This is a genomic window from Pseudomonas sp. PS01297, from assembly GCF_029959305.1.
GTDB lineage: Bacteria > Pseudomonadota > Gammaproteobacteria > Pseudomonadales > Pseudomonadaceae > Aquipseudomonas > Aquipseudomonas helleri.
The window spans coordinates 1-50,259 of sequence record NZ_JASCPQ010000035.1; the positions used below are offsets into that span (position 1 = coordinate 1).

General features: G+C 56.8%; 42 protein-coding genes and 4 tRNA genes. 23 read left to right on the forward strand and 23 right to left on the reverse strand.

The annotated features are described in order from the left end of the window. Nucleotides 1–107: 107 nt before the first annotated feature. The gene (locus QMX84_RS12455) at nt 108–1,790 is read right to left on the reverse strand and encodes an AMP-binding protein (RefSeq protein WP_282363918.1); all 1,683 of its coding nucleotides are present in this window, start codon (nt 1,788–1,790) and stop codon (nt 108–110) included. Between the two features lie 206 nt (nt 1,791–1,996). On the opposite strand from QMX84_RS12455, the gene QMX84_RS12460 reads away from it, so the two are divergent. Genes QMX84_RS12460 through QMX84_RS12475 form a run of 4 tightly spaced genes read left to right on the forward strand, consistent with a single transcriptional unit; the run spans nt 1,997 to nt 7,557 of the window. Beyond that, nucleotides 1,997–3,160 (forward strand): isovaleryl-CoA dehydrogenase, encoded by a 1,164-nt coding sequence (locus QMX84_RS12460; RefSeq protein WP_048373095.1) that lies wholly within the window; start codon nt 1,997–1,999, stop codon nt 3,158–3,160. An 11-nt stretch (nt 3,161–3,171) separates the two neighbouring features. Next, nucleotides 3,172–4,779, forward strand: a complete 1,608-nt coding sequence (locus QMX84_RS12465) for a carboxyl transferase domain-containing protein (RefSeq protein WP_262126599.1) — start codon at nt 3,172–3,174, stop codon at nt 4,777–4,779. A gap of 22 nt (nt 4,780–4,801) precedes the next feature. Next, a complete protein-coding gene (locus QMX84_RS12470) occupies nt 4,802–5,620 on the forward strand; it encodes a gamma-carboxygeranoyl-CoA hydratase (RefSeq protein ID WP_262126598.1) in 819 nt (272 codons plus the stop codon). Beyond that, a complete protein-coding gene (locus QMX84_RS12475; RefSeq protein ID WP_282363919.1) occupies nt 5,617–7,557 on the forward strand; it encodes an acetyl/propionyl/methylcrotonyl-CoA carboxylase subunit alpha in 1,941 nt (646 codons plus the stop codon). The genes QMX84_RS12470 and QMX84_RS12475 overlap by 4 nt, the downstream gene beginning before the upstream one ends. A 57-nt stretch (nt 7,558–7,614) precedes the next feature. Here QMX84_RS12475 and QMX84_RS12480 read toward each other — a convergent pair whose 3' ends face one another. Continuing rightward, the gene (locus QMX84_RS12480) at nt 7,615–8,271 is read right to left on the reverse strand and encodes a LexA family transcriptional regulator (protein WP_282363920.1); all 657 of its coding nucleotides are present in this window, start codon (nt 8,269–8,271) and stop codon (nt 7,615–7,617) included. A gap of 130 nt (nt 8,272–8,401) precedes the next feature. On the opposite strand from QMX84_RS12480, the gene QMX84_RS12485 reads away from it, so the two are divergent. The 3 genes from QMX84_RS12485 to QMX84_RS12495 all read left to right on the forward strand — a co-directional run bounded on the left by QMX84_RS12485 (nt 8,402) and on the right by QMX84_RS12495 (nt 11,819). Then, entirely contained in the window at nt 8,402–8,749 is a 348-nt protein-coding gene (locus tag QMX84_RS12485; protein ID WP_262126596.1) for a DUF3077 domain-containing protein, read from the forward strand. Between the two features lie 565 nt (nt 8,750–9,314). Further along, the gene (locus tag QMX84_RS12490; protein WP_282363921.1) at nt 9,315–10,466 is read left to right on the forward strand and encodes a M14-type cytosolic carboxypeptidase; all 1,152 of its coding nucleotides are present in this window, start codon (nt 9,315–9,317) and stop codon (nt 10,464–10,466) included. 42 nt (nt 10,467–10,508) lie between these two features. Next, nucleotides 10,509–11,819 carry a protein kinase gene (locus QMX84_RS12495; protein WP_282363922.1) on the forward strand — a complete coding sequence of 437 codons (1,311 nt, stop codon included), beginning with the start codon at nt 10,509–10,511 and terminating at the stop codon, nt 11,817–11,819. Nucleotides 11,820–11,948: 129 nt separating this feature from the next. Here the strand turns inward: QMX84_RS12495 and QMX84_RS12500 are convergent, their stop codons facing one another. Both QMX84_RS12500 and QMX84_RS12505 read right to left on the reverse strand, forming a co-directional pair. After that, nucleotides 11,949–12,653 carry a YebC/PmpR family DNA-binding transcriptional regulator gene (locus QMX84_RS12500; protein WP_153333596.1) on the reverse strand — a complete coding sequence of 235 codons (705 nt, stop codon included), beginning with the start codon at nt 12,651–12,653 and terminating at the stop codon, nt 11,949–11,951. Between the two features lie 96 nt (nt 12,654–12,749). Beyond that, nucleotides 12,750–13,607 (reverse strand): LysR substrate-binding domain-containing protein, encoded by an 858-nt coding sequence (locus tag QMX84_RS12505; RefSeq protein WP_282363923.1) that lies wholly within the window; start codon nt 13,605–13,607, stop codon nt 12,750–12,752. Nucleotides 13,608–13,722: 115 nt separating this feature from the next. Between QMX84_RS12505 and QMX84_RS12510 the strand changes: the two genes are divergently transcribed. Continuing rightward, on the forward strand, nt 13,723–14,832 hold the full coding sequence (locus tag QMX84_RS12510) for a 2-aminoethylphosphonate--pyruvate transaminase (RefSeq protein ID WP_282363924.1): 1,110 nt from the start codon (nt 13,723–13,725) through the stop codon (nt 14,830–14,832). A gap of 71 nt (nt 14,833–14,903) precedes the next feature. Further along, nucleotides 14,904–15,731, forward strand: coding sequence for a phosphonoacetaldehyde hydrolase (gene phnX / locus QMX84_RS12515; RefSeq protein ID WP_282363925.1), 828 nt, complete (start codon nt 14,904–14,906; stop codon nt 15,729–15,731). 62 nt (nt 15,732–15,793) lie between these two features. Here phnX and QMX84_RS12520 read toward each other — a convergent pair whose 3' ends face one another. Then, nucleotides 15,794–16,354 (reverse strand): NAD(P)H-dependent oxidoreductase, encoded by a 561-nt coding sequence (locus QMX84_RS12520; protein ID WP_262126591.1) that lies wholly within the window; start codon nt 16,352–16,354, stop codon nt 15,794–15,796. Between the two features lie 196 nt (nt 16,355–16,550). Here QMX84_RS12520 and QMX84_RS12525 point away from each other — a divergent pair, with 196 nt between their 5' ends. Together QMX84_RS12525 and QMX84_RS12530 are read left to right on the forward strand one after the other, a co-directional pair. Further along, the gene (locus QMX84_RS12525) at nt 16,551–16,793 is read left to right on the forward strand and encodes a hypothetical protein (protein ID WP_282363926.1); all 243 of its coding nucleotides are present in this window, start codon (nt 16,551–16,553) and stop codon (nt 16,791–16,793) included. 95 nt (nt 16,794–16,888) lie between these two features. Continuing rightward, nucleotides 16,889–17,800: a LysR substrate-binding domain-containing protein gene (locus QMX84_RS12530; RefSeq protein ID WP_282363927.1), complete on the forward strand. Its 912-nt coding sequence runs from the start codon at nt 16,889–16,891 to the stop codon at nt 17,798–17,800. Between the two features lie 48 nt (nt 17,801–17,848). Here QMX84_RS12530 and QMX84_RS12535 read toward each other — a convergent pair whose 3' ends face one another. The 4 genes from QMX84_RS12535 to QMX84_RS12550 all read right to left on the reverse strand — a co-directional run bounded on the left by QMX84_RS12535 (nt 17,849) and on the right by QMX84_RS12550 (nt 20,549). Beyond that, nucleotides 17,849–18,421, reverse strand: a complete 573-nt coding sequence (locus tag QMX84_RS12535) for a GNAT family N-acetyltransferase (RefSeq protein ID WP_282363928.1) — start codon at nt 18,419–18,421, stop codon at nt 17,849–17,851. Nucleotides 18,422–18,501: 80 nt separating this feature from the next. After that, the gene (gene dnaQ, locus QMX84_RS12540) at nt 18,502–19,254 is read right to left on the reverse strand and encodes a DNA polymerase III subunit epsilon (RefSeq protein ID WP_273220383.1); all 753 of its coding nucleotides are present in this window, start codon (nt 19,252–19,254) and stop codon (nt 18,502–18,504) included. Further along, nucleotides 19,247–19,699 (reverse strand): ribonuclease HI, encoded by a 453-nt coding sequence (gene rnhA, locus QMX84_RS12545; RefSeq protein WP_048373061.1) that lies wholly within the window; start codon nt 19,697–19,699, stop codon nt 19,247–19,249. Before rnhA ends, dnaQ begins: the two co-directional genes overlap by 8 nt. A gap of 91 nt (nt 19,700–19,790) precedes the next feature. Beyond that, entirely contained in the window at nt 19,791–20,549 is a 759-nt protein-coding gene (locus QMX84_RS12550) for a class I SAM-dependent methyltransferase (protein WP_123750085.1), read from the reverse strand. 123 nt (nt 20,550–20,672) lie between these two features. On the opposite strand from QMX84_RS12550, the gene gloB reads away from it, so the two are divergent. The 8 genes from gloB (at nt 20,673) to fabI (ending at nt 31,295) form a co-directional block, all read left to right on the forward strand. Beyond that, a complete protein-coding gene (gene gloB / locus QMX84_RS12555; RefSeq protein WP_282363929.1) occupies nt 20,673–21,452 on the forward strand; it encodes a hydroxyacylglutathione hydrolase in 780 nt (259 codons plus the stop codon). Nucleotides 21,453–21,550: 98 nt separating this feature from the next. After that, nucleotides 21,551–22,951 (forward strand): LysM peptidoglycan-binding domain-containing protein, encoded by a 1,401-nt coding sequence (locus QMX84_RS12560; protein WP_048373055.1) that lies wholly within the window; start codon nt 21,551–21,553, stop codon nt 22,949–22,951. A 155-nt stretch (nt 22,952–23,106) separates the two neighbouring features. Continuing rightward, on the forward strand, nt 23,107–24,936 hold the full coding sequence (locus QMX84_RS12565; protein ID WP_282363930.1) for an extracellular solute-binding protein: 1,830 nt from the start codon (nt 23,107–23,109) through the stop codon (nt 24,934–24,936). Next, entirely contained in the window at nt 24,933–26,774 is a 1,842-nt protein-coding gene (locus QMX84_RS12570; RefSeq protein WP_282363931.1) for an extracellular solute-binding protein, read from the forward strand. Before QMX84_RS12565 ends, QMX84_RS12570 begins: the two co-directional genes overlap by 4 nt. Next, nucleotides 26,775–27,848, forward strand: a complete 1,074-nt coding sequence (locus QMX84_RS12575) for a microcin C ABC transporter permease YejB (protein WP_262126587.1) — start codon at nt 26,775–26,777, stop codon at nt 27,846–27,848. 1 nt (nt 27,849) lies between these two features. Beyond that, nucleotides 27,850–28,869, forward strand: a complete 1,020-nt coding sequence (locus tag QMX84_RS12580; protein WP_048373045.1) for an ABC transporter permease — start codon at nt 27,850–27,852, stop codon at nt 28,867–28,869. Nucleotide 28,870: 1 nt separating this feature from the next. Further along, complete coding sequence (locus tag QMX84_RS12585) at nt 28,871–30,481, forward strand: ABC transporter ATP-binding protein (protein ID WP_048373042.1); 1,611 nt, start codon at nt 28,871–28,873, stop codon at nt 30,479–30,481. A 19-nt stretch (nt 30,482–30,500) separates the two neighbouring features. Beyond that, the gene (fabI, locus tag QMX84_RS12590) at nt 30,501–31,295 is read left to right on the forward strand and encodes an enoyl-ACP reductase FabI (RefSeq protein WP_153333571.1); all 795 of its coding nucleotides are present in this window, start codon (nt 30,501–30,503) and stop codon (nt 31,293–31,295) included. A gap of 80 nt (nt 31,296–31,375) precedes the next feature. Here fabI and QMX84_RS12595 read toward each other — a convergent pair whose 3' ends face one another. Together QMX84_RS12595 and QMX84_RS12600 are read right to left on the reverse strand one after the other, a co-directional pair. Beyond that, complete coding sequence (locus tag QMX84_RS12595; RefSeq protein WP_262126586.1) at nt 31,376–32,266, reverse strand: NAD(P)-dependent oxidoreductase; 891 nt, start codon at nt 32,264–32,266, stop codon at nt 31,376–31,378. 45 nt (nt 32,267–32,311) lie between these two features. Then, complete coding sequence (locus tag QMX84_RS12600) at nt 32,312–33,682, reverse strand: MFS transporter (protein WP_348775196.1); 1,371 nt, start codon at nt 33,680–33,682, stop codon at nt 32,312–32,314. 2 nt (nt 33,683–33,684) lie between these two features. On the opposite strand from QMX84_RS12600, the gene QMX84_RS12605 reads away from it, so the two are divergent. Continuing rightward, nucleotides 33,685–34,593 carry a LysR family transcriptional regulator gene (locus QMX84_RS12605; RefSeq protein WP_262126585.1) on the forward strand — a complete coding sequence of 303 codons (909 nt, stop codon included), beginning with the start codon at nt 33,685–33,687 and terminating at the stop codon, nt 34,591–34,593. 79 nt (nt 34,594–34,672) lie between these two features. Here QMX84_RS12605 and QMX84_RS12610 read toward each other — a convergent pair whose 3' ends face one another. The 10 genes from QMX84_RS12610 to QMX84_RS12655 all read right to left on the reverse strand — a co-directional run bounded on the left by QMX84_RS12610 (nt 34,673) and on the right by QMX84_RS12655 (nt 44,292). Continuing rightward, nucleotides 34,673–36,544 (reverse strand): SurA N-terminal domain-containing protein, encoded by a 1,872-nt coding sequence (locus QMX84_RS12610; RefSeq protein WP_282363932.1) that lies wholly within the window; start codon nt 36,542–36,544, stop codon nt 34,673–34,675. Between the two features lie 229 nt (nt 36,545–36,773). Next, nucleotides 36,774–37,046, reverse strand: coding sequence for an HU family DNA-binding protein (locus QMX84_RS12615; RefSeq protein WP_003183171.1), 273 nt, complete (start codon nt 37,044–37,046; stop codon nt 36,774–36,776). Nucleotides 37,047–37,192: 146 nt separating this feature from the next. Beyond that, nucleotides 37,193–39,589, reverse strand: a complete 2,397-nt coding sequence (gene lon, locus QMX84_RS12620; RefSeq protein WP_048373033.1) for an endopeptidase La — start codon at nt 39,587–39,589, stop codon at nt 37,193–37,195. A gap of 163 nt (nt 39,590–39,752) precedes the next feature. Beyond that, a complete protein-coding gene (clpX, locus tag QMX84_RS12625; protein WP_048373032.1) occupies nt 39,753–41,036 on the reverse strand; it encodes an ATP-dependent Clp protease ATP-binding subunit ClpX in 1,284 nt (427 codons plus the stop codon). A 106-nt stretch (nt 41,037–41,142) separates the two neighbouring features. After that, the gene (clpP, locus tag QMX84_RS12630) at nt 41,143–41,784 is read right to left on the reverse strand and encodes an ATP-dependent Clp endopeptidase proteolytic subunit ClpP (protein ID WP_048373031.1); all 642 of its coding nucleotides are present in this window, start codon (nt 41,782–41,784) and stop codon (nt 41,143–41,145) included. A gap of 91 nt (nt 41,785–41,875) precedes the next feature. Then, complete coding sequence (gene tig, locus QMX84_RS12635) at nt 41,876–43,186, reverse strand: trigger factor (protein WP_048373030.1); 1,311 nt, start codon at nt 43,184–43,186, stop codon at nt 41,876–41,878. A gap of 489 nt (nt 43,187–43,675) precedes the next feature. Then, nucleotides 43,676–43,751 (reverse strand) — tRNA-His (locus tag QMX84_RS12640). A gap of 206 nt (nt 43,752–43,957) precedes the next feature. Beyond that, nucleotides 43,958–44,042: transfer RNA gene (locus QMX84_RS12645), tRNA-Leu, on the reverse strand. 56 nt (nt 44,043–44,098) lie between these two features. Then, nucleotides 44,099–44,174 (reverse strand) — tRNA-His (locus tag QMX84_RS12650). A gap of 41 nt (nt 44,175–44,215) precedes the next feature. Continuing rightward, a tRNA-Arg gene (locus QMX84_RS12655) sits at nt 44,216–44,292 on the reverse strand. Nucleotides 44,293–44,572: 280 nt separating this feature from the next. Here QMX84_RS12655 and folD point away from each other — a divergent pair. Beyond that, on the forward strand, nt 44,573–45,427 hold the full coding sequence (gene folD / locus QMX84_RS12660) for a bifunctional methylenetetrahydrofolate dehydrogenase/methenyltetrahydrofolate cyclohydrolase FolD (RefSeq protein ID WP_123750075.1): 855 nt from the start codon (nt 44,573–44,575) through the stop codon (nt 45,425–45,427). A gap of 160 nt (nt 45,428–45,587) precedes the next feature. Here folD and cysS read toward each other — a convergent pair whose 3' ends face one another. After that, nucleotides 45,588–46,970, reverse strand: a complete 1,383-nt coding sequence (gene cysS, locus QMX84_RS12665) for a cysteine--tRNA ligase (protein WP_262126583.1) — start codon at nt 46,968–46,970, stop codon at nt 45,588–45,590. Between the two features lie 21 nt (nt 46,971–46,991). Continuing rightward, a complete protein-coding gene (locus tag QMX84_RS12670) occupies nt 46,992–48,689 on the reverse strand; it encodes a glutamine--tRNA ligase/YqeY domain fusion protein (protein WP_282363933.1) in 1,698 nt (565 codons plus the stop codon). Nucleotides 48,690–48,961: 272 nt separating this feature from the next. On the opposite strand from QMX84_RS12670, the gene QMX84_RS12675 reads away from it, so the two are divergent. Both QMX84_RS12675 and lpxH read left to right on the forward strand, forming a co-directional pair. Further along, nucleotides 48,962–49,465: a peptidylprolyl isomerase gene (locus QMX84_RS12675; RefSeq protein ID WP_048387287.1), complete on the forward strand. Its 504-nt coding sequence runs from the start codon at nt 48,962–48,964 to the stop codon at nt 49,463–49,465. Further along, the gene (gene lpxH / locus QMX84_RS12680) at nt 49,462–50,217 is read left to right on the forward strand and encodes a UDP-2,3-diacylglucosamine diphosphatase (protein ID WP_282363934.1); all 756 of its coding nucleotides are present in this window, start codon (nt 49,462–49,464) and stop codon (nt 50,215–50,217) included. Before QMX84_RS12675 ends, lpxH begins: the two co-directional genes overlap by 4 nt. Nucleotides 50,218–50,259: the final 42 nt, after the last annotated feature.

Below are 50,259 nucleotides of genomic sequence, written 5' to 3' on the forward strand. Positions count from 1 at the left end.
GGCTTGCTCGCGATTCAGCCAACGCGGTGTGCTTGTTGCACACCGCCGACCCATTCGCGAGCAAGCCCGCTCCCACGACAAACAGAGTTCCACATAAAACCAGCGGCCTAGACCTTTCTGATCTCCAAAATACTGATTTCGCGCATTTTGAATTTTTGGATCTTGCCGGTCACGGTCATCGGGAAGACGTCGACAAACTTGAAGTGTCGTGGCGTCTTGAAGTGGGCGATGCGCGACTTGCACCACGTTTGCAGCTCAAGTTCATTGGCACTGTGGCCGGGGTGAAATTTGATCCAGGCGACAATTTCTTCGCCGTATTTTTCATCCGGGATCCCGATAACCTGCACATCCGCCACCGCAGGGTGGGTGAAAAAGAACTCTTCCAGCTCACGCGGGTAAATGTTCTCGCCGCCCCGAATGATCATGTCCTTGTTACGCCCGACAATGCGCACATAGCCCTGCTCATTCATCTCTGCCAGGTCACCGGTGTGCATCCAGCCTTCGCTGTCCAAGGCTTCGCGGGTCGCTTGCGGGTTGTTCCAGTAACCCAGCATCACGCTGTAACCACGGGTGCACAGCTCACCCACCTCACCGCGAGCGACGATATTGCCTTCGGCGTCTATCAGCTTGTTCTCCAGGTGCGGCTGGGTACGCCCTACGGTGGTCACGCGTAATTCAAGATCATCATCCGGCCCGGTCTGCATGGACACCGGGCTGGTTTCAGTCATGCCATAAGCAATTTGTACCTCGCCCATGTGCATTTCGCTGATCACGCGGCGCATCACTTCTATCGGACAGGTGGCACCGGCCATGATCCCGGTACGCAGGCTCGACACGTCAAAGCCGGCGCGCTCGGGGTGATCGAGCAAGGCGATAAACATGGTCGGCACGCCATACAGCGCCGTGGCCCGCTCTTCGGCAATGGCTTGCAGGGTCAGCGTGGGGTCAAAGGCTTCACTGGGGTAAATCATTGTGGTGCCGTGGGTCACACAGCCCAGGTTGCCCATCACCATGCCAAAGCAGTGATACAGCGGCACCGGAATCACCAGCCGGTCAGCGGCCGTCAACCCCAGGCTTTCGCCAACCATGTAACCGTTGTTGAGAATATTGCGGTGGCTGAGCGTCGCACCTTTGGGGAAGCCCGTGGTGCCAGAGGTGTATTGAATGTTCACCGGCTGATCGGGCTGAAGGCTGGCCTGTCGTGCGTAGAGTTGCTGCACTGCAACGCCGCTGCCCAATGTGGCCAGTTGCGGCCAGGGCAAGAACCCTGCGGGCGGTTGTGCATCGAGGCTGATCACCCCGCGCAAGTCTTCAAAACGCTCGCTATTGAGTTGCCCGGCCGCCTGCCCTTCCAGCTCAGGCAGCAACTCCTGGAGCATGGCGTGGTAGTTCGAGGTCTTGAACGTGCTCGCGCTCACCAGCCACTGGCACTTTGATTGTTTGAGCACGTATTCAAGCTCAGACAAACGATAGGCCGGGTTGATGTTGACCAGAATCACGCCAATTTTGGCGCTGGCAAACTGGCAGATAAACCACTCGGCACAGTTAGGCGCCCACACGCCCAACCGATCGCCTGCCTGCATGCCCAACGCCAGAAAGGCCCTGGCGTGAAGGTCAACGGCCTGAGCCAACTGCGCCCAGTTGTAACGCTGCTGCTGATGGCGCACCACCAACGCTTCACCGTCGGGGTAGCGGGCAGCGGTTTGATCGAACGCCTGACCGATGGTCATCGCCAGCAACGGCTTGTCCAGCGCGCCCTGGCTGTAACTGGGGACAGATTGCGGCTTCATGACAACTCCTCTTGTGATTGTTTTGGGAGCATGGGGAAGACGCGCACTCACGCATTCCCTCTGTGCAGAATAGCAATTACTCTGAACCAAGTTGACGTTAACGTAAAGGTCATTGACAGCATTCATTGCCAAGTTTACGTTAACGTAAAGCTTACCCATGGCGATGCTGTTAACGCCGTTTATAAGAACAATGACCAAGGTGCCCCATGAGCTACCCGACTTTGAACTTCGCCCTGGGCGAAACCATCGACATGCTGCGCGATCAGGTACAAGCCTTTGTGGCTGACGAACTCAGCCCCCGCGCGGCGCAAATCGACAAAGACAACCTGTTCCCCGCCGACATGTGGCGCAAGTTCGGTGACATGGGCCTGCTGGGCATCACCGTGCCGGAAGAATACGGCGGCACTGGCCTGAGCTACCTGGCACACGTGGTCGCCATGGAAGAAATCAGCCGCGGCTCGGCGTCTGTGGCCCTTTCGTACGGGGCGCACTCCAACCTGTGCGTCAACCAGATCAACCGTAACGGCAGCCACGCGCAAAAACTCAAATACCTGCCCAAGTTGATCAGCGGCGAACACATTGGCGCCCTGGCCATGAGCGAGCCCAATGCAGGGTCTGACGTGGTGTCGATGAAGCTGCGGGCCGACAAGCGCGGTGATCATTTCGTCCTTAACGGCAGCAAAACCTGGATCACCAACGGCCCGGACGCCAACACGTATGTGATCTACGCCAAAACCGACCTGGAAAAAGGCCCACACGGCATCAGCGCTTTTATTGTTGAGCGTGACTGGAAAGGCTTCAGCCGCAGCACCCATTTCGACAAGCTCGGCATGCGCGGCTCGAACACCTGCGAACTGTTTTTCGACGACGTTGAAGTGCCTGAAGAAAACCTCCTGGGCACCCTCAATGCAGGCGTCAAAGTGTTGATGAGTGGCCTCGATTACGAGCGCGTCGTGCTCTCGGGCGGCCCGACCGGGATCATGCAGGCGTGCATGGACCTGGTGGTGCCGTACATCCACGACCGCAAACAGTTTGGCCAGAGCATCGGTGAGTTCCAGCTGATCCAGGGCAAGGTGGCCGATATGTACACCCAGCTCAATGCCAGCCGCGCTTACCTGTACGCGGTGGCGGCTGCCTGCGAACGTGGCGAAACCACGCGCAAGGACGCCGCCGGGGTGATCTTGTACAGCGCCGAGCGCGCCACGCAAATGGCCCTCGACGCGATCCAGATTCTGGGCGGTAACGGCTACATCAACGAGTTCCCCGCCGGGCGCCTGCTGCGTGACGCCAAGCTCTACGAGATCGGCGCGGGCACCAGTGAAATCCGCCGTATGTTGATTGGTCGCGAACTGTTTAACGAAACCCGCTGAGGAGCGCACGTATGTCCATCTTGCATACGACCATCAACCCGCGCTCTGCGGAGTTCGCGACCAACCGCGAGGCCATGCTCAAACAGGTCGACGCCCTGCACGCGTTGCTTGAGCAGGTGCAGCAAGGTGGCGGCGCCAAGGCCCAAGAACGCCACACCTCACGTGGCAAGTTGCTGCCCCGTGAGCGGATTGACCGGTTGCTGGACACGGGCTCGGCCTTTCTGGAACTTAGTCAGTTGGCGGCCTATGGCGTGTACGGCGAAGACGTTCCAGCGGCAGGAATCATCGCTGGTATCGGTAGGGTCGAAGGGGTTGAATGCATGATTGTGGCGAACGATGCCACGGTCAAAGGCGGTTCTTACTACCCGCTGACGGTAAAGAAGCACCTGCGCGCGCAGACGATTGCCGAACAAAACCGCCTGCCGTGCATTTATCTGGTGGACTCCGGCGGCGCCAACCTGCCGCGTCAGGATGAAGTGTTCCCGGATCGCGAGCACTTTGGCCGGATCTTCTTTAATCAGGCCAACATGAGCGCGGCCGGCATTCCGCAAATCGCCGTGGTCATGGGCTCGTGCACCGCAGGCGGCGCCTATGTGCCAGCCATGGCTGACGAAGCAATTATGGTGCGCCAGCAAGCGACGATTTTCCTGGCCGGGCCGCCCCTGGTTAAAGCGGCCACCGGCGAAGTAGTCAGCGCTGAAGACCTGGGCGGTGCCGACGTGCACTGCAAGGTGTCCGGCGTTGCCGACCATTACGCTGACAGTGACGAGCATGCCCTGGCGCTGGCCCGCCGTAGTGTGGCCAACCTCAACTGGCGCAAGCTGGGCCAGTTGATCCACCGCAGCCCTTTGGCGCCGCTGTATCCCAAGGACGAGCTGTACGGCATCGTCCCGGCCGATGCCAAACAGCCTTTTGATGTGCGCGAAGTCATTGCGCGGCTGGTGGACGGATCGGTGTTCGATGAGTTCAAAGCGCTATTCGGCACCACGCTGGTCTGTGGTTTTGCCCATTTGCACGGCTACCCGGTAGCGATCCTGGCCAATAACGGCATCTTGTTTGCCGAAGCGGCGCAAAAAGGCGCGCACTTTATTGAGTTGGCCTGCCAGCGCGGCATCCCGCTGGTGTTTTTGCAAAATATCACCGGCTTTATGGTCGGGCAAAAATACGAAGCGGGCGGTATCGCCAAGCACGGCGCCAAACTGGTGACGGCGGTGGCTTGCGCCAAGGTGCCGAAGTTTACGGTGATCATCGGCGGCAGCTTTGGCGCCGGTAACTACGGCATGTGCGGGCGCGCCTACGACCCGCGTTTTTTGTGGATGTGGCCAAACGCACGCATCGGCGTAATGGGCGCCGAGCAAGCTGCCGGGGTGCTGGTGCAAGTCAAGCGCGAGCAGGCGGAACGCAACGGGCTGGTGTTCAGCCGCGAAGAAGAAGCCGAGATCAAGCAGCCGATCCTTGATCAATACGAGCATCAGGGCCACCCCTACTACTCCAGTGCCCGGTTGTGGGATGACGGCGTGATTGATCCGGCGCAAACCCGCGAGGTGTTGGCGCTGGGCTTGTCGGCAGCATTGAACGCGCCCATCGAAGCCACGCGTTTCGGCGTGTTCCGCATGTAATGCGATGAAAGGACTGACGCACATGAACGACTTCAACACCCTTGAACTGCACACCGACCCTCGGGGTTTCGCCACCCTGTGGTTGAGTCGCGAGCAGAAGAACAACGCTTTTAACGCCGAGATGATCCAGGAACTGATCATCGCCCTCGACAAGGTTCAGAGCGATGGCACTTTGCGGTTTCTGCTGCTGCGCGGGCGCGGCAAGCATTTCAGCGCCGGGGCCGATCTGGCCTGGATGCAACAATCGGCCGAACTCGACTACAACACCAATCTGGATGATGCGCGGCACCTGGCCGAGTTGATGTACAACCTGGCCAAACTGAAAATCCCGACCCTGGCGGTGGTCCAAGGTGCCGCGTATGGCGGCGCTTTGGGTTTGATCAGCGCCTGCGACATGGCGATTGGTGCCGAGGATGCGCAGTTTTGTTTGTCTGAAGTGCGCATCGGCCTGGCCCCGGCCGTTATCAGCCCGTTTGTCGTGCAAGCCATTGGCGAGCGCGCCGCCCGCCGTTTTGCCCTGACCGCCGAGCGCTTCAGTGGGCTGCGCGCCCGTGAACTGGGGCTGCTCGCAGAATGCTACCCGCAGGCCGAGCTGGAGCAGCAGATCGCCCATTGGGTCGACAACCTGTTACTCAACAGCCCGCAGGCCATGCGCGCCTGCAAGGACTTGCTGCGCGAAGTCAGCCACGGCGCGCCAACGCCTGCCATTCGCCGCTACTGCGAAAACGCAATTGCCCGGATCCGGGTCAGCCCCGAAGGCCAGGAAGGCTTGCGTGCCTTTCTGCAAAAACGCACTCCCCGCTGGCAAACAGACACCTCGACCCAGGAGCCGCGTTCATGAGCGCCCCTCTGATTACTTCGTTACTGGTCGCCAACCGCGGTGAAATCGCCTGCCGGGTCATGCGCACCGCCAAGGCGCTGGGCCTCACCACAGTCGCCGTGCACAGCAGCACTGACCGCGATGCGCGGCATTGTCGCGAAGCTGATATCTGCGTGGATCTGGGTGGCAGCAAGGCCGCCGACAGCTACCTGAAAATCGACAAGATCATTGCCGCCGCCCAGGCCAGCGGCGCGCAAGCGATACATCCGGGGTATGGCTTCTTGTCCGAGAACGCGGGCTTCGCCCGTGCGATTGAAGCCGCCGGGCTGATTTTTCTCGGGCCGCCTGCCTCGGCCATTGATGCCATGGGCAGCAAGTCCGCCGCCAAAGCCTTGATGGAAACGGCAGGTGTGCCGTTGGTACCGGGCTATCACGGCGAAGCGCAAGACCTGGAAACCTTCCGCGTTGCCGCCGAACGTATCGGCTACCCGGTGCTACTAAAAGCCACGGCGGGTGGCGGTGGCAAGGGCATGAAAGTGGTCGAGGACGTCAGCCAACTGGCCGACGCCCTGGCTTCTGCTCAGCGTGAAGCACTGTCTTCGTTTGGCGATGCGCGGATGCTGGTCGAGAAATATGTACTTAAACCCCGGCACGTCGAGATCCAGGTGTTTGCCGACCAGCACGGCAACTGCCTGTACCTCAACGAACGCGACTGCTCGATTCAGCGCCGCCACCAGAAAGTCGTTGAAGAAGCCCCCGCCCCCGGCCTCAGCGCAGAGCAACGCCGCGCCATGGGCGAGTCTGCGGTTCGCGCCGCACAGGCCATCGGCTACGTCGGTGCAGGTACCGTGGAGTTCTTGCTCGATGCCCGCGGCGAATTCTTCTTTATGGAGATGAACACTCGCCTGCAAGTCGAACACCCGGTGACTGAGGCCATCACCGGCCTGGACCTGGTGGACTGGCAAATCCGTGTGGCACGCGGCGAAGCCTTGCCGATCACCCAGGCGCAAGTGCCGTTACGCGGGCACGCGATTGAAGTGCGTTTGTATGCTGAAGACCCGAGCAATGACTTCCTCCCGCAAACCGGTCGTCTTGAGGTGTACCGCGAGTCAGCAGCCGGTGCGGGACGCCGGGTTGACAGCGGTGTCAGCGAAGGCGATGAAGTGTCACCGTTTTATGACCCGATGCTCGGCAAGCTGATTGCCTGGGGCGAAGACCGTGAACAAGCCCGCTTGCGCTTGCTGGCGATGCTCGATGAGTTCGCCATTGGTGGCTTGAAAACCAACCTGAGCTTCCTGCGCCGCATCATCGGCCATCCCGCCTTTGCCGCAGCCGAACTGGACACCGGGTTTATCCCGCGGTATCAGGCGCAACTGCTGCCGCCTGCCCAACCGTTGCCCGGCGCCTTTTGGCAGGCCGCCGCTCAAGCCTTCCAGCAAAGCCTGGCCCCTGAGCCACGCAACGATGACCCGACCTCACCCTGGGCTCTGCACACGGGCTTTCGCAGCGGCCTGCCGGCCAAAACCCTGCTGATCTTGAGCACCGGTGATGAGCGCCACGTGGTCAGCCTCGGTGAACCCAAGGCCACCTTGCACAACGAACAGTTGGTGATCGAACACGACGGGATACGCCGTCAACACCTGGCCATTCGTTACGCCGACACGCTGTACATGCGCTGGCAAGGCGAAGTCCACAGCGTCAGCCTCTACGACCCTATTGCCGCCGTCAGCGCCAGCCACGGGCAGCAAGGCGGCCTGACCGCGCCCATGAATGGCAGCGTGGTACGCGTGCTGGTGGAAGTAGGCCAGGCGGTCGAGGCCGGTGCGCAACTCGTTGTGCTCGAAGCGATGAAGATGGAGCACAGCTTGCGCGCACCCCAGGCGGGCATCGTCAAAGCGCTGTTCTGCGAGGAAGGGGAAATGGTCAGCGAGGGAACTGCACTGATCGAAATGGAATAAAAAAAGCGGATACCGGCAACGGTATCCGCTTTTTCCCGGGCCTGCGCCGGCTGTTATTCAAAATTTGGTGCTGGCCTGCACCACCACCCCGATAATCGAGCAACGCTCATCAAACAACACTTTCGGGTAAGTCGGGTTCAGCGGCTTGAGGTAAAGCTGGCCGCTTTCTTCGCTGAGCTGCCTGAACGTCGCCTCGGTCGACTCAGGTGTACGGGCAATCACCATTTTGCCGGGTTGTGCCTCGATATCCGGATCAACCAGAATCATCATGCCTTGCGGAACACTGACACCCATTGGGGCTGTCATCGCATCCCCCATCACTTGCAACCAAAATGCCGCCCCTTTGGCGTAATGGTCGCTGACTTCAAAACGGATGCCCGGCTGGTAACCCGGCAGCACTTTCTCGTTAATCTGGCCTGCCGTCGCCCAGTCACTGACGGGATAACGGTAGGCAGACGTTATGTCGTAAGTGGGTTCGTCCACGCTCGGGTCGTTTGCGGCCTCATTGCGGCCACGAATCACCAAGGCGACTTCCAGGTGCTCCAGCCCCAAGGCGTGCAGCACTTTGTTCATCGTGAGCAGGTCGGGCTGACGGCGTTTATTGAGCCAATGCCCAACGCCCCCTTGGGAAGCGCCAACGCGTTCGGCGAGTTTCTCTTGCGTGAGTTTCTGCTCGCGCAATTTGGTTCTGACTAAAGCGATCCATTTATCCATTGGCCGAACAATACGGATTGAATTCCGAGCAACAATACACATTCCGTATTATTTAAACCAATGCCTGAAATACTTATTGTACTAATCTGACTCCGGCTGATCCGATTAATCTCAGAAACGCAGGTAAATCATGACTTCCATAACAAAAATCACGCCGGAAACTGAGCTCGATATTGAGCTTGAAGCGCTAAAAGACGACGCCGCCACCCAGCGCGCACTCGACTATTATTTGAAACCAGCTGTTTCCCAGCCGCCTCAAGAGAAGAAAGTGTTCGTTGTGAGCGATGACGTGAGCCAGGAAGAAGCCATGGTCACTGCCTGCGAATACTTGAGATGCGGGGTGAGCATGGTGCATAGCGCAGCAGACACCCATCAGGGTGCTCATCGCGATCAGTTCCTGGCACTGGCATTTTTTATCGAGTCAGCCAAGCAACTCCTGGACAGGGCCCTGGATGTGCAGAAACTGACTAATCGATAGCTAAAACAGCCAAAAAGATGCCCGGCCGCTTGATTGGTAAACCAGCGAGCTAGAGCCTTTGCAGGAGAGAGGGAAAATAAATGTCGAAAAAGTGAGGAAAATCGTTTGACTTGCAAATGATAATGATTACTATTGCAAGCAACTGGTCGCGAGATCAGTCGATAATTCAAATACCTTAGGTCGGTCTTCGAATTATCTCCTCATCAGGCTAATCACGGTTATTTGACCCGGCTTATGGCCGGGTCTTTTTTTTGTGGCCAGTTATCTGGCTCAGCGTGCTTCAGGCTAATGAAGTCTTGTGTGCGGCCGGTTTTTTTTCGGTGACCGCTACGATGTCGGCGATGATAGCAAAAGAATATCGACCAGCGGAAGCTTAATGCCCTGGACCTTAGCCGTTATAGCGATTTTGAACTTGAGAATCACTCTCAAAAACGCTATTCTCGCGCGGCGTCAAGGATGACGCCCCCCCGTTGTCCTCTCCTCCCCTTTCCAAAATTGCGTATTGGCCCATTGCGGTTGCAAGGTAAAGTAGCGACCACAATTATCTGATTCCAGGATTTGGACGATGACCGTGGCGCCCTCTGCACTTCATATCACCAGTGACTTTGACAGTGGCAACATCCAGGTGCTGGATGCCAGCAATCCGCTGCATGTACGACTGGCGATAAAACCCGACACCCGGAGCGCACATTTCCAGTGGTTTCATTTCAAGGTCGACGGCCTGCAACTTGGCCAGACCCATCGTTTTGAATTAGGCAACGCCAGCCAGTCTTCCTACAACAAAGCTTGGGATGGCTATCAAGCGGTGGCGTCCTACGACCACGAGAACTGGTTTCGCGTCCCGACTGAGTTCGATGGCACTGCGCTGACCTTCAGCCTGAAAGCAGAGCAACCACAGGTCTGGTTTGCATACTTCGAACCCTACAGCCGTGCACGCCACGACGAGTTGATCAAAAACGCGTTGCGGTGGTCCGGCTGCGAGGTACTGGCCACCGGCAAAAGCGTCGAAGGTCGCGATATACCGCTTTTGCGCAAAGGCACCGGCGGCCGCCACAAGCGCAAGATCTGGATCATCGCCCAGCAACACCCCGGCGAGCACATGGCCGAGTGGTTTATGCAGGGTATTCTTGAACGGCTTGAACAGGGCAGCGACCCACAGCTACGAAAGCTGCTGGACTACGCCGATTTGTACCTGATCCCGAACATGAACCCGGACGGCGCGTTTCACGGGCACTTGCGCACCAATGCCAATGGCCAGGATTTAAACCGCGCCTGGCAACATACCGAGTGCGAGGTCAGCCCTGAAGTGTTCTTCGCCCTAGAACAGATGCAGCACTACGGTGTCGACCTGTTTCTGGACATTCACGGCGACGAAGAAATCCCCTACGTATTCACCGCAGGTTGTGAAGGTAACCCTGGCTACACCGAACGCCTGGCAGCCCTTGAAGAGCGCTTTCGCAGCCACCTGAGCAAGCTCACTCCCGACTTCCAGACCAAGCATGGCTACACCCGTGACGAGCCCGGCCAAGCCAATATGACCTTGGCCTGCAACAGCGTGGGTCAACGCTTTGACTGTTTGTCGCTGACCCTTGAGATGCCCTTCAAGGACAACAACAATGCCCCGGACCCGATCACCGGCTGGTCTGGCAAGCGTTCCATGCAATTGGGCAAGAGTGTACTGAGCACCTTGTCAGCCATGGTTCGCGAGCTGCGTTGAGCCACTTTTTCTTTTACGTGCACGAGTACACACCGCCTGCTTATGGATACCCTCGCTAAACTGCGCGCCGGCCAATTGGTCGGTCTTAAACGTCTGGATCTGTCGTGCGGGCTGACTGAATTCCCACCCGAAATTTTCCAGTTGGCTGACACCCTGGAGATCCTCAATCTGAGTGGCAACGCCCTCAGCCGCTTGCCCGAGGACCTGCACCGCCTGAGCCATCTGCGCATTCTGTTTTGCTCGGACAACCAGTTCACCGAACTGCCCGCCTGCCTGGGGCAATGCGCGAAACTGAGCATGATCGGCTTCAAGGCCAATCAAATCAAGCACGTCCCTGGCGCTGCGCTGCCGCCGTTGTTGCGTTGGCTGATCCTCACGGATAACCGCATTCAGCAGTTGCCCGACGAACTGGGCCTGCGGCCCTTGCTGCAAAAGCTGATGTTGGCCGGCAACCGCCTGCAAACGTTACCGGCCAGCCTGGCCCGGTGCGAGCGTCTGGAGCTGATCCGTCTGGCAGCCAACCAGTTCACCGAACTGTCTGAGACCGTGCTGGCCTTACCGGGCTTGAGCTGGCTGGCCTACGCCGGGAATCCGTTGCGTGAAGACGCCAGCGTCCTGCGAGAAGCCGACAACACTCCTGACATCGAGTGGTCGCAACTTAAGCTGGGGCAAAAACTGGGCGAAGGCGCGTCGGGGATCATTCACCAGGCGCAATGGAACGCTCCCGGCCAACCGGCACACGCGGTTGCGGTCAAACTGTACAAAGGCAGCATGACCAGCGATGGTTCGCCGCTCAATGAAATGAATGCCTGTATTGCCGCCGGCCAGCATCCCAACTTGATCAAGGTTCTGGGCCGTGTAACAGGCCACCCCGAGCAAACCGCTGGCCTGGTCATGGAACTGATCGACCCGTCGTTCATGAACCTGGCCGCCCTGCCTAGCTTCGACACCTGCAGTCGCGACGTCTATGCCCCTGGCACCCGCTTCACCTACGACAGCGCCTTGCGTATTGCCCGCGGTATCGCCTCGGCAGCAGATCACTTGCATGCGCAAGGCATCTGCCATGGCGATTTATACGCGCACAATATTTTGTACAGCAACGAAGGTGACTGCCTGCTCGGCGACTTTGGCGCGGCGTGCTTCCACGCCCTCGACAACAGCCCGCAGAGCCGTGCGCTGCAACGCATTGAAGTCCGTGCGTTCGGGATTTTGCTGGGGGAATTGCTGGAGCGGATCGACTCAGACATGAGTGATCAACAATACGCCAAGTGGAAGGATTTGCAGCAGCGGTGCACTCAACCTGACGTATTGGCCCGCCCGGATTTCGCCGCCATCAGCCAGGCATTGGCTTGAACACGGCGGTCCTGCGGCCCGCATCGCAGCCTCGTGCCTCGTCAGCGGCTACAACAGACCTGATGTAGGAGCGAGCTTGCCTCGCGATCTTTTGATTTAAAAGATCGCGAGCCAAGCGCAACCTGCGATTTACGCCAGGGCTACGAACAGGTCCTGGACGTCGTCCTGTTCTTCAAGCTTGGCCAGGAATTCCTGGACTTCAGCCATTTGCTCCTCAGTCAGGCTGGTCACCGGGTTTTTCGCCTGGTAACCCAACTTGGCCGACAACACCGTAAAGCCCTGCTCAGGCAGTGCCTTCTGGACTGCATCCAGGTCAGTGGTTTCAGTGATGAACAAGGTGGTGCCTTCTTCTTCGCCTTCTTCAAAATCCTGGGCGTCAGCTTCGATAGCCGCCATCTCAGGATCAGCATCGGCTGTGTCCGGCTTGGCTTCGATCAGGCCCACATGGTTAAAGTCCCATGCCACCGAACCCGATGCGCCCAACTGGCCCTTACGGAATGCCACACGAATTTCAGCAACAGTACGGTTAACGTTGTCAGTCAGGCACTCAACAATCAACGGCACTTGATGCGGGGCGAAACCTTCGTAGGTCACACGGGAGTATTGCACCGCTTCAGTACCGATACCGGCACCTTTGTTGATTGCGCGCTTGATGGTGTCGGCAGGCATCGAGGCTTTTTTGGCCTGCTCATAGACCAGGCGCAAATGCGAATTCATGTCCGGGTCAGCACCGTTACGGGCTGCTACTGTCAGCTCCTTGGCCAACTTGCCGAAAATCTTGCCGCGGCTGTTTGCGGCTTCCGCTTTGTGTTTAACCTTCCACTGTGCGCCCATTACTCATCTCTCAATCGGGTGTGTCGCGGCGGCTTGGCCGTCGAATGGAGGCAAGTTTATACGGCTGAAAGTCGTCAATCGACCAAAAAATCCAATTTACGCTGCAAGCTCCATAAACGCTTTGATCAGCCGCAGCTCGGCGCGGCGCTCCATGCAGCCCAACATATGGCGGTTGATCAGCCCTGCACCGTTGATCGGAACAGCCCCTACCCGCGGGTCATGGCTGACTTCTGCCGACGACACAATGCCTATTCCCAATTGCGCCGCCACCGCCTCGGTCACGGCTTCACGACTGTCCAGTTCCAGCAACACCCGCGGATTGACGCCCGCACGGTCGCAGGCCTGATCAAAGGTGCGCCGGGTAATCGAACTCGGCTCTCGCAACACCATGATGACCTGATCCAGTTGCGCAATATCCACACCCTGCGCCAGACCCAGCCACAGGTGACTGGCCGGTACCAAGGCGCAAATCCGCGATTCTTGCAGGGCCCGCAAAGTAAGCCCTTTGCGCGGTTCAACCTCGGTGAGCACTGCCACATCAACGTGCTCGGACAACAGCGCGTTCAAGGTTTCCTGGGCATTGCCCAGGCGCAAATTAACGGTAATCCCCGGATACCGTGCACGCAGGCTCGCCAGCATCGGCATCACCATGTGCGGCCCGTCAGCGGCCACCTCCAGTCGCCCGGTCAGAAGCTGGCGATTAGCCTCCAGCAGCACTTGCGCCTCATCGACCAAGCCGAACATGGCACGGGTGATGGCCGCCAGCCGGGTGCCCTCCTCCGTTAGCTCCACGCGCCGTGCCGTGCGTCGCAGCAAGGTGATTTGGTAGTGCTCCTCCAGCGCCTTGATATGCCCGGTCACCGCTGGCTGGCTGATAAAGAGGCGCGCCGCAGCCCTTGTAAAGCTGCCTTCACGGGCCACTGCATCAAACGCACGAAGCTGGAATAAATTCATAGGTATAAGTCTGGCCGATAGCTGAGATAACAATAAACAATTTGATTGATAGAAACGCAAACTGCAACGTATGCCCTGTAATCAATTGCCATCCCAAGTGTGTGAGGAAACCAGAATGACCCCTGCTGCGCCGATCCTGCTGACCCCGGGCCCATTGACGACCTCGCTGCGCACACGTCAGGCCATGCTGGTCGACTGGGGTTCATGGGATGACCGCTTCAACCAGTTGACGGCCAGCGTGTGCGAGCAATTGCTGGCGATCATCAACGGCAGCCGCACCCACCACTGCGTACCGTTGCAGGGCAGCGGCACCTTCGCGGTCGAAGCGGCGATGGGTACCCTGGTACCCCGCGACGGCCATGTCCTGGTACTGATCAATGGCGCATACGGCAAGCGCTTGGCAAAAATTTGCGAAGTCATCGGGCGCCGCTTCAGCACCTTTGAAACCGCCGAAGACCAACCGACCACCGCCGCCGATGTTGAGCGCCTGCTCAAGGCCGATCGGAGTATCAGCCACGTCGCCTTGATTCACTGTGAAACCAGCACCGGGATCCTCAACCCGCTGTCAGACATTGCGGCAGTCATCGCCCGCCACGGCAAACGCCTGATCATCGACGCCATGAGTTCCTTCGGGGCCCTGCCCATCGACGCACAGACAATCGCCTTCGATGCGTTGATCGCAGCCTCCGGCAAATGCCTGGAAGGCGTCCCTGGCATGGGCTTTGTCTTCGCCCGCAAAGAAGCACTGGCCAACGCTGCCGGCAACGCCCATTCGCTGGCAATGGACCTGCAAGACCAACACGCCTACATGGCCAAGACCGGGCAATGGCGCTTCACCCCGCCCACCCACGTCGTCGCCGCCTTACACGAAGCCTTGTTGCAATACAACGAAGAAGGCGGCTTGCCAGCACGACACAAACGCTACGCCAACAACTGCCAGACGCTCCTCGACGGCATGGCCAGGCTTGGTTTGCGCAGCTTTCTGCCCGCAGCGATTCAGGCGCCGATCATCGTGACGTTCCATGCCCCCAAAGACCCGCGCTATGACTTCAAAACGTTCTACGAACGGGTCAAGGCCAAGGGCTTCATCCTGTACCCCGGCAAATTGACCCAAGTCGAAACGTTCCGCGTCGGCTGTATCGGGTACGTCAGTTCCATCGACATGCACGCAGCGGTCACTGCTATCGCCCAAGCGCTGGGCGAAATGGAAGTGCTGGACATTTAAGACCGCTCCGGCCTCACACCACCCCCCATTTAATTCGTGCAGCCCAGGCTGCTCATACAGGATTTACAGGCATGAACTACACCAACCCAAACAAACTCCAGGCAGCGATCCTCGACTGGGCCGGCACCGTGGTCGACTTTGGCTCCTTCGCCCCGACCCAGATTTTTGTCGAAGCCTTTGCCGAGTTCGACGTGAATGTGTCGATAGAGGAAGCCCGCGGCCCGATGGGCATGGGCAAGTGGGATCACATTCGTACCCTGTGCGATCAACCACAGATCAGTGAGCGCTACAAAAAAGTTTTTGGCCGCACACCGAGCGACGACGATGTCACGGCTATTTACCAACGCTTTATGCCGCTGCAAATCGAAAAAATCGCCGAGCACTCGGCGCTGATCCCCGGCGCACTGGAAACCATCGCCCAGTTACGCGAGCAAGGGCTCAAAATCGGTTCGTGTTCAGGGTATCCGGCGCAGGTGATGGCCAAGGTCGTGGAACTGGCAGCCACCAATGGTTACACCGCCGATCACGTCGTGGCCACTGACGACGTGCCCAATGGCCGCCCGTGGCCTGCCCAGGCGTTGGCTAACGTGATCGCGCTGGGTATAGATGATGTGGGCGCTTGCGTAAAAGTCGACGACACCGTGCCGGGTATTCTTGAGGGCCGCCGTGCGGGCATGTGGACGGTGGCGCTGGTGTGTTCCGGCAACGCGCTGGGCCTGACGTACGAGCAATACCGTGCGCTGGGCCCAGCCACCCTCGCCTCGGAACGCACACGTATTCACAGCCTGTTTGAAGGGTCGCGTCCGCATTACTTGATCGACACCCTCAGCGATTTGCCCGAGGTGATTGCCGATATCAACAAACGCCTGGCGAACGGCGAAATGCCGCAAAGCAGTTAAGTGATGGCCAACAGACGACTGCGCCCGGTGCAGTCGTCTGCCGTGCAGGCCTTGATCCGCGATCAGGCTTTTTTCAATTGCTCAACCCACTGACTGTAGGCATCGATAAAGGCTTGCAGGAAAGGTCGAGTTTTTTCTGACAGCTTGCCGGACTCATCAAAGACGCTACCGGCCCCGCCCAGGTAGGCTTCTGGCTGTTGCAAGCAAGGAACATTCAGAAAGACCAGCGACTGGCGTAAATGATGGTTGGCGCCAAAACCACCGATGGCACCCGGCGACACGCTGATAATTGCGCCCGGCTTTGCACCCCAGACACTTTGCCCATAAGGGCGGGAACCCACGTCGAGGGCGTTTTTCAGGGCGGCCGGCACCGAGCGGTTGTATTCCGGGGTGACAAACAACACAGCATCGGCGGCGCGTACTTGATCACGGAAAGCGCTGTAGGCCGCAGGTGGCGTGGCGGTATCAATGTCCTCGTTGTACAGCGCCAGATCCCCGATCTCGATAATGTTCAGCTTCAAAGTGGCCGGCGCCAGCTCTGCCAGTGCATGAGCCACTTTTCGATTGAGCGAATCCTTCCTCAAACTACCGACTAGCACTGCTACGTTGTAGACCTTGCTCATAGAAAACTCCGAGTCTGTGGCTGTAGGAAGATTAGTTATAGATGATCGGGCAGCTTTCTTGCAGTTCGATTTACCTTATCGGCGGGCAAGCCTGTAAAGTAGCCGGACTATTTTTTCCAAATCGTTAAACTTCCCCTACTGATCAACGGTCTACAGAGCCGCAAATTGGGTGTTTATCTCCAGAGGTTCTCTACAAATGGCTGCAGTTTTAGTTGGACAATTTCATGCAAGAGACGCGGAAGGCCGTGTCTATTCGGTGCATGAGTTTGAAACAGTGGTAGAGGGTCACCCTGTGGTCACCTACAAGCTGGCTATTGGAGATCGCGTCACCAAGATCAGTGACAATGAGTTCGAACTGATCCAGTCGAAAGTGCTGTTAACGCGTGATTCAGACACCGCCGTGGCGACAAAGCCTGAAGCCGTTGTAACGCCTGAGTAATCTTCAGTCACCGGGATAACGCTGAAGTCACAGGATGAGACTGGGGTCAGGCCAGGCAACGCGCCAACCTGACCCGCTGAATACGGACTTCACGCATGCGTTTACGCCACATCGAAGTGATCCAGGCAATCTTGCAGACCGGCAACCTCGACCATGCGGCCGAATGGTTGCAACTGCCTGCATCCACGCTGAGCGCGACACTGCATGAAGCCGAGCAACAGCTCGGCTTCATGCTGTTTGCCAGCGTACGCGGGCGCCTGCAAGCCACACGCGAAACCCTCCTGCTGCAACCGCTGGTCAATCAGTTGTACCTGGATGCAGACCCGCTTCGCCGGCTTGGCGACGCCTTGCGCCAGCATCAGGAACCGACCTTGCGCGTGGCCTGTAGCGAGACCTTGGCGCAGCCCTTGCTGCCCCACAGCATTGCGACGTTGAGACGACGCTTCCCCGACACGCCCACGACCCTGAGCAGCCTGTGCTTTTCTGAAATAGTGCGCCGCGTGCTAATGGATGAATGCGACGTCGGCCTGGCTCTGCAACCGGCCGAGCAGCCGGGGGTTGATAGCCAGAAGTTGGCCCAAGGGAAAGTCCAATTGCTCGCCCCTCACGGCTGGCTTGGCCCGAAGCAAAAGTACATCGCCCTGCACGATCTGGCCGGCCAAGCCATGATTGGCCTGCGTCAGCACGACCCACTGAGCCGAATGCTCGATAGCAAGCTGCACACACTGCGGCCAGCGCCGGTGGTACACATTGACGTGCAAAGCTATCAGATGATGCGCAGCATGGTTGAAGCGGGCGAAGGGCTGGCGTTGGTGGATCCGTTTACGGCCATTGGCGCCAAAAACAGCGGGCTGGACGTGTGCCCGTTATCACCCGCAGTTCCCGTGACCCTGTATGCCCTCACCCGCAAAGGCTCAGAGCCGGGCGCAGCGCTTAAAGCGCTGCTTGAGATTGTGCGTGAACGGGCCGAGGTCTTGCTGTCAGACCAGGGCGCCGTCACCCTTTAACACGACCTTTGGTTTCTTACCTACAAAGATGGCAGCCTGCGGTAGCCGCTAAACCCGGCTTTCAAACAACAGATACCAAAAAATCGCCACTTCGCAGGTTTGCGGATCGATGCCCTTATAGCGCAAGTAATCGATACCACCCACCTGATACCCGCAACGCTCATACAAGCGGCAGGCACCGATGTTGTTGTTTTGGGTTTCGAGCATGATGCCCTGCAGTTTTTTCTTGTGGCTCCAGAACTTGACCACGTCCAGCAATGACTTGGCCACGCCATGACGGCGCGCGCAAGCGGCAACGGCCAGTTCATCAACATGGGCAAAGCCATTCCAGTTTGTACTGACGACCACATGCCCCACCGGCTGATCATCCAGATAAGCCATGAAAATCGCGCTGTCCGGCGCCCCGATGAAACTGGCAAATTCATCCGGGTCTATGCCGTAACACTTGCGATAGGGCGTGATCATATCCAGAGGCCAGTGCTCGACCTTTTTATGACGGTCAGCACGGGCATACGCGTTTACTTCAAAACTAAAATCATTGCCCCATACATAAGGCGCAAACCCTTCATCCGCCAATCGAACCGAAACCACGGGGTCATTGGGGTTCAAAACCAGGTGCATGAAAAATCCCTCTTTCTTGCGATGAAATACCCCTGCACCTCGCCATCGCAATCCGCGACGGCGTGACAACCATGATAGATCTAGTGCCGGGTTTGAGCTTCGATGAGTTGTGCCCACAACGACGGACCACCCGCCGACTTGGCAATCGCCTCAAGGCGCGCCGCATGTTCGGCCAAGTCACTTTCACTTGCACGAATAATCCGGCCAGATGGACGGCTCGCTGACAAACGGCGGATTTCCGTGGCCTGGCCTCCAGAACTCTCACCCGACTCATGGCCATCAGACGCATTACCCGCCAGCGACAGGCTGGTTTGCCCACCGGTCATGGCCAGGTAAACATCCGCCAGAATCTCGGAGTCGAGCAAGGCGCCGTGCAACTCACGGCCCGAGTTGTCTACACCATAGCGTTTGCACAAAGCATCCAGGCTATTGCGCTGCCCAGGGTGACGGCCACGCGCCATCATCAGGGTATCGAGAATGGTGCAGTGTTGGGTGATGTCAGCGCGGTCGGTCTGCCCGATCAAGGCAAACTCATTATTCAGAAAGCCGACGTCAAACGCGGCGTTATGAATGATCAGTTGAGCACCCGAGATGAAGTCGAAAAACTCGTCGGCGACTTCGCCAAAACGCGGTTTGCCGACCAGAAACTCATTGGTAATACCGTGAACGCCGATGGCACCCTCGTCACTTTCACGGTCAGGTTGCAGGTACACGTGAAAATGACGGCCGGTGAGGCGACGGCCCATTAATTCCACGCAACCGATCTCGATCACCCGGTGACCATCGGTGACTGGCATACCGGTGGTTTCAGTATCGAGCACCACACTACGCATGTTTTTTGCCCCTCATTTCCTCGACCCCGCGATTGGCCAACTGGTCAGCACGTTCATTGCCATGATGGCCAATGTGCCCGCGCACCCATTGCCACTTCACGGTGTGGCGATTGACTTGTTCGTCCAGTTGCTTCCACAGGTCGGCATTTTTCACCGGCTCTTTGGCAGCGGTTTTCCAACCGCGCTTCTTCCAGTTGACCATCCACTCGGTGATGCCTTTCATCACGTACTGCGAGTCGGTGACCAGCAAGACTTCGCAGGGGCGCTTGAGCTCTTCAAGCCCACGAATGGCCGCCATTAACTCCATGCGATTGTTGGTGGTGTCGGGCTCGCCGCCCCAGAGTTCTTTTTCAACGCCTTGATAGACCAGCAAAGCCCCCCAGCCACCCGGGCCAGGGTTACCCTTGCAGGCACCATCGGTGAACATTTCTACGCAATCGCTCATTGCCAACTATCCAGAAAGTACTGCCTCGGCCTGCCTATCAAGTCGTGATGGCAGCACCTGGGGCCGGGTTAACCCGATCCGGCATTTTAAATTAGGGTTCAATATCAGGTCGATTGACCTTGGCCATCTGCAGAGGGATCAGTTTGCCTTTTGGCTCTCGACGCAGTGGCTTGACGGGTCGCAAACCCACCACCATTTTGCGGGCGACCAATACATAGAAGCCACCACCGGCCAATTGCCAGCTACCGGCCTTGCGCTCCCAACCTGACAAACGGCCTTGCCACGCCTTGGAAGCAAGCGGCGGACGATAGCATCCGAAGCGGCGTTTCTCCAGCGCAAAGCCCAGTAGATTCAGCCAGTCGGCAACCCGCGACGGGGAAATGCACCGCGCCTTGCGCAGAGCATCTTTGGCAAAAACATGCCGCAGCCCCCAACTGCTCCAGGGGTTAATCCCCACAATCAACAAGTGCCCGCCGGGGCGGACACTGCTGGCGGCTTCACGCAGCAGACCGTGGGGCGACAAACAAAAATCCAGACCGTGCTGCAACACCACCACATCGGCCGCGTGCTCGCATAAAGGCCAGGATTGCTCTTCACAGATGATTTCGACACCCGGTAAAGGCGCGCCCAGCCGCACATTGCGCTGCACTTGCGGGGCCTTGGGCGGCGTGTCGGCACCCGGACCGTAATGCACCAGGTAGCCGCCGAAATAGCGTCCTAGTTCGTCCTCAAGCACGCGTTGCTCATCTTCCAGCAGCAACTGGCCAAGGGGACCAGACAGCCATTCGCGGGCCGAACTGATCAGTGCCAGCCACTCAGGGTCCGCCTGAGCCAATGGTTTATCGGTCATTGTTCCTCCACCTCGCCATCCACCGGTTACGCCTCTTCGTTCGGCTGGCGCTGCAACGCGGCTCGCATTGCAACACCAACAGCCCCTAAGATGCGCCATTGTCTCGCACTTGGGAATTGCACCATGTTACAGATCGACGCTCTGCCCGCCTTCAGCGACAACTACATATGGTTGTTACAGGATACGACCCAAAAACGCTGCGCCGTGGTCGATCCGGGTGACGCCGCCCCGGTGCTGAACTGGCTCAAGCACCATCCCGAGTGGGTTCTCAGCGATATTCTGGTCACCCACCATCACCATGACCATGTGGGTGGCGTTGAGCAATTACACACCACCACAGGCGCTAAAGTCTGGGGCCCGGCGCTGGAAAACATTCCCGCGCGACAAGTGCCACTTAACGATAACGATGTGATCAACGTACTGGGAATTGAATTCAAAGTATTTCTGGTACCTGGGCATACCTTGGGTCATATCGCTTATTACCACGCTGATATTTCAAAGCCACTATTGTTCAGCGGCGATACGTTGTTCGCGGCCGGTTGTGGCCGGTTATTTGAAGGCACACCAGAACAAATGCATCACTCTTTAAGTCGGTTGGCAGCCTTGCCAGCGCACACTGAGGTGTATTGCACTCACGAATACACACAAAGCAACTTGCGCTTTGCCCAAGCGGTGGAGCCGAATAACCCGGATATTGCCGACCGAGTTGCACAAGTTGCGGCCTGGCGTGATGCAGGCAAGATCAGTTTGCCATCAAGTATTGCGCTTGAATTGCGCACTAATCCGTTTCTGCGGGTTAACGAAATATCTGTTAAAGAAAAAGCTGACGAATGGAACAAGCGTGACAATGACTCGCCCAGCGCGGTCTTTGCCAGCTTGCGTAGCTGGAAAGACAAGTTTTAATCAGCGTCGCGGTTGCCATTAAAATTCTGAATGGTTGACCGCGCCCCACCTGCTTTCTAGAATCGCCCGACATTTTTGCCCGAAACTATCTTTAACCAATGTCGTCATTTAAATCTAACTCCATCAGTTCAGACGCATTGACGCGCTTGGCTAAAGCGATCGCGGTGGTTGTGTCCGCCACTTTGGCGGGATGCCAGAGCTTCGATCATTCGACCCAAACGGTCGATCGGCCCACTCTCAAACTGACCAAACGCATTCCCCAAGAGCCGCTCTGGCTCAAGGAAAAGCCGGGGCCTGTTGCCCCCAAAGACGTCTGGGAACGCATGCGCCAAGGCTTCCAGCTACAAGAAGGCCTGGGCGTCAACCCGCGTATCGAACAACAGCGGTTATGGTTTGCCAGCAACCCGTCTTTTCTTGAAGGCGCCGGCGAACGCGGCAGCTTGTACATTCATTACATCGTCGAGCGCCTTGAAGAACGCAACATGCCACTCGAACTGGCTTTATTGCCTGTAATCGAAAGCTCTTACAACCCGATGGCGTACTCCCACGCCAATGCGGTGGGGCTTTGGCAGTTCATCCCGTCCACAGGCCGTTATTTCAATCTGCGCCAAACCCGCGCCTACGATGGCCGACGCGACATTACCGCCTCGACCCTCGCGGCCATGAACTACCTGACGCGCCTGCATGACATGTTCAACGGTGACTGGCTGCTGGCACTGGCCGCTTATAACGCAGGTGAAGGCACGGTCAGCCGGGCGATTGAACGCAACGAAAAACTCGGCTTGCCGACCGACTACTGGAACCTGCCTTTGCCGCAGGAAACCAAAGATTATGTGCCCAAGCTGCTGGCCCTGTCACAGGTGGTGCTGACCCCCGAAGCCTATGGCATCAACCTGAACCCGATTGCCAACGAACCGTACTTCGAGATGGTCGAGATAAAACAGTCCATGGACCTGTCCCGCGTGGCAGCCCTGGCCGAGATCGACGAAGACGAAATGTTTCAGTTGAACCCGGCTTACAAGCAACGCGCCACCACTGATGGCCCGCAACACTTGCTGGTGCCAACGTCCAAAGCCCAGTTGTTGACCGCCAGCCTGTCAAATCTCAAGCCTGAAGAGCTGGTGAGCCTGCGCCCCAAAAAGGCCGTTTTCGACACAGTCGCCAGCAACCCGCCGGCCCGGCCAACCCGTCAATACCGGGTTAAACGCGGTGACAACCTGACACTGATCGCCAAAGCCAATAAAGTTGATGTCAAAGACTTGCAGCGCTGGAACAAACTCAGCGGGCATAACCTGAAAGCGGGCCAGACGCTGGTCATGCAGGACACCCGCAGGCCTGCTGCTAAAAAAGCCACAACTTACACCGTTAAAAAAGGCGACTCGTTATACATTGTTGCCAAGCGTTTCAATGTTGAAATGCAGCACCTTAAGCGCTGGAATCCAAATTCAGCCAAGGCCCTCAAGCCCGGTCAAGTCCTGACGGTCTACAAGCCGCACTGATTCGGTTCGCACGTTCATGCGGGCAAGCATACTCCTACTAAATTGCAGGAAGTTGCTTGCCCGCAGTGCTTTCTGGCGTGGCCTTTTTCCTACAGATACAAGCTGTTACTGTACGGAAACCTTCAGCCCAATGCCCGGATCGAATACCTGACTTAATGCGTCCCCTTCTGTTAGTTCTTATCAATCTGGCCTTGAGCTTTCCGGCGAGTGCGACCCTGAGTGAAAGCCACGGTTATGCACAGTTCGGTACTCTCAAATACCCGGCAACGTTTACTCATTTCGATTGGGTAAATCCCGACGCGCCTAAAGGCGGGACGTTACGGGTCATGGCATTTGGCACGTTTGACACGCTCAACCCTTATTCCTTCAAGGGCACCAGCCCGGTTTCGACTGCAAACTTCTTGCAATACGGGGTCAACGAACTCAACGAGACATTAATGGCCGGTACTGGCCAATATGCCCCTTCCGGTGACGAACCTACGTCCAGTTATGGCTTGATTGCACAATCAGTCGAATACAACGAAGACCGCAGTTGGGTGGTGTTTAACCTGCGACCCGAAGCGCGTTTTCATGACGGCAAACCTATCACTGCTTACGACGTAGCGTTTTCTTACAACTTGCTGCTAAAAGAAGGCCATCCTCAATACCGGACCAACCTTCAAGAAGTTCAGCGCGTCGACATCTTGGGGCCCAAGCGCATCCGTTTTGTGTTTAAACGTGCGGGCAATCCGTTATTGATTCTGCGGCTGGGTGAATTGCCGGTTTTGCCACAGCATTACTGGGCGAAACGGGACTTTAAAGCGACAACGTTCGAGCCACCGCTGGGCAGCGGGCCTTATCGCATCACCAAGGTGACACCAGGCCGGCAGTTGGTGTTTGAACATGTCAAAAACTGGTGGGGCGCCAACCTGCCGGTCAATCGCGGTAAATACAATTTCGACCGGGTCGAAGTGGAGTTTTACCGTGACAGCAACGTTGCCTTCGAAGCGTTCAAGGCGGGCGAATTCGACATTTATATCGAACACCAGGCCAAGAACTGGGCCAATGCCTACCGGTTTCCGGCTGTACGCCGTGGCGATGTGATCAAGGCTGAAATCACCCATCAGATCCCGACCCAGACACAAGGCCTGTTTATGAACAGCCGCCGCAGCACTTTCGCGCAAGCTAATGTTCGCGAAGCGCTGGGGCAAATGTTCGACTTCGAATGGACCAACCGCGCCTTATTCAATGGCTCATATCAACGGGCCGAAAGCTACTACCCCAACAGCGAGTTCTCGGCCAGCGGCATCCCCCAAGGCCATGAATGGCTGATGCTCTCTCCTTGGCGCAGCCAACTGCCCCCCGAGCTGTTCAGCCAGGCCTTCAGCCTGCCGAAAACCGATGGCCGCGGCATCCCCCGCGAAACCATGCGCCGCGCCCTGGACTTGTTGGCCCAAGGTGGCTGGAAACTGTCCGGGCAACGCTTGCTCAATAGCGAAGGCAAACCGCTGACGTTCGAGATATTGCTGGTCAATCCGAACCTCGAACGCATTTTGCAACCTTATGTCGAGAACCTCGCCAGCATCGGTATCGAAGCGCGGCTGCGCACTGTCGACCGCGCGCAATACAAACAGCGGCTGGACCAATTCGATTTCGACATGATCCTGATGACCCTCGATCAGACCTTGAGCCCCGGGCTTGAACAGTGGCAGTACTTTCACTCCAGCCAGGCCAACGTCAAGGGCAGCAAGAACTATGCAGGGGTTGCCAGCCCGGTCGTCGATCAATTGCTGGAAAAACTCCTGGCCGCACAGAACCGCGAAGAACAACTGGCTGCTGGCCGGGCGCTGGATCGCGTTTTACTCTGGCAGCACTACATGATTCCCAACTGGTATCTGAATTATCACCGCCTGGCGTACCGCAACCGGTTCGCCTTTGTGACGACGCCGCCTTACACACTGGGCCTTAGCGCATGGTGGCTCAAGCCTACGGAGAAAACCCGATGATGCCTTTGCGTACCTGGCTAAAACCGCTGGCCGGCCTGTTGCTGGCCAGTGCGACCTGTGCGGCATTGGCCGCTCCACAACATGCATTGACGCTTTACGATGAGCCGCCGAAATACCCGGCTGACTTCAAGCATGTCGATTACGTGAACCCGGATGCCCCCAAGGGCGGCACCTTTCGCAAATCAACCACCGGCAGCTTTGACAGCCTCAACCCGTTTATCAACAAGGGCGTACCGGCCGAAGGGATTGAAATGACCTTCGACACCTTGACCCGCCAGACGCTGGACGAACCGTTTACCTCCTACGGTTTAATCGCGCAAAAGATGGAAAAGGCGCCGGATAACAGCTGGGTACGTTTTTACCTGCGCCCCGAAGCCAAGTTCAACGATGGCCACCCGATCCGCGCCGAAGACGTGGTGTTTACCTTCGACACCCTGATGAAAAACGGCTCGCCGCTGTACAAGGGCTATTACAGCGATGTCGACCAGGCCATTGCCGAGAACCCGTTGCAGGTGAAGTTCACCTTCAAGCACAACAAAAACCGCGAACTGCCGCTGATTCTGGGGCAACTGCCCGTACTGCCCAAGCATTGGTGGGAAACCCGAGATTTCGGTAAAGGCAACCTTGAAATCCCTGTCGGCAGCGGCCCCTACACCATCACGGATATCAAACCCGGGCGTTCCATCCGCTACGAGCGCAACAAGGATTACTGGGGAAAAGACCTGCCGATCAACAAGGGCCTGTACAACTTCGACGCGATTACCGTGGACTACTTCCGCGACAACAGCGTGGCATTCGAAGCCCTCAAGGCCGGGCAGTTTGATTACTGGTTCGAGATCAGCGCCAAGAACTGGGCGAGTGCCTACAACGCGCCAGCCTTCACCCAGGGCCGCTTGAAAAAAGAAGAAATTCGTAACCATAACCCGACCGGCATGCAAGGCTTTATCTTCAACCTGCGCAAACCCATGTTTCAGGATGTACGGGTGCGCGAGGCACTGAGCCTGTTGTTTGACTTCGAATGGGCCAACAAGCAATTGTTCAGCGGCGCCTATTCACGCACTGGCAGTTATTTTGAGAACTCGGAAATGGCCGCCAAGGAGCTTCCGAGCGCAGAAGAGCTGGCTATTTTAGAACCCTTGCGCGGCCAGATACCGGACAAGGTCTTCACCGAGATCTTCAAACCCAACGTCACCGACGCCAGCGGCATGATTCGCGACCAACAGCGCCGCGCCTATCAACTGCTGCAAGACGCTGGCTGGCGTATCGTCGATGACAAGATGGTCGACGCCCAAGGCAAGCCGGTAAAAATTGAGTTCTTGCTGGCGCAATCGGAATTCGAGCGCATTCTGCTGCCTTACAAACGCAACCTCAGCGACTTGGGTATCGACCTGCAAATTCGTCGGGTCGACACCTCGCAATACCTCAATCGCCTGCGTTCACGGGACTTCGACATGATTGTCGGCAGCTTCCCGCAGTCCAACTCGCCGGGCAGTGAGCAGCGTGAATACTGGGAATCGCAGAGCTACGACAAACCCGGCAGCCGTAATTTTATTGGCCTTAAAGATCCGGCCATCGATCAACTGACCGAAGACCTGATCCATTCCGATTCCCGGCAAAGCCTGATCAACCACGCCCGGGCGCTGGACCGCGTGTTGCAATGGGGCTACTACGTCATCCCCAACTGGCACATCAAAACCTGGCGCGTCGCGTACTCGCATAACATTGGCCACCCGGCGGTGACCCCGCTGTACGACATCGGCACCGAGACGTGGTGGGCAAAACCTGATTCAGCGCCCGTCACCCCTACCAAACCCACAAGCGAAAGCCTGGAGCCGTAAATGCTGGCGTATATATTCAGGCGACTGCTGCTAATTATTCCGACGCTGTTCGGCATTCTGCTGATTAACTTCGTCATTATTCAGGCCGCCCCCGGCGGCCCGGTTGACCAGATGATCGCCAAGCTTGAAGGCTTCGACGGAGCAACCAGCCGTATCGCCGGAGGCGGTTCGGAAGTCTCGGTGGCTGGCTCCAGCTACCGGGGCGCGCAAGGCCTGGACCCGGCGCTGATTGAAGAAATCGAGAAGATGTACGGTTTCGACAAGTCAGCGCCTGAACGCCTGTGGATCATGATCAAGAACTACGCCCATCTGGATTTCGGTGAGAGTTTTTTCCGGGATGCCAAGGTCATCGACCTGATCAAAGAAAAAATGCCGGTGTCCATTTCGCTGGGGTTGTGGAGCACGCTGATCATGTACCTGGTCTCGATCCCGCTGGGCATCGCCAAGGCCACGCGACATGGCAGCCACTTTGACGTCTGGACCAGCTCGGCAATCATTGTCGGTTACGCGATTCCGGCCTTTTTGTTTGCCATCCTGCTGATCGTGGTGTTCGCCGGGGGCAGTTATCTGGACTGGTTCCCGTTGCGCGGGCTGACCTCCAACAACTTCGACGAGCTCAGTTTGGGCGGCAAGATCCTCGACTATTTCTGGCACTTGGCGCTGCCCATCACCGCGCTGGTCATCGGCAACTTTGCCACCATGACCTTGCTGACCAAAAACAGCTTTCTGGATGAGATCAACAAACAATACGTGGTCACGGCCAAGGCCAAGGGCTTGACCAATCACCGCGTGCTCTACGGGCACGTGTTTCGCAACGCCATGCTGCTGGTGATTGCCGGCTTCCCGTCGGCCTTTATCGGCATCTTCTTTACCGGCTCATTGCTGGTTGAAGTGATCTTCTCGCTGGACGGCCTCGGGCTGATGAGCTTCGAAGCCGCGATCAATCGCGATTACCCGGTGGTGTTTGGCACCCTGTTTATCTTCACGCTGGTCGGGCTGGTGGTGAAACTGATCGGCGATCTCTCATACACCCTGGTTGATCCGCGCATCGACTTTGAAAGCCGGGAGCATTGAGATGAAACTGTCCCCTCTCAATCGACGACGTTTCGAACGTTTCAAAGCCAACAAGCGTGGCTGGTGGTCTCTGTGGCTGTTTATCGTGCTGTTTGGGCTGAGCCTGGGCGCTGAACTGATCGCCAACGACAAACCACTGGTGGTTCACTACGACGGCGAATGGTATTTCCCGGCACTCAAGCGCTACCCGGAAACCGACTTCGGCGGTGAATTCCCGCTCGAGGCCAACTACAAAAGCCCATACATCCGCGAACTTTTAGCCAAGAAAGACGCCCTGGTGGTGTGGCCACCGATCCCCTACAGCTATCAGAGCATTAACTACGACCTGAAAGTGCCCGCCCCCGCTCCGCCGTCTCTGGAAAACTGGCTGGGCACCGACGACCAGGGGCGCGATGTGCTGGCACGGGTGATCTATGGCTTCAGGATTTCAGTGCTGTTCGCCCTGACGTTGACCATTTTGAGCTCGATCATCGGCGTTATCGCAGGTGCGCTTCAGGGCTTCTATGGCGGTTGGGTCGATCTGGCAGGCCAGCGGTTTCTGGAGATCTGGTCCGGGCTACCGGTGCTGTACCTGCTGATAATTCTGGCCAGTTTTGTTCAGCCCAACTTCTGGTGGCTGCTGGGGATCATGCTGCTGTTCTCATGGATGAGCCTGGTGGATGTCGTGCGCGCCGAATTTTTGCGCGGTCGCAACCTGGAATATGTTCGAGCGGCTCGCGCACTCGGCATGCAGGACATGGCCATCATGTACCGGCACATCCTGCCCAACGCCATGGTTTCGACCATGACCTTTATGCCGTTTATTTTGACCGGCGCCATTGGCACGCTCACCGCGCTGGACTTCCTGGGCTTTGGCTTGCCGCCGGGGGCGCCGTCGTTGGGCGAACTGGTCGCGCAGGGCAAATCCAACCTGCAAGCGCCGTGGCTGGGCATCAGCGCCTTTGCGGTGCTGGCCATCATGCTGAGCCTGCTGGTGTTTATCGGCGAGTCCGCTCGCGATGCCTTCGATCCGAGGAAATAAGATGACGCAGGACATTCTGATCGAAGTGCGTGATCTCGCCGTTGAGTTTGTCACCGGCGAGCAATCACACCGTGTTGTGCAAGGCATCAATTTCGATATCAAACGCGGCGAAACCCTGGCACTGGTTGGCGAAAGCGGCTCCGGCAAATCGGTGACCGCGCACTCCATTCTGCGGCTGCTGCCCTACCCCATGGCGCGCCATCCACACGGCAGCATTGAGTATGCCGGGCAAGACCTGCTGCATCTGGATGAGAAAAAGCTGCGGCATATTCGCGGCAACCGCATTGCCATGATTTTTCAGGAGCCCATGACCTCGCTGAACCCGCTGCACAGCATTGAAAAACAAATCAATGAAGTGCTGGGCATTCACAAAGGCCTGACCGGCAAAGAGGCCACCCTGCGCACGCTGGAGCTGCTTGAGCTGGTGGGCATCCCTGAGCCGCACAAACGCCTTAAAGCGCTACCGCACGAGCTATCAGGTGGCCAGCGCCAGCGTGTCATGATCGCCATGGCCTTGGCCAATGAACCCGAACTGTTGATTGCCGACGAACCCACCACCGCACTGGACGTCACCGTTCAGCTGAAAATCCTCGAATTGCTCAAGGAATTGCAGGCGCGTCTGGGCATGTCGCTGTTACTGATCAGTCACGATTTGAACCTGGTTCGACGAATTGCGCACAGAGTATGTGTCATGCAGCGCGGTTGCATCGTCGAACAAGCATCGTGTGAGCAATTGTTTCGTTCACCACAGCATCCGTACACCCGGGAACTGCTCAGCGCAGAGCCCAGCGGAGGCCCGGCTGGCACGCTTGCCGGGGCGCCGTTGCTGGAAGTCGAGGACCTCAAAGTGTGGTTCCCGATCAAAAAAGGCTTGTTACGCAAAACCGTGGATTACGTCAAAGCGGTCGACGGGATTAACTTCAGCCTGCCTCAAGGGCAGACCCTGGGGATTGTGGGAGAAAGCGGATCAGGAAAATCGACGCTGGGCCTGGCGATTTTGCGCCTGATTGGCAGCGAAGGATTGATCCGTTTTGAAGGCAAACGGTTAGACTGCATGTCACGCCAGGAAGTAAGACCCCTGCGCAGAGAAATGCAGGTGGTATTTCAGGACCCGTTTGGCAGTCTCAGCCCACGCATGAGCGTCAGCGAGATCGTCGGTGAAGGTTTGCGCATTCACCGTATGGGCACACCTGAAGAGCAGGAAAAGGCAATTATTGAAGCCTTGCGAGAAGTAGGTCTGGATCCGGAAACCCGGCACCGCTACCCTCACGAGTTTTCTGGCGGGCAACGGCAACGAATCGCCATTGCCCGGGCACTGGTATTAAAACCGGCGTTGATTCTGCTGGACGAGCCAACCTCCGCGTTGGACCGCACAGTACAACGCCAGGTAGTCGAGTTGTTACGCTCGCTGCAAACCAAGTACAACCTGACATATTTGTTTATCAGCCATGACCTGGCGGTAGTCAAAGCGCTGAGCCACCAACTGATGGTGGTCAAGCATGGCCAAGTGGTCGAACAGGGTGATGCGCAAAGTATCTTTGCCTCACCGCAACATCCATATACACAACAGCTGCTGGAAGCCGCCTTTTTGGCACCAGTGGCTGTCGATTAACCTGATAGAGGAACAACACATGGGTTTTCTCGCCGGTAAGCGCGTCCTGATCGTCGGTGTCGCCAGCAAATTGTCCATCGCTTCTGGCATTGCTGCCGCCATGCACCGTGAAGGCGCTGAACTTGCCTTCACTTATCAGAACGAAAAGCTTAAAGGCCGCGTTGAAGAGTTCGCCGCAGGCTGGGGCTCTGGCCCGGAACTGTGCTTCCCTTGCGACGTTGCCAGCGATGAAGAAATCGCCAAGGTTTTCGAAGACCTGAGCAAGAAGTGGGACGGCCTGGACTGCATCGTCCACTCCGTAGGTTTCGCCCCTGGCGACCAACTGGACGGCGACTTCACCGACGCCACCACCCGTGAAGGCTTCCGCATCGCTCACGACATCAGCGCCTACAGCTTCGTGGCCCTGGCCAAAGCCGGTCGCCCACTGATGAAAGGCCGCAATGGCAGCCTGCTGACCCTGTCCTACCTGGGTGCCGAGCGCACCATGCCTAACTACAACGTGATGGGCATGGCCAAAGCCAGCCTGGAAGCCGGTGTACGTTACCTGGCAGGCAGCCTGGGCCCAGAAGGCACTCGCGTTAACTGCGTGTCAGCCGGTCCGATCCGCACCCTGGCCGCTTCGGGCATCAAGAACTTCCGCAAAATGCTGGCAGCCAACGAAGCTCAAACCCCGCTGCGCCGTAACGTAACCATCGAAGAAGTCGGCAACGCCGGTGCCTTCCTGTGTTCCGACCTGGCCTCGGGCATCAGCGGCGAAATCATGTACGTAGACGGCGGCTTCAACACCACCGCTATGGGCAGCCTCGAAGAGTAATTGCTTCGGCGCAACCGCCAATAAAAACGCCCGGTGCAGAGTCTGCACCGGGCGTTTTTTATTTGGGCTCACAGCCCGCGTCAGCTATCAGCCTCACCAGGCGCATGCTGCGCGGTAAATAGCCGCACGACGCTGGTCATGTTCTCTGCACCTAGCCCTTGTGCCATTGCCTGCAGAAACACCCCATGTGCCGCAGCGATGGTCGGTGCATCCCTGGAAATACCGGCTTCACTCAATACGTACCCGAAGTCTTTCTCGATGAGCTCTACGGGAAACTGCGGGGCGAAGTTCTCTGCCAGCATCGTACTGGCAAGGTAAGTGGCAACCGGCGCCCAGACAGAAGTGCCTGCCATCGCCGCCAACACTTGCGAAGCATCGGCGCCACTGCGCTTAAGCATGCCGATGATCTCAGCCAAACCGGTCACCTGTATGCCTAACAAGGCATTGGTTGCGAGCTTAGTGAGCGCCCCATGCCCCAATGCACCGGTATGGTGGATACCAGAACCCAACGCAGCCAGCACAGGACGACAACGCTCAAGCACCTGTACGTCCCCGCCGATCAAGTAGGTCAACTGCCCTGTATCGGCCTGCAACCGGGATCCGGAGACCGGCGCCTCCAGCAGCGATACCCGTTGATGCTGCATCTGCGCACCCAGCATCTGTATCCAGCCCGACGTCAGGGTTGAACTCTCGATTGCGACAGTGTCGGGTGACATACCCGCGAGCGCCCCACACTCCGGATCCAGCCATACGAAACGCGACACTTCATCGTCACGCAGCATGGCGATTACAAACTCAGCGCCTTGGCTGGCGTCCCTTGGCGACGCTGCCAGGGTGGCGCCCAAGTCAACCAACGGTTGCGCAGCCCGGCCCGTGCGGTTCCAGACCGTGACCTTATGCCCGGCGGTGATCAGTCGAGCTGCCATCCGCGACCCCATCGCCCCCAGGCCCAGTACTGTAATGTTGCTCATGCTTTAACAACCTGCTTGATAAGTGTGTAGAGAAAACAAATAGCATCAAGACCTGCGGGCTTTGCGCTCGCGGCTGACAAACAGCACCGCAAGCCCGGCCAACGCGAAAGCTGCCGATACAAACGGTATGGGCAACGGGCCGGCCAGATTGATCAACAGCCCCCCAACCAGAGAGCCCAACCCGATAGCGGCATTGAATACAGAGACGTTGATAGAGGTGGCCGCGTCTGCACCGCCTTCGATTTTGGATGCCTCTTTAAACACCAAGGTCTGCAGCAAGACGGGAAGTGCACCGTAGGCCGCGCCCCAGGCCGCAAGCGTGACAATGACCGCGGTGTGGCTAAGCGCAGCGGTATTCAGGCTTGCCAGGCTCACGCCAAGCAGCACCGTCACTACTCCCAGACTGGCCCGTGGCGCTCGTGCAGCAAAAGGCCCGATGGCAAAGTTGGTGACCACGCCAGCAGCGCCGTAAACCAGCAGGAGCAAGCTGATCTGCGCGGCACTCTGCCTGGCAACCTGCTCGAGGTACGGTGCAATGTAGGTGTAAGCCAGAAAGTTACCGGTCACGACGAAGGCGGTGATCCCAAAAATCGCCAGCAGAGAGCGACTCTTGAGCACAGACGACATGGCCCCGCGTTTGGCCGTTCGAGAAATACGCACAGCCGGGACAGACCAGACAATCAGCATGAACACGATCAGGCTCAGGACAGAGAGTGCCGCGAATACCGCGCGCCACCCATAGAGATCGCCCAACATGGACCCCGCAGGAACGCCGAGTACGGCGGCCAGCGAAACGCCGCCGAACACGATAGACGTCGCACGCACCGCATTGCGGGCAGCAACCAGGTGCACGGCGGTGACAACCGCGGTCGACCAGAACACACCAATGGCAGCGGCAACCAGAATTCGGCCGATGAACACAACGAAATAACCCGAGGTCAGAAAGGTAATCAGATTACCGATGCAACATACGGCCAGAAGGCCAGACATCAGGGTTTTACGGTTGATGTGCCCCAACAGGCTGGTAAGAGGTGCGGCAGTGAGGGCCACCATGAAAGCAAAGATCGTGACCAGGTAGCCTGCAACGCCCAGCGAGACGTGCAGCCCTTGGGCCAGTGCCGGTAGAACACCGACCGGCATGAGTTCTGTGCTGACAAAAGAAAAGCAACCCAGGCTTAAAGCGAGCACAGCGCTTGCACTTCGCCCTTTAGAGACCTTCATCCCGTGGTGTTGCGACGCTGAAGGATCAGGGCTTGAATCTGTAACTATCGATTGCATCATTTCATCCCGAATGAATGGCGATGGGAAAGGCCAACACACCCGATGAATGTGGTGTGCTGAGCGAGAGCCAGTGTGGGATTTACTTCGCAGAAGTGCGATAGCATGAGAGTCACAATATCCATGCCCCGGAGTCATTAATGCGAGCGTTCAGCCCCCAACTGCTTGAAGGCGTGGATGTCATGGCCGCAGTGGTCGACACACGAAGTTTTGGCGGCGCAGCCCACATGCTGGACATGTCCCAGTCCGGTGTCAGCAGAGCCGTCGCCCGACTGGAAACCCGATTGGGGATCCGGATTTTCGAGCGCACCACACGATCAGTCAGGCTGACCGAAGAAGGCCGTCATTTTTACGAGCAGGTGATGCCTTTGATCGGCGCTCTGGCCGAGGTCACCAGCAGTGCCGCCGGTGACGCACAAATGGTCCAGGGCCGCCTGCGCATTAATGTCGACCCGCTATTCGCACGCTTCATCCTTGGGCCGCGACTGGGGCCTTTTCTGGACAGCTATCCGGACTTGGAACTGGACATGCGCAGCAAGGAGGATCTGGGAGATCTGGTGGCAGATGGTTTTGATCTGGCACTGCGCTTTGGGCACCCTCTCCCATCGTCGCTTGTCGCCCGAAAACTGTTCGACACTCGGGTTTTGGCCATGGCATCCCCGGCCTACTTAGAGCGTTTTGGGCATCCGACAGATCCACGTGAACTGGAGAACACGCCTCACCGCTGCATTCTTTTCCGGGAGCCTGTGACGGGAAAACCGTTTGCCTGGGAGTTTCACCAACAGCGTAAACAATTGACCGTGAAGCCCCAGGGGCAACTCACGGTCAATGACCCAGGAACGGTCTACAGCGCCTGCCTGGCAGGCCTGGGCATTGCCCAGCTATTCGAACTGGGGATCGAGCAATACACCTCATCAAATCAGTTGGTGCAATTGTTCCCCGAATGGTCGGACCAGCGATTCCCGCTCTACGCCTACTACCCGTCGCGCCATCACGTCCCGGCCAAGACTCGCGCCCTGCTCAGCTTTGTGATGGACCTGATCAAATAAAGGTTTTTGTCAGCGTTTGGACCGCAAAAAAAATGGCCGCTCAGTGAGCGGCCATTTTTAGTGAAGCGAAGCTGAGAGCTTAGTAGCGCTCAACCTTGGCTTCGTTTTCCAACTGCTTGCGGTAGGCAGCAAAGTCTTGCTGACCCGAACGCGACGCCAGGAAGCGACGGTAAGAAGCTTTCTCTTCGTCGGTTGGCTTCGCATCATCGTTTACGCCATTGAGGCGTAGCACGACCACGGTGCCATCAGCCAGGCTAACAGTGCTAAAGGTCGGCTTGTCCTTGGCTGCCGGCTTAGGCATGCGGAAGACCGCTTGCAGCACGACAGGATCAATACCGTCCTGACCACGGGTGACGGCTTCATCAACTTTCCACGACTGGCCGGCAACCGGCTGGTTCAACGCCAGCTTGCCATCGCGCAGATCTTTGATGGTGCCTTCAGCCTTGGCTTTAGCAGCGCCAGCCGCCTGCTCTTTGACCAGGTGTGCATGAATGCTCGAGGCAACGGCTTCCAGAGGCAGTTGCTCTGGCTTACGGTGCTCTTTGACACGCAGAACCACAACGGTCTCAGGGTCAAGCTCAAGTGCGGTGCTGTTCGCGCCTTCATCCATCACTTCGGTGCTGAATGCGGCTTGAACCACAGCGCGGTTGGCAGCGATGCCTTCGCCACCCTCACGACCAAACGGTGCCGAGGTGTGAACGGTCAGGTTCAGCTCTTGCGCCGGTTGGGCCAGATCGGATGCTTCGAAAGCCGAGTCTTCCAACTGCTTGGTTGCATCGACGAAGCGGCGCTCAACCTGCTGGGTTTTAAGATCACGGGTCAGTTTGTCTTTCAAGCTGGCAAAGCTCGGCACTTCTGGTGCCTCAACGCCCAACAGCTTTATCAAGTGGTAACCAAAACTGGTACGCACCGGCTCCGATACCTGATCTTTTTTCAACGCATAGACAGCCGTCTCAAAGGTTGGGTCGTAGACACCCGGGCCTGCAAAGCCAAGGTCACCGCCGTTGGCAGCCGAACCTGGGTCTTGGGAGAACTCTTTGGCCAGTGCTTCGAAGCTTTCGCCTTTTGCCAAGCGCTGTTGAATGTCTTCAATTTTGGCTTTGGCTTGCGCGTCGCTGACCTTGTCGTTGACTTCAATCAGGATGTGCGCAGCGCGGCGCTGTTCAGCCAGGTTGGCGATTTCTTTCTGATAAAGGGCTTGCAGCTCCTCATCTTTGACTGCCACCTGGTCGAAGAAGGCGGACTTCTTCAATTCGATGTAATCAATCACCACCTGATCAGGGGTCATGAACTCTTTGGCGTGCTCGTCGTAGTAAGCCTTAACCTCGTCATCGCTGACCTTCACCGCAGCTGGATCAGCCTTGATGTTCAGGGTGGCGAAATCACGGGTTTGCTTCTCAAGACGGGCAAACGCGTTCACTTCTTCGTCGGTCACGAAACCACTGCCTGCCAAACCGGCACGCAACTGACCAATCAGCATTTCCTGACCTAGCATTTCGCGAAATTGCAGTCGGCCGTAACCCAGTTGACGAATCACCTGGTCGAAACGTTCAGGGCTGAACTGGCCATTGTCCTGGAACTCTGGTGTTTGCAGGATTACCTGGTCCAAAGCCGCTTCCGAGAAGGAGAACTTGGCCTGGTTGGCGCCTTGCAGCAACAGCTTGCGGTCAATCAACCCTTTGAGGGCTGCATCGTGCAGCATTTTTTCGTCCAGCAATGCAGGGTCGAAATCCTTGCCCAGTTGTTGCATCAACTGACGACGTTGCATGTCGACAGCTTGGCTGAGTTCAACCTGAGTGATTTCTTCACCGTTTACTTTGGCCGCATCCTTGCTGTGAGAGGTGGCTTGAAAAATCGCATCGAAACCGGTCAACGCCATCAACGCGACGATGACACCGATGATGGTCTTGGCAATCCAGCCTTGTGAATTGTCCCTGATATTTTGCAGCATGCTTCCCCCAGAAACGGTCTTGCACAATGAGCAACCGTGGAGCGTGGGTAGAGTCCGGATAGAAGAAAGGCGCATCCGAGGATGCGCCTTCTCGTAACTGGCGGAGCGGACCGGGCTCGAACCCGCGACCCTCGGCGTAACACGTCAACATAACCATCGACGGTACTACCGCTCCGCTGCCAAGCCTGGCGTGCGCCTGACCCGGTTGGGTAAAAAGTGTTACAGAAACTTAGTTAACCGCTTCTTTCAGCGCTTTACCGGCTTTGAAGCCTGGTTTTTTAGCGGCAGGAATTTCCAGCGTTTTACCAGTCTGTGGGTTACGACCTGTGCGAGCAGGGCGATCGGTCACAGAGAAAGTACCGAAACCAACCAGTACCACAGAGTCGCCGGCCTTAAGAGCGCCAGTGACGGATTCGATTACTGCGTCCAGCGCACGGCCAGCTGCAGCTTTCGGGATATCAGCAGATGCAGCGATAGCATCAATCAGTTCCGACTTGTTCACTCTAAGTCCCCTTATATCTGTCTGAGTATGTTTCTAAAGTTTTTTGGTAAAGCTAAACGTTTGCCTGAGTATTACGGACACTTATAGAGCCGCTTTATAACAAGGGCTCTATACAGCGTCAAGAAAGCCCCTCAGGCAAATTCGTATTAATGCGTGCTAATTCTTTCCTTAGAGTCAGACTCGCGCTTCTCATCCTTGGCAACAATCTCAGGAGCCACATCTGGCAAGGGCTCCGGGGCGTATTGCAGCGCAATTTGCAGGACCTCGTCAATCCATTTAACCGGTTTAATCTGAAGATCCTGCTTGATGTTGTCAGGAATTTCCTTCAGATCACGGACATTCTCTTCAGGAATAATGACCGTTTTGATTCCACCGCGATGGGCTGCCAGGAGTTTTTCTTTAAGACCGCCGATGGCCAGTACCTGACCACGCAGAGTAATTTCACCGGTCATTGCAACATCAGCTCGCACAGGAATCAGCGTAAGCGCCGACACCAATGCAGTGCACATTCCTACACCTGCGCTAGGGCCATCTTTAGGCGTAGCGCCTTCGGGCATGTGTATGTGGATGTCGCGTTTCTCGTGGAAATCCAATGGGATACCGAGGCTCTTGGCGCGGCTGCGAACCACCGTCAACGCTGCGGTAATGGACTCAACCATCACATCACCCAGCGAACCGGTCTTGATCAACTGGCCTTTGCCAGGCACGACAGCCGACTCAATGGTGAGCAATTCGCCACCCACTTGCGTCCAGGCCAGGCCCGTCACTTGACCGATTTGATCTTCCTGTTCTGCCAAGCCATAGCTGAATTTTCTTACACCGAGGAAGTGCTCCAACAGCTCCGGCGTCACGGTGACGGCAAAGCGTTTTTCCAGCGCATGTTCCTTCACGGCCTTGCGGCAGATCTTCGCAATTTGACGCTCAAGGCCCCGCACACCGGCTTCACGGGTGTAATAACGGATGATGTCGCGGATGGCCGCGTTATCGAAAGCCAGCTCGCCTTTCTTCAAACCATTCGCTTCAATTTGTTTCGGAGCGAGGTATTTGACCGCGATGTTGATCTTTTCGTCTTCGGTGTAGCCCGGCAGACGAATCACTTCCATCCGGTCCAGCAAGGCTGGCGGGATGTTCATGGAGTTCGAGGTGCACAGGAACATGACGTCGGACAGGTCGTAATCAACCTCAAGGTAATGGTCGTTGAAGTTGTGGTTTTGCTCCGGGTCCAGCACCTCAAGCAGGGCCGACGCCGGGTCGCCACGCATGTCACTGCCCATTTTGTCGATTTCATCGAGCAGGAACAGCGGGTTGCGCACCCCAACCTTGGTCATTTTTTGAATCAATCGGCCCGGCATGGAACCGATGTAAGTCCGGCGGTGACCACGGATTTCAGCTTCATCACGCACGCCACCCAAGGCCATACGTACAAACTTGCGGTTTGTCGCGTGGGCAATGGACTCTGCCAGCGAGGTTTTACCCACGCCAGGCGGCCCTACCAGGCACAGCACAGGACCGCGAATTTTCTTCACGCGCTTTTGCACGGCGAGGTATTCGAGGATCCGCTCTTTGACTTCTTCCAGGCCGTAGTGGTCGGCATCCAGAATGTCTTCAGCGCGTTTGAGATCCAGACGCACCTTGCTTTGAGCCTTCCAAGGCACCTGCACCAGCCAGTCGATGTAAGAGCGCACGACGGTCGCTTCTGCCGACATTGGCGACATTTGCTTGAGCTTGTTCAGCTCAGCCTGGGCCTTGGTCATCGCATCTTTGGGCAAGCCCGCTTCATCAATGCGTTTTTTCAGCTCTTCGATTTCATTGTGACCTTCGTCACCGTCACCCAGCTCTTTCTGAATGGCTTTCATTTGCTCATTCAGGTAGTACTCGCGCTGGCTGCGCTCCATCTGCTTTTTGACACGGCCACGAATGCGCTTTTCAACTTGCAGCAAGTCGATCTCGGCATCCAGCAACGCCAGCACATGCTCAACCCGGTCTTGCAGGTTGATGATTTCGAGGATTTCCTGCTTTTGCTCGATTTTGAGGGCCATGTGGGCAGACATGGTGTCTACCAGACGGCTCGGCTCATCAATGCTGTTGAGCGAAGACAGCACCTCAGCCGGGACTTTTTTACCCAGTTGTACGTACTGTTCGAATTGCGAGAGCAAGCTGCGTACGAAGACTTCGGACTCACGCTCTGCTACGGCCACTTCGTCAATCAGCGAGACTTCGGCACTGAGGTAGCCATCTGCCTGGCCGAAGTGCTCCACAGCGCCACGCTGCTCGCCCTCAACCAGTACTTTAACGGTACCGTCCGGCAGCTTGAGCAGTTGCAGGACAGTTGCAATCGTACCTACACGATAGAGCGCGTCTTCGCCCGGATCATCGTCTGCAGGATTTTTCTGAGCCAACAGCAGAATCTGCTTGTCGCCCGTCATCGCAGCCTCAAGGGCCTCGATTGATTTCTCACGTCCCACGAACAGTGGGATAACCATGTGCGGATAAACAACAACATCGCGCAATGGCAGGAGAGGCAATTCGATGGTTGTCTTCATGATTTCGCCTCTACGGCGGCCATAAGGCCGTAATCAGGTGGAAGTAAGCTTGAAGCCAAGATGGGGGCTGTCTCGAAAAAAAACAAGCACTGAGCGACAGGAAAAACAAAGGGGCCCGAAGGCCCCTTCTTTAACACGCAATATGTCATACGCAGCAATACATTTACGCGTCAGGTGCAGCCTTGGCAGCCACTTCGTTGCTTTCGTAAATAAACAACGGTTGGGACTTACCTTCTATAACGCTTTCGTCGATCACCACTTTACTCACCTCAGACTGCGAGGGGATTTCATACATGGTATCGAGCAGTACGCTTTCGAGAATCGAACGCAGACCACGAGCACCGGTCTTGCGCTCAAGGGCGCGCTTGGCCACTGCTTTCAGTGCGTCTGCACGGAACTCAAGGTCAACGCCTTCCATCTCGAACAGCTTGCCGTATTGCTTGGTCAGCGCGTTCTTGGGCTCAGTCAGAATCTGGATCAGTGCTGCTTCATCCAGTTCGTCCAGAGTAGCCAGAACAGGTAAACGGCCGACAAATTCCGGGATCAGACCGAACTTGACCAGATCGTCAGGTTCGACTTCACGCAGCGATTCGCCAACTTTCTTGCCCTCTTCCTTGCTGCGAACTTCGGCACTGAAGCCGATGCCGCCGCGAGTCGAGCGCGCCTGCACAACCTTTTCAAGGCCCGAGAATGCGCCGCCGCAGATAAACAGAATGTTGCGGGTATCAACCTGCAAGAACTCTTGCTGCGGGTGCTTGCGACCACCTTGAGGCGGTACGGAAGCCACGGTGCCTTCGATCAGTTTCAGCAACGCTTGCTGCACACCTTCGCCGGAAACATCACGGGTAATCGAAGGGTTGTCAGATTTGCGCGAAATCTTGTCGATTTCATCAATGTAGACGATACCCATTTGGGCTTTTTCTACGTCGTAATCGCATTTCTGCAGCAACTTCTGAATGATGTTCTCAACATCTTCACCTACATAACCGGCTTCGGTCAGGGTGGTGGCATCAGCGATGGTGAAAGGTACGTTCAGCAGACGAGCCAAGGTTTCGGCCAGCAGGGTTTTACCCGAGCCGGTAGGTCCGATCAGCAGGATGTTGCTCTTGCCGAGTTCGACGTCGTCGTTCTTTTTGTCACGCTGGTTCAGGCGCTTGTAGTGGTTGTAAACCGCTACAGCCAAAACCTTTTTGGCACGTTCCTGACCAATCACGTATTGATCAAGGATGCCGCTGATTTCTTTTGGCGAAGGTAATTTATGCGCGCTGCTTTCGGCTTGGGCTTCCTGCACCTCCTCACGGATGATGTCGTTGCACAAGTCGACGCATTCGTCGCAGATAAACACCGAGGGGCCGGCAATCAATTTGCGCACTTCATGCTGGCTTTTGCCACAGAAGGAGCAATAGAGCAATTTGCCGTTGTCCTCGCCGTTGCGGGTGTCAGTCATTCGATCGATCCAAATCCGATAGGCTTGCAACACAAGATGAAGGCAACTGCGGGCTTTTTCAAGCCCGCAGGTGGTCGGTTAATCCAACCACCTACATTTGGGCTGCTTAAGCGGGCATTTGACGCTTGCTGAACACAGAGTCGATCAAACCGTATTCGGCTGCACGCTCAGCGCTCATGAAATTGTCACGCTCTGTGTCACGCTCGATGGTTTCCAGCGACTGACCGGTGTGATGGGCCAGCAACGAGTTCAAGCGATGACGGATGTTGAGGATTTCTTTGGCATGGATGTCGATATCCGACGCCTGGCCCTGGAAACCGCCCAGTGGCTGGTGAATCATCATGCGCGAGTTAGGCAGGCAGTGACGCTTGCCCGGTGCGCCACCAGCCAGCAGGAAAGCACCCATGCTGCAGGCCTGACCAATGCAGATAGTCGACACGTCTGGCTTGATGAACTGCATGGTGTCGTAGATCGACATGCCTGCAGTCACCGAGCCGCCTGGGGAGTTGATGTACAGATGGATGTCCTTGTCCGGGTTTTCGGCTTCAAGGAAAAGCAACTGCGCAGCTACCAGGTTGGCCATGTAGTCTTCGACAGGGCCTACCAGGAAGATGATCCGCTCCTTCAGAAGGCGCGAATAGATGTCGTAGGCGCGTTCGCCACGAGCAGATTGCTCAACAACCATCGGGACCAGGCCGCCTGCGGCCTGAATGTCAGAGTTCTGCTGAATATAAGAATTGCGGGACATGTCCGGCAGTCACTCCCAAAAAGTCTTGTCTGGAATACGCATAAGCCAGCTCGAGGCTGGCTTATGGTTGTGTTTTCTAACGAATCACAAATCAGTCGGCTTGTGGAGCTTCCACCGGCTTGACAGCTTCTTCGTAAGAGACCGCTTTATCGGTCACCTTAGCCTTCTGCAGAACAGTATCCACAACTTGTTCTTCCAGCACAACAGAACGAACCTCGTTCAATTGCTGATCATTTTTGTAGTACCACGCTACAACCTGCTCTGGCTCCTGGTAAGCGGAAGCCATTTCCTGAATCATGTCGCGAACACGATCTTCGTCAGGCTTCAGATCGAACTGCTTAACCACTTCAGCAACGATCAGACCCAGTACAACGCGGCGCTTGGCTTGTTCTTCGAACAGCTCAGCAGGCAGTTGGTCAGGCTTGATGTTGCCACCGAATTGCTGAACAGCCTGCACGCGCAGACGATCAACTTCGTTGGACAGCAGTGCTTTTGGCACTTCAATCGGGTTGGCAGCCAGCAGGCCGTCCATTACCTGATTTTTAACTTTGGATTTGATCGCCTGACGCAGCTCACGCTCCATGTTCTTGCGAACTTCGGTGCGGAAACCTTCGATACCGGTTTCTTTGATACCGAATTGAGCGAAGAATTCTTCGTTCAGTTCTGGCAGCTTAGGCTCAGAAACAGTGTTCACGGTCACGGTGAACTCAGCAGTTTTGCCTGCCAGGTCCAGGTTCTGGTAGTCCTCTGGGAAAGTCAGGGTCAGAACGCGTTCTTCGCCTGCTTTAGCGCCAACCAGACCTTCTTCAAAGCCAGGGATCATACGGCCCGAACCCAGAACCAGCTGAGTACCCTTGGCGGAACCGCCAGCGAATACTTCGCCATCAACCTTGCCAACGAAATCGATGTTCAGTTGGTCTTCGTTCTGAGCAGCACGCTCAGTTACTTCAAAGCGGGTGTTCTGCTTGCGCAGCACGTCCAGCATTTTGTCCAGGTCAGCTTCAGCCACTTCGGCGCTCAGGCGCTCGACGGCGATGGTGTCCAGACCCGTCACTTCGAATTCAGGGAACACTTCGAATGTCGCGATGTATTCCAGATCTTTGCCTTTCTCGAAGACTTTAGGCTCAACCGACGGTGCGCCAGCCGGGTTCAGCTTCTGCTCAACCACTGCTTCGTAGAAGGAAGCCTGGATCACGTTGCCCAGAGCTTCTTGACGCGCATCAGCTTCGTAGCGCTGACGGATCACGCTCATTGGCACTTTGCCTGGACGGAAGCCCGGGATTTTGGCCTTTTGGGCAGTCTGTTGCAGACGCTTGTTGACTTCAGCCTCAATACGCTCAGCTGGCACGCCAATGGTCATGCGACGCTCAAGAGCGGAAGTATTTTCAACAGAAACTTGCATGGATATTCCTCGTTGCACAGACATTAGCCGGCCGTTTCCGACCCCATAATCAAGGGCATGCATTCTAGTGGGTCAAACTCAAGAAGTCACCCTACCCAAATCGCACATAGAAACGACCGGTACATTATTAAGCACAAGCAATGATTTGCTTAACCCGCTCAAAATACACAAACCTTTACACACGACCCAGTTCAGAGCCTTCTATATAGAAGCAGAGAACACACATGCGCCTGACAAACGCCACCCAACACCGCGTGTACCCACCCCTGAACCGCTTAAACTTTTTAAACCAAAAAAAAGCGCATGCCTTTTCAGGTTCTGCGCTTTTTAGTGTCTGACGAGCAAAATGCCTGCCCGGATGCAGCCAATAGACTTAAGCATCAAGGCCTTATGACGACACGGTCTTAACACGCGAGGTCGAACTGCAGCCGCTTTTTTAAACGTCAAAAACAAAAACGCCAGATGGTTAATCTGGCGTTTTTTTAAATATGGGGTGGACGAAGGGGATCGAACCCTCGACAACGGGAGTCACAATCCCGTGCTCTACCAACTGAGCTACGCCCACCATATTGCATGTTGCACCTGACTCAACAAGCCTTGCTTGATCAGTCAAGCCAGCAATGTATCAATAGGCCACCCGTTGAACCGGTGAACTGAAGACTCATTACCTGTGCGCCAAGTTGCTGATACAGCCCCTGTTGCACAATAAAAAAGCCGCCACAGGCGGCTTTCTCAATGGTTTCGCACAGCGATACATTGCGAAACCTAATTTGGTGCGGACGGAGAGACTCGAACTCTCACACCTTGCGGCGCTGGAACCTAAATCCAGTGTGTCTACCAATTCCACCACATCCGCATTTCAAACTTTTGAAGCAAAGACGCCAGATTATTAATCTGGCGTCCTTCTAAATATGGGGTGGACGAAGGGGATCGAACCCTCGACAACGGGAGTCACAATCCCGTGCTCTACCAACTGAGCTACGCCCACCATATTGCCTTTGCTGCCTTACTTGTGCCAAAGCTGCCTAATGGCGCACCCGGCAGGACTCGAACCTGCGACCATCCGCTTAGAAGGCGGATGCTCTATCCAGCTGAGCTACGGGCGCCTTATTAATCTGTACTCTGTGACGATTACAAACTAAGTGCTTTCAGTATCACCAAGCTGGACAACAACTTCGCTCTACCTTCTTAACCAGTGCTAGGCTGTGCCCGACAAGTGCGACGAATGTTATAGACGACCCTGAAAGTCGTCAACTGTTTTTTCAAAAAAGTTCAGAAATATAAAGGAGTTAGGGGAATTAGCAGACCAAGCGCCTTTGCCCGTACGCCACGGCATGCGAGAATGCACGTCCTTTCTCCACCCTTTACGATGGTTAATCACGCGTAATGACTGCACAACTAATCGACGGCAAAGCGATCGCCGCCAACCTGCGCAAGCAGATTGCCAAACGCGTCGCCGAGCGTCACGAGCAAGGCCTGCGCACTCCTGGTCTGGCAGTGATTCTGGTCGGCAGCGATCCTGCCTCCCAGGTTTATGTTTCGCACAAGCGTAAAGACTGCGAAGAGGTAGGCTTTCTCTCACAGGCCTATGACCTGCCGTCCGACACCACTCAGCAAGCGCTGACAGATTTGATCGACCGTCTTAATGACGACCCAAACATCGACGGCATCCTGCTGCAACTGCCGTTGCCAGAACACCTGGACGCTTCCAGCCTGCTGGAGCGTATCCGCCCCGACAAAGACGTCGACGGTTTCCATCCGTACAACGTAGGCCGTCTGGCCCAGCGCATTCCATTGCTGCGCCCGTGCACCCCTAAAGGCATCATGACCCTGCTGGAAAGCACCGGTCAGGACCTGTATGGAATGGACGCCGTTATTGTCGGCGCTTCCAACATTGTGGGTCGCCCCATGGCCATGGAACTGCTGCTCGCGGGCTGCACCGTCACCGTGACCCACCGCTTCACCAAGGATCTGGCTGGCCACGTAGGTCGTGCCGACCTGGTAGTCGTGGCTGCCGGCAAACCTGGCCTGGTCAAGGGTGAGTGGATCAAGGAAGGCGCCATCGTGATCGACGTTGGCATCAACCGTCAGGCTGATGGCAAGCTGGTCGGCGACGTGGTTTACGAGACCGCCCTGCCCCGCGCCGGCTGGATCACTCCGGTACCAGGCGGTGTTGGCCCGATGACTCGCGCCTGCCTGCTGGAAAATACGCTGTACGCGGCCGAGACATTGCACGGCTAAACCGTAGCGTCTCGCCCACAAAACGGCACCTTCGAGTGCCGTTTTTTATTTCAAAAAAAATCAAAAGATCGCGAGACAAGCTCGCTCCTACAAAGGAATTTCGATCACCCAGACAAACAAAAACCCGCACAAGGCGGGCTTTGTTTGAACAGCGAACAGCTTAGTCAGCCAGACGCCAGGTGGTGCCACCCTTGCCGTCTTCCAGCACAACGCCCATCGCCGTGAGCTGATCGCGGATGCGATCCGACTCAGCCCAGTCCTTGCCCGCGCGCGCGGCCAAACGAGCTGCAATCAATGCATCAACTTGCGCCGCATCAACTCGCCCTTCAGCGCCCGCCTGCAAAAAATCATCGGCTTCGAGCTGCAAGACACCCAGCACATCGGCCAACTCTTTAAGACGTGCTGCCAAACCGGCCGCCGCCAATTCGTCCGCTTCACGCAAACGGTTGATCTCGCGAACCATCTCGAACAGCACCGCACACGCTTCTGGCGTACCGAAGTCATCGTTCATCACGTGCGTAAAGCGCTCAACAAACGCCTCACCACCGGCCGGCGCCACTTTCGGCAAACCTTTGAGTGCGTGATAGAACCGCTCAAGCGCCGCTTTCGCGTCCTTGAGGTTGTCTTCGGAGTAGTTGATCGAGCTCCGGTAGTGGCTGGAAACCAACAGGTAACGCACCACTTCCGGATGATATTTCTCCAGAACGTCGCGAATGGTGAAGAAGTTGTTCAAGGATTTGGACATCTTCTCGCCATTGATGCGAATCATCCCGCAGTGCATCCAGGCATTGGCGTAGGTTTTACCCGTGGCCGCCTCGCTTTGGGCGATTTCGTTTTCATGGTGCGGGAATTCCAGATCGCTGCCGCCGCCATGAATATCGAAGGTCTCGCCCAGGCAGCAGGTCGACATCACCGAGCACTCAATGTGCCAGCCCGGACGCCCTGGACCCCACGGCGACTCCCAGCTTGGCTCGCCCGGCTTGACGCCTTTCCACAGCACGAAGTCCAGCGGGTCGTCTTTAGCCTCGTCGACTTCGATGCGAGCACCGATGCGCAGGTCTTCGATCTTCTTGCGCGACAGCTTGCCGTAGCCCATGAACTTGGCAACGCGGTAGTACACGTCACCATTGCCGGGAGCGTAGGCGTAGCCCTTGTCGATCAAAGTCTGGATCATCGCGTGCATGCCGGCGATATGGTCGGTGGCACGCGGCTCCATGTCCGGCTTCTTGATGTTCAGACGGGCTTCGTCTTCATGCATCGCGGCGATCATGCGCTCAGTCAGCGCTTCAAACGTTTCACCGTTTTCATTCGCACGATTGATGATCTTGTCGTCGATATCGGTGATGTTGCGCACATACGTCAAATCGTAACCGCTAAAACGCAACCAGCGCGTCACCAGGTCGAAGGCAACCATGCTGCGACCGTGACCCAGGTGGCAGTAGTCGTACACGGTCATGCCGCACACGTACATGCGCACCTTGTTGCCATCCAGAGGCTTGAAAACTTCTTTGCTCTTGGTGAGCGTGTTGTAGATCGTTAGCACGAGCTCTTCCTTAAAACTTGATCACTGGCCCCACGAATCACGCAGAGTCACGGTACGGTTGAATACCGGCTGACCTGGTTTCGAGTCCTTGATGTCTGCGCAGAAGTAACCTTCGCGCTCGAACTGGAAACGGTCTTCCGGCTGTGCATTGCCCAGCGAGGGTTCAGCACGACAACCGGTCAGCACTTGCAGTGAGTCAGGGTTGATGTTTTCCAGGAAGCCAGCGCCATCCTCGGCCTTTTCAGGGTTCGGCGAACGGAACAGGCGATCGTACAGACGCACTTCACACTCGACGCTGGCCGCCGCCGGCACCCAGTGCACCACACCTTTGACCTTACGGCCCTCAGGGTTCTTGCCCAGGGTTTCAGGGTCGTACGAGCAGTGCAGCTCAATGATGTTGCCGTCAGCATCTTTAATTGCATCATCGGCACGGATCACATAGCTGCCGCGCAGACGCACTTCGCCCGCAGGCTCAAGGCGCTTGTAACCTTTTGGCGGCTCTTCCATGAAATCGTCACGATCGATGTAAATCTCACGCGCGAATGGCAGCACGCGCACACCCATGTCTTCTTTAGGGTGGCAAGGCAGCTCAAGGTTTTCGACCTTGTCTTCAGGGTAGTTGGTGATGATCACTTTCAACGGGCGCAGCACGCACATGGCACGCGGAGCGCTGTGATCGAGGTCGTCACGGATGCTGAATTCCAGCATGCCGAAATCCACTACACCGTCCGAGCGGTTAGTACCGACCATGTCGCAGAAGTTACGGATCGACTTGGGCGTGTAACCACGACGGCGGAAACCCGACAGCGTCGACATGCGCGGGTCGTCCCAACCGTTCACGTGCTTTTCATCCACCAGCAGTTTGAGCTTGCGCTTGCTGGTGATGGTGTAGTTCAGGTTCAGGCGCGAGAACTCGTACTGACGCGGCTTGCTCGGCACCGGCAGGCTGTCGAGGAACCACTCATACAGAGGGCGATGGCTTTCGAACTCCAGGGTGCAGATAGAGTGGGTGATGCCTTCGATGGCGTCCGACTGACCGTGAGTGAAGTCGTAGTTCGGGTAGATGCACCACTTGTCACCGGTCTGGTGGTGGTGGGCATGGCGGATGCGGTACATGATCGGGTCGCGCAGGTTCATGTTCGGCGAAGCCATGTCGATCTTGGCACGCAGCACGCGGGCGCCGTCCGCAAACTCACCGGCGCGCATGCGAGCGAACCAGTCCAGGTTCTCTTCAACCGAACGGTCGCGGAACGGGCTGTTCTTGCCTGGCTCGGTCAGGGTGCCACGGTATTCCTTGGCTTGCTCAGGACTCAGGTCGTCGACATAGGCCTTGCCAGCCTTGATCAGCTCGACCGCCCAGTCATGCAACTGATCGAAATAGTGTGACGCATAGCGCACTTCGCCAGACCACTGGAAGCCCAGCCACTTCACGTCGCTTTCGATCGCGTCGATGTATTCCTGGTCCTCCTTGGCCGGGTTGGTGTCGTCAAAACGCAAGTGCGTGACGCCGCCAAATTCCTCGGCCAGGCCAAAGTTCACGCAAATGGATTTGGCGTGGCCAATGTGCAAGTAGCCGTTAGGCTCAGGCGGGAAGCGGGTCACGATCTGTTGGCATTTACCCGATTCAAGGTCCGCTTGCACGATTGGGCGCAGAAAATTGGCCGGTACAGCTGGGCCAGCCTTTGGATTCAGAGTGGGGTCGACAGTGGGCTTGCTCATAGGATCCTTGAACGTAACGGGTGCGCGGCCTGGAGCGGCCGACGGAAATCAAAGCGCCTATCATAGCCGATGCTGTCAAGTCCCTGACAGAGCAGGCGACCAATCAAAGCAATTGAAATGGGGCTTTTAGCCCCCATATCGCAAAAACACCATCGAAATGCTCTGCGGGCAGGCTAAACTTCGCCCGCGGCTGTATCTACCCAGCCCAACCGGGGCTGACGGTGTCATACGATTTCCTCGCCCAACGAATTCTCTGATAGAGCGATAACGACATGTCAAAAGTAAAACTGACCACCAACCACGGCGACATCGTGATTGAACTGAACGCTGAAAAGGCGCCAATTACTGTCGCCAACTTCCTCGAATACGTAAAAGCCGGCCACTACGAAAACACTGTTTTTCACCGTGTAATCGGTAACTTCATGATTCAGGGCGGCGGTTTTGAACCTGGCATGAAAGAAAAGAAAGACAAGCGCCCAAGCATCCAGAACGAGGCGGATAACGGCCTGTCGAACGACAAGTACACCATCGCCATGGCTCGCACCATGGAGCCGCATTCGGCTTCCGCGCAGTTCTTCATCAACGTGGCTGACAACAGCTTCCTGAACCACAGCGGCAAAAACGTTCAGGGCTGGGGCTACGCAGTGTTCGGCAAAGTGACCGAAGGTCAAGACGTTGTTGACAAGATCAAAGGCGTTTCGACCGGTTCCAAAGCGGGCCACCAGGACGTACCAGCAGAAGACGTGATCATCGAGAAAGCCGAGATCATTGAGTGATACTGCTGATTTCAGATTTGCATCTGGAAGAGGAGCGCCCGGACATTACCCGGGCGTTTCTGGATTTCCTGTCCGGGCGCGCGCGCTCGGCACAGGCGCTGTACATTTTGGGAGATTTTTTTGAAGCCTGGATCGGCGACGATGCAATGACGCCCTACCAGCGCTCCATCTGCGAAGCGCTGCGCGAATTGAGTGACAGCGGTACGAAGGTATTCCTGATGCACGGCAATCGTGATTTTCTGCTTGGCCAGGCCTTTTGCAAGGCGGCTGGCTGCACCCTGCTTAAAGACCCGAGCGTGGTCGATTTCTACGGCGAGCCGGTTTTATTGATGCACGGCGACAGCCTGTGCACCCGCGACGAAGCCTACATGCGTATGCGACGCTACCTGCGCAACCCGGTAACGGTGTGGATCTTGCGCCACTTGCCGTTGAGCACTCGCCATAAGCTGGCGCGCAAGCTGCGCAGCGAAAGCCGTGCGCAAACCCGCATGAAAGCCAACGACATTGTCGACGTGACCCCCGAGGAAGTACCGCGGATCATGGAGCACTTCGGCGTCAAGACCCTGATCCATGGCCACACCCACCGCCCCGCGATACACAAATTGCAACTTGGCGATTACGCCGCCAAGCGCATCGTACTCGGCGACTGGGACAAACAAGGCTGGGCCTTGCAAGTGGATGAACAAGGCATGCAACTGGCGCCGTTTGAGTTCGTCAATCCGCAATTGGCGCTACCTCACGCCACCCAATAAACACTGCCCACTGTAGGAGCGGGCGTTGGAGCCGCGAAAATT

Coding starts and splice junctions, on each gene's coding strand:
- QMX84_RS12520 (WP_262126591.1), bottom strand. CDS start 16,354: ATGAGCAAGGTCTACAACGTAGCAGTGCTAGTCGGTAGTTTGAGGAAG.
- QMX84_RS12565 (WP_282363930.1), top strand. CDS start 23,107: ATGCGTCCCCTTCTGTTAGTTCTTATCAATCTGGCCTTGAGCTTTCCG.
- QMX84_RS12605 (WP_262126585.1), top strand. CDS start 33,685: ATGCGAGCGTTCAGCCCCCAACTGCTTGAAGGCGTGGATGTCATGGCC.
- QMX84_RS12490 (WP_282363921.1), top strand. CDS start 9,315: ATGACCGTGGCGCCCTCTGCACTTCATATCACCAGTGACTTTGACAGT.
- QMX84_RS12585 (WP_048373042.1), top strand. CDS start 28,871: ATGACGCAGGACATTCTGATCGAAGTGCGTGATCTCGCCGTTGAGTTT.
- QMX84_RS12470 (WP_262126598.1), top strand. CDS start 4,802: ATGAACGACTTCAACACCCTTGAACTGCACACCGACCCTCGGGGTTTC.
- phnX (WP_282363925.1), top strand. CDS start 14,904: ATGAACTACACCAACCCAAACAAACTCCAGGCAGCGATCCTCGACTGG.
- QMX84_RS12570 (WP_282363931.1), top strand. CDS start 24,933: ATGATGCCTTTGCGTACCTGGCTAAAACCGCTGGCCGGCCTGTTGCTG.
- QMX84_RS12580 (WP_048373045.1), top strand. CDS start 27,850: ATGAAACTGTCCCCTCTCAATCGACGACGTTTCGAACGTTTCAAAGCC.
- QMX84_RS12610 (WP_282363932.1), bottom strand. CDS start 36,544: ATGCTGCAAAATATCAGGGACAATTCACAAGGCTGGATTGCCAAGACC.
- QMX84_RS12495 (WP_282363922.1), top strand. CDS start 10,509: ATGGATACCCTCGCTAAACTGCGCGCCGGCCAATTGGTCGGTCTTAAA.
- gloB (WP_282363929.1), top strand. CDS start 20,673: ATGTTACAGATCGACGCTCTGCCCGCCTTCAGCGACAACTACATATGG.
- QMX84_RS12595 (WP_262126586.1), bottom strand. CDS start 32,266: ATGAGCAACATTACAGTACTGGGCCTGGGGGCGATGGGGTCGCGGATG.
- QMX84_RS12535 (WP_282363928.1), bottom strand. CDS start 18,421: ATGCACCTGGTTTTGAACCCCAATGACCCCGTGGTTTCGGTTCGATTG.
- tig (WP_048373030.1), bottom strand. CDS start 43,186: ATGCAAGTTTCTGTTGAAAATACTTCCGCTCTTGAGCGTCGCATGACC.
- QMX84_RS12560 (WP_048373055.1), top strand. CDS start 21,551: ATGTCGTCATTTAAATCTAACTCCATCAGTTCAGACGCATTGACGCGC.
- lon (WP_048373033.1), bottom strand. CDS start 39,589: ATGAAGACAACCATCGAATTGCCTCTCCTGCCATTGCGCGATGTTGTT.
- rnhA (WP_048373061.1), bottom strand. CDS start 19,699: ATGAGCGATTGCGTAGAAATGTTCACCGATGGTGCCTGCAAGGGTAAC.
- QMX84_RS12530 (WP_282363927.1), top strand. CDS start 16,889: ATGCGTTTACGCCACATCGAAGTGATCCAGGCAATCTTGCAGACCGGC.
- dnaQ (WP_273220383.1), bottom strand. CDS start 19,254: ATGCGTAGTGTGGTGCTCGATACTGAAACCACCGGTATGCCAGTCACC.
- QMX84_RS12460 (WP_048373095.1), top strand. CDS start 1,997: ATGAGCTACCCGACTTTGAACTTCGCCCTGGGCGAAACCATCGACATG.
- QMX84_RS12550 (WP_123750085.1), bottom strand. CDS start 20,549: ATGACCGATAAACCATTGGCTCAGGCGGACCCTGAGTGGCTGGCACTG.
- QMX84_RS12480 (WP_282363920.1), bottom strand. CDS start 8,271: ATGGATAAATGGATCGCTTTAGTCAGAACCAAATTGCGCGAGCAGAAA.
- QMX84_RS12600 (WP_348775196.1), bottom strand. CDS start 33,682: ATGACTCCGGGGCATGGATATTGTGACTCTCATGCTATCGCACTTCTG.
- QMX84_RS12500 (WP_153333596.1), bottom strand. CDS start 12,653: ATGGGCGCACAGTGGAAGGTTAAACACAAAGCGGAAGCCGCAAACAGC.
- QMX84_RS12675 (WP_048387287.1), top strand. CDS start 48,962: ATGTCAAAAGTAAAACTGACCACCAACCACGGCGACATCGTGATTGAA.
- QMX84_RS12670 (WP_282363933.1), bottom strand. CDS start 48,689: ATGAGCAAGCCCACTGTCGACCCCACTCTGAATCCAAAGGCTGGCCCA.
- QMX84_RS12465 (WP_262126599.1), top strand. CDS start 3,172: ATGTCCATCTTGCATACGACCATCAACCCGCGCTCTGCGGAGTTCGCG.
- QMX84_RS12475 (WP_282363919.1), top strand. CDS start 5,617: ATGAGCGCCCCTCTGATTACTTCGTTACTGGTCGCCAACCGCGGTGAA.
- QMX84_RS12485 (WP_262126596.1), top strand. CDS start 8,402: ATGACTTCCATAACAAAAATCACGCCGGAAACTGAGCTCGATATTGAG.
- QMX84_RS12525 (WP_282363926.1), top strand. CDS start 16,551: ATGGCTGCAGTTTTAGTTGGACAATTTCATGCAAGAGACGCGGAAGGC.
- QMX84_RS12510 (WP_282363924.1), top strand. CDS start 13,723: ATGACCCCTGCTGCGCCGATCCTGCTGACCCCGGGCCCATTGACGACC.
- folD (WP_123750075.1), top strand. CDS start 44,573: ATGACTGCACAACTAATCGACGGCAAAGCGATCGCCGCCAACCTGCGC.
- clpX (WP_048373032.1), bottom strand. CDS start 41,036: ATGACTGACACCCGCAACGGCGAGGACAACGGCAAATTGCTCTATTGC.
- QMX84_RS12455 (WP_282363918.1), bottom strand. CDS start 1,790: ATGAAGCCGCAATCTGTCCCCAGTTACAGCCAGGGCGCGCTGGACAAG.
- QMX84_RS12505 (WP_282363923.1), bottom strand. CDS start 13,607: ATGAATTTATTCCAGCTTCGTGCGTTTGATGCAGTGGCCCGTGAAGGC.
- clpP (WP_048373031.1), bottom strand. CDS start 41,784: ATGTCCCGCAATTCTTATATTCAGCAGAACTCTGACATTCAGGCCGCA.
- QMX84_RS12575 (WP_262126587.1), top strand. CDS start 26,775: ATGCTGGCGTATATATTCAGGCGACTGCTGCTAATTATTCCGACGCTG.
- fabI (WP_153333571.1), top strand. CDS start 30,501: ATGGGTTTTCTCGCCGGTAAGCGCGTCCTGATCGTCGGTGTCGCCAGC.